Origin of the sequence: Streptomyces sp. NPDC047072 (assembly GCF_040643855.1) — a bacterium.
Classification (GTDB): domain Bacteria; phylum Actinomycetota; class Actinomycetes; order Streptomycetales; family Streptomycetaceae; genus Streptomyces.
Map to the genome: position 1 here is coordinate 1 of NZ_JBEYVC010000034.1, position 57,671 is coordinate 57,671.

Consider the following 57,671-nt stretch of genomic DNA (forward strand, 5'->3'; position numbering starts at 1 on the left):
CTCACCACGACGGCCACGACTCCGATCTGGGGCAAACTCGCCGACCTCTTCAGCAAGAAGACGCTGCTCCAGGCCGCCATCGTCATCTTCGTGCTCGGCACCGTGGCGTGCGGGATCAGCCAGAGCGGCGGTCAGCTGATCGCCGCGCGGGCCCTCCAGGGCATCGGTGTGGGAGGGTGTCAGGCGCTCGTGCAGATCGCCATCGCCGCGATCATCCCGCCTCGCGAGCGCGGCCGTTACAGCGCCTACCTGAGCGGCACCACCTCGACGTCGACCATCGGCGGACCGCTGCTCGGCGGGCTGATCGTCGACACCTCGTGGCTGGGCTGGCGGTGGTGCTTCTTCATCGCCCTGCCGCTCGCCGCCGTCGCGTTCGTCCTGCTCCAGCGGACGCTGAACCTGCCCGTCCTGCGCCGCGAGAACGTGAAGATCGACTATCTCGGGGCCACCCTGATCGCCGCCGGTGTCAGCGTGCTGCTCGTGTGGGTGTCGTTCGTCGACAACTCCTTCGCCTGGGCCTCCTGGCAGACCGCCGCCATGCTCTCCGGCGGTCTCGCCCTGCTCGCCGTCGCCGTACGGGTGGAGAAGCGCGCCGCCGAACCGATCGTCCCGCTCGCCATCGTGCGCCGGCGCACCACCACCCTGGCCATCCTCGGCAGCCTGTCCGTCGGTACGGCCATGTTCGGCGCCTCGGTCTTCCTCAGCCAGTACTTCCAGCTCAGCCGCGGCCGCACCCCCACCGAGGCCGGTCTGCTGACGATCCCGATGATGGCCGGCATCCTGGTCGCCTCCGTCGTCGGCGGCCGGATGCTCAGCCGGAGCGGGAAGGTCAAGCCGTACCTCGTCACCGGCGCCCTGCTCCTCACCGTGGGCTGCGCGGGTCTCGGCGTCATCGACCACACGACGCCCCTGATCTTCCTGGGCGTGTCGATGCTGTGTGTCGGGATGGGTGTCGGCATGACCCTGCAGAACTTCGTCCTGGCCGTGCAGAACACCGTGCCGCTCAAGGACATCGGGGCCGCCAGCTCCACGGTGTCGTTCTTCCGCTCCCTCGGCGGCACGATCGGCGTCGCCGTCCTCGGCGCCGTCCTGGCCCGCAGGGTCGCGGACGGCACGGCGAGCGGACTCGCCTCCGCCGGACTGTCCGGAGCGGCCCGGAACCCGGAGCCCCCCGCGGTGCGGGAGATCATCGCCGTCGCGTACGGCGACGCCACGGCGCACATCTTCCTCCTCGCGGCCGCTGCGGCCGTCCTCGCCGTCGTCGCCGCCCTCCTCCTAGAACCGGTCAACCTGCGCACCAGCCTCGACCTGCCGGAGAAGACCGGCGAAGCGGCCGCCGCGGCGCCCGACCCCGGCCAGGGGACGCGCTCGCCCGCGTGAGGACGGCCCCTGTCATGGTGTTGCTCCACCCTCCCGGAATCGACGCAGTTGCCGTGCAGTCCGTGCTGACCGACGAGGGCCGGCTCCTGCTGGTGGTCGGGAGCCTGCTCGGTTCACGCCCCGGCCACAGCCAGGAACCATGCGTATGTGGGCGACGGTGGCTTTGCTCAGGGACGAACTATGCGTGGTGATGCGCGACGTCACGAGTCTGGCCTGGATGACAGGACCGATTCTCTTGCCGGAGCGCGGGCGTCATTGAAGGTCTTCGTCTTGACCGCCGTCGAGGTGGGCGCCGTGAGGTCCCGGCACGCTGGCATGGCCAGCGCGGTCACCATCCTCGTCTGCGCGAACGAGCATGTACTGGGCCCGGCGATCGCCAGTGCCGTCGCGCCCGTCGAGGCCGTGGCCCACGGCGGACGCCGTCAAAGCGCAGAGCGGTGTGGTCTCGGTCGCCGACAGCGGCGAACTCTCGAATGAGGCGCGAGCCGGGTCGCCCACTCGTTGCCATACTCACCCTGCTCGGCGAGCCGCGTGGCGGTGGCGTGGGCTGCCTCGGGGCCGACGGTGCTGGTGAGGATCACGACCGCGCCGGGGAGCAGGGCTTCGGCGGCGCCGTCCGTACCGAACAGCGCGCCCTCGACCTGCGTCTGGTCGCGTACGGCGAGTACGACGACCTCGGCGTCCCGGGCGGCCTCGGCCGGGGAGGCGGCGTCCCGGGCGCCGGCGGAGGCGGCCAGCGCGGCTCGCCGGTCGGCGGCGATGTCGTAGACGGATACGGAGGGACGTGGGGGAAGCACCGAGCCCGGCGGGTACGTGCCGTCCTCGATCCGGTCGCGGATCACGGCGGCGATCTGGGTCGACATCCGCTCCTTGCCCTGCGCGGGCTCCGGCGCGAGATCCGTTGCGCTCATTACGCACCACCGGGGCGCCGGGCCGGCAGCACGGTGAACACCGCGTCCTCCACCAGCAGTCCTGCACCTGCATGAGCGTCCAGCAGCGCCCGGGCGTCGGCTTCGAAGGCGGAGTGCCGCTCCCCGAAGAGGTCGGCGCCCGCAGATAGCCGAGAACGTCCTCGGGCGTTCAGGTGCGGGTCCGGGGGAAGTGGTGGTGAGTGACGTTGCTCCATGCGGAGGCGCCGAGGTCCTCCTCGTACGGGCGGCGGGGGTCGGCGTAGTTGCTGTGGGTTCCTGCCCGGCGATCGGGCCCCAGACAGTGCTGGATCAGCTCGCGCAACGCCTGGGGCCACTCCCCTTGGTGCGTCCACAGGCTTCCGTCCCCCATGATCGCCATCGTGGCGTCGGGGGCGGCGACCCGGTCTGCCATCACAAGGACGTCCGGACCGCTCATCCAGTGGTACGACCGGCAGCAGTTCACCAAGTCTGGGGCCCACGCGGACTCTCCGGGCAGCGGGGCCAGCGGAGCGTACGCGTCGGCCGTGGAGTGGACGAGGGTGAGCGTGCAGTGCCCGAGTGCGGGTGTGAGAACGGCTCGCGCCTGGTCGAGCCTGCCCGGCCAGAGGAAGTGGTAGAAGCCGACGACCAGCCCGGCGTCACGGCCGTGTTTGGTCTGGGTCGCGAGTTTCGGGTGGTGTAGGACCGCCCCTTCGTCGCCTTGATGAAGACGAAGGAGAGGCCGCTCGTGGCGTAGGACGAGGACTGGTAGGCGCTGACGGCCATACCGCGGAGCATATGGGGGCTTCCTGAAGCGGGAGTGGGGGACGTTGCCAGTGCTCCAGCGCCCACTTGGCCGTTGGGCTGGGACGCCAGGTCGGGTGTGCTGACGGCTCGTCGACCAACGCCCCTGGCCACACCGGGACCACGAGCGCCGCCGAACTGGCTGTCAGCCGCGACGGCCGTCATGTGTACACCTCCAACCGGGGTGAGGACGCCCTGGTTGTCTTCTCCGTGGACCCCACGACCGCTCTGCCCACCGAGAGCCGGTGCATCCCCTGCGGCGGAGTCACCCCGTGGAGCCTCGCCCTGCACCCCGGTGGACGGTGGCTGTTCGTCGCGAACGAGGCCAGCGCGAGCATGCACCTCTTCGCGGTCGACCGGGTGTCCGGGCGGCTCACGGACACGGCTGCCTCGGTGGCCGTGCCCTGTCCCGACTGCATCGCCTTCCGCACCCGGGCGTAGGAATCGCACGGTCACCCACCTCGTCCGCGCGGCGACGACACCGACGGCATCCCAGTCGCCGGCCGTACTTCTCGATGCGCGGCAGAACCTCCCAGAACCACAGGTGATCACGTGAACCCGACCCGGCACGACGACCCGGCCGCCTCCGGCAAGGGCCCGTCGACGCGGCACGGCCGGGCCTGCGACGGCCTGCGTTCGCTGCTGCTGTCGGGGAGCTTCGCGCCGGGCGCCCGGCTCACCGAGGCGGACCTGACCCAGCGGTTCGGCGTCTCGCCGAGTGAGCGAACCGTCGCCGCGTGAGCGGGCCGGTCCGGCTCCGGATCAGGCTCCGGCTCCGGTTCCTCAGGGTCCGCCGATGACCCGCGTCCTGATCTCCTCGGCGGTCGCCGCCCCGTAGGCGTCCGCGACCCGGGAGGTGAACTCGGCCGGTACCAGCTTGTACTCCTGGGTGCCGACCGTCTCCAGGACCGTCGACGCGAGGGCGCAGCCGAGTTGTGCCGAGCGCTCCGGGGTCAGGCCGCGGCCCAGGCCGGCCAGATACCCGGCCCGTACCGCGTCACCGGCGCCGGTCGGATCGATCACGTGGTCGGTGGGCACGGCGGGGACCGCGACGGCAGGGATGCCGGCGGTCCTGACGGTCAGTCCGGCGGGGCCCCGCGTGGTGATCCAGGAACCGACCCGGTCCAGGACCTGCCGCTCGGTCCAGCCGGTGCGGTCCTGGAGCAGGGCGGCCTCGTACTCGTTGGTGAACAGCAGTTGGGCGCCGTCGACGAGCCGACGGGCCTCGCCGACGTCGACCCGGGCCAACTGCTGCGAGGGGTCCGCGACTCGGGGGATACCCAGCTCGCGGCTCTCGGCGGTGTGCCGGAGCATGGCCGCCGGATCGTCGGGCGCCACCACGACCAGGTCCAGCCCGCCCGTGCGTGTCGTGACCGCCGGGAGGGCGATGTCCGCGGCCTCGGCCATGGCCCCGGCGTAGAAGACGGCGATCTGGTTCTGGTCGGCGTCGGTCGTGCACATGAACCGGGCCGTGTGGCGGGTCCGGCTCACCCGCACCGACCGGGTGTCGACGCCGTGCTCACGCAACCAGGCGTCGTGGTCCGCGAAGTCCGTTCCGGCGGCGCCCACCAGCACCGGGGTGAAGCCGAGCACGGCGAGCCCGAAGGAGATGTTCGCGGCGACTCCGCCCCGTCGCACCTCCAGTTCGTCGACGAGGAAGGAGAGCGAGACCGTGTCCAGCCGGTCGGCGAGCAGGTGATCGGTGAAACGGCCCGGGAAGCTCGTCAGATGGTCGGTGGCGATAGAACCGGCGACAGCGATCCGCATTCCGGTGCCCCTTTCTTGTTTCCGTCGATCTCATGGCAAGGGCTTCTACTGGGCGAATTGAGGGTGAAAAGGGGCCTCCCATTGCGAAGGGCGTTACCGCCTCTTGGCAGGCCCGTGACCTCGTCTCGTGGGGTGGAACGCGGGTTGACGGACCCCCGGGAAAGCGTGTTCTGTAGATTTCGAAAAATTACGGCGATCTCAGAACCCGAGGAGGTTTCCAGGGTCAGGAGAAACGGCATTTCTTCGTCTCCGCTAGCCTTCCGAAACCATGAGGAGAGTGCCGCAATGGTCGTGTCCCAGCCTCTCGAACCGGGTATCCCGATGCTGCGGGTTCTGGGGCGGATGGCAGTCGAAGCCGACGACCGTGAGCTGCCCGTCGGTCCACCGCTGCGCCGGCTCCTGCTCGCCCTGCTCGTCGCCCGGTGCGGCCAGGTCGTGCCCACCGAACTGCTCATCGAGGAGGTGTGGACGGGCAGGCCTCCGAAGAAGCCCCTGGCCACCCTCCAGAGCCATGTCTCCCATCTGCGCGCGGTGTTGGACCCGCCGACCCGCCGGGGCGAGACGTCGGTCCTGCGCCATCAGGCGCCCGGGTATGTGCTCCTGCTCCCGCCGTCGCAGGTCGACGTCCACCACTTCGAGCAACTGGTCCACGCCGGACATCTGTCGCTGAGGGGCGCGGACCCGACTGCCGCGTGCGCGACCCTCACGGACGCGCTGACGCTGTGGCAGGGCGCTCCCTACACGGAGTTCGACAGCATCCCGTCGCTCGCCCAGGAGCTCGCCCGGCTGGAGCAGCTCCGGCTCACCGCGCTGGAGCACCGGGCGGACGCGCGGCTGCGCCTCGGCGACGCGGAGCAGGTGGTGTTCGAGCTGGACAGCGAGGTGCGCGGCCATCCCGAGCGCGAGCGCATGGTGGCCCATCTGATGGCCGCGCTGTTCACGCTGGGGCGGCAGGCCGAGGCGCTCGCGGTGTACGACCGGACGCGCGTGTACCTGGCCGAGGAACTCGGTGTGGAGACCGGCACCGAACTCCAGCGGGTGCGGCTGGCGATCCTCCGCCACGAGGTGGAGCTGCGCGGGGCCGAACCGCCGCGGGTGCCGGACCGCCGCCCCGGCCCCCTGCCGCGGGCGATGGCATCGGACGCGCCTGGGACCGAGTCCGGGACCGAGCGCGAGCCCGGCCCCGAGTCCGCCTTCGTCGGCCGTGGACCGGAACTCGACCGCCTCGAAGCCGAGGCGGTCGGCACCCTCACCGGCAGTGAACACGTGAGCTGTGTGGTCGGCCCCCTGGGCATCGGCAGGACGCATCTGCTCACGGAATTCACCGCGCGCATGGCGAGGGATCACCAGGACGTGGAGGTGGTCAGCGTTCAGGCGCCGCACGGCCAGGGCGTTCCGCCGCACTGGCTGTGGACCCAGGTGCTCAGACGGCTGTCGGTCACCCGCGCCGCCGCCTTCCACGACGCGATGGCCCCCTACGATTCGCTGCTCGCCCCGCTGCTGGCAGGCAAGGGCTGGCGGACCGCCGGGGCCGACCGCACCCGGACGCGGTTCCTGACACAGGACGCCGTGTGCGAGGTCCTGCGCACCCTGGCCGCGCGCCGACCGCTCGTTCTCTGCGTGGACGACCTGCACCGGGCCGACCCGGATTCCCTGGACCTGCTCGACATGCTCGCCGGACAGCGTTGCGGCTGGCGGATCGGCCTGGTCCTCACCGTCTGGGACTGGAAGATCACCGTCGACGGCGGACTGCGCCGGGTGCTGGGCGACATCCTCAGGGGCCCTCGGGCGGGTGTGCTGAGGCTGGCCGAGCTGCCCCGGCACTCCATTGACGCCCTGGTGAGGGCACGGCTCGGCCCGGGCACGGAGGAGGCGCACGTCGAGCGCGTGTACCGGGAGAGCCGGGGGAACCCCTACTTCGCGCACCGCGCGCTGATGTGGTGCGGCGCTCCGTGCGACCGGGAAGGCCGGACCGGGTGCGCGTGCTGTGCCCGGATCGGCGCCGAAGCACTGGAGAACCTGCGTCTTCTGCTTACCCGGATGCCGGAGCGGGAGCGGCGGGTGGTCCATCTGTGCGCCGTGGTCGGCGGCCGGGCGGAGCTCGGTCTGCTGCGCCGCGTCGCCGCCGACGAGCCGGTCGACGCCGTACTGGACCAACTGCTGCGGGCGGGGCTGCTGCGCGAGGACCCACGCCACCCGGGCCGGGTGCACTTCGACTCGGAGCCGGTCCGCAGGGCACTGGTCGAGTCCCTCACGAGCGAGGAGCGGCAGCGGATCACCGCCGGGCTCCGCGGTTCCCGGGACCGGTCCGGGCCGTCGGCCGCGACGGCCGGCGGCCTCGACGAGGCGGGCGGGCTGGTGCGTCACGGCTTGTGACCGCCGTGGGACGCGGCGATCTTCCGCACCATGTCGAGCAGTGAGCGACCGCCCACCTCCTCGCACTCCAGAGAGGGGTCCTGGCCGAGGAGATGGCGGACGCTGTCCGTCCAGCGCACCGGCCGGACGAGCTGATCACCGAGAGCCCTGACGAACTCGCCCGGCAGATGCGGAAGTCCGGTCGCGTTGGCGATCACCGGCGTATGCGGGTCGTGGAAGGTGAACTCCTTCAGATACTTTTCGAACACGACGCGCGCCGGGTCCATGTACCGCGAGTGGAACGGCCCGCCGACCCGCAGCGGGACGAAGCGGACACCGCGCCGCGCGAGCGCCTCGTGCGCGGTCCGAAGGTCCGGGTGCGGCCCCGCGATGACGAGCTGGGCGTCGGTGTTGAAGGCCGCCAGATCGACGGACTCGATCCCGTCCTCCCGGAGGATCTCCAGGAGTTGTCGCTCCGGCACGTTCAGCACGGCCGTCATTCCTCCGTCGGAGGCCGCTGCCATGAGCTCGCCGCGCCTCTTGACCAGCCGTAGACCGGTCTGGAAGTCGAAGACCCCGGCGGCCAGCAGGGCGTTGTACTCGCCGAGACTGTGGCCGAGGTAGTAGTCGGCGCGACGCTCCTCCCGCCGTTGCCTCTCGAACAGGTGCAGGGCGTTGACGACGAACAGCGCCGGCTGGGTGCATTCCGTGCGCGCCAGCATGCCGTCGGGGTCGTCCCGGCAGACCGCGGCGAGGTCGTACCCCAGGAGATCGCAGGCGAACTCCGTGAGCGCGGGGTAGCGGCCGAGGACATCCGCGCCCATGCCCCGGAACTGCGCCCCTTGTCCGGGGAAGAGGACTGCAAACGACATGGAGACTCCTGGTGGGTGGTGGGGGGATCGGTGACGACGGGTCGGTCGACCTCAACGGCTGTCGGCGCCGTCCAGGGCGGTCCGGCCGAGTACGTCGAAGAGCAGGAGCGCGCTGTGCAGCCGCAGGCGGTCCTCCTGGACCGGGCGGCCCAGCAGGCGCTCGGCCTTCCTGATCCGGTAGGCGACGCTGCTCTTGGCGATGTGCAGCCGGTCGGCGACGGCGGACATACTGCGCTCCAGGTCCAGATAGCACTTGACGGTGACCCGCAGTTCGGACAGGTCGTCGGCGGCCAGCGGACCCAGTTCACGGCGCACGAACCCGGTGCTGAGGTCGGGTCGGGAGCGGAGCAGAACGGCCAACTCCAGGTCCGCGTAGTCGTACGGCGGTTTCCGGCCACCGGCGCCACGGCCGGCCGCGCGGATGAGCTCGGCCGTCTCCCCGGCCTGCCGGTGGCTGGTCCGGAAGCCCTCGATCCCCTCACCCGGCAGGCCCGCCGCGATGTGCACCGTGGGGGACGGCGCGGCCGGCCGGTGCGGTCCTTCGCCGTGGTGCAGCTGACGGAGCGACAGGGGGTGGCCACGGGTGCGCGAGCCCCACGCCCACAGCGACGACACTCCGACGGGGACCGTCAGCAGCGCGGAGCAACCGGCGCTGCGCAGCAGTTCCGTGGCGGCGGCGGCCAGGTCCGCGGTGCCACGGGTGCCCCAGTCGTCACGCCAGACGACGAGCGCGAGATGGCTGCGGCTGATGTCGTAGCCGAGCCGCAAGAACGCCTGGGGCGCGTCCACGTCCGCGCCGTCGAGGATGTCGAGGACCAGTTCCTGATGGTGTGCCGCGGTGCTGCCGAACCAGCCCCGCCGCTCGTTCTCGGCCTGCTCGGCCAGCGTCAGAAGGATGTGCTGCACCCTGGCCACCAGCGCCTCGGAGAGCGTACGGGTGACGTCCGCCGCCTCCGACGGTCCGAGCACGTCCTGGCACGATCGGAACAACCCCCGTACCAAGCAGTCCAGTTGGCCTTTCAGGGAGTCGAACGTTCCACTGACGGGGAGGCTGCGGCGGGCGGACTCGCGGACGGACGCGCCGACGATCTCCGGAATGTCGTCGGCGGTGTACCCCGCCAGACAGGTGAGGACGTACAGCGCCAGCGCCTCCGCGCCGCGTGCCCGCAGCTCGTCGGGGATCCGGGACAGGACGGAGGGCCGGGCCGGGGCGGGAGCCGCCGCGGCCATCAGGCCGGCCACCTCCACCGCCCAGCCCACGGCCCCGTCGCCGATCAGCCGCCGGGCCGTGCGGAGCGCGCTCTCCTCGCTCACCGCGGCGAGGAGCGCCGCGGGATCGCGGGGCCGTAACCGCGGGATCCACGACTGGTCCGGCGGCGGGGACGCGAGGCGATCGCGTGGACCGCTCAGCTGATGCGTCCGGTTCATCGGCGCTCCTCCCGGGACCCGGACCCGTCCAGCAGGCCGAGCCCGATCAGGTCGGTGACGTACTTGCGCACGAGGTCGGCGGTCAGGCGTGGGACGCCCTTGCCGTTGCCGATTCCGGTGTCCTGTACGGCGGTTCGGAACCGGTCGGCGGGGAGCGCCGGTCCGAGGCCGCTCTCCTCGGGCCGCTCGAAGGCGTGCAGCAGCGGCAGCAGCGAGTGCCGGCGCCGCCGCGGCGGCAGGGCGCGCAGCGCGGCCGTGAACCGGGTGAGCCAGGCCTCGTGGTCGTCGATCCGCCGGATCGGCCGGCCGGCCTCGGTGAGCCAGTCGACGACCGTGTCCAGCGGGACACCGTCGTCGTACGGGCTCACGACATGGAAGGTCCGGTGGCCCTCGGTGACCCGCGCGCCCAGGGCGGTGATGGCCTCGGCGCCGAAGTCGACCGGCACACCGGCGTGGTGCGCCCCGGTGCCGTCCCGGTGGAACGAGCCCGGCGCGAGGCCGGTGGCGGCCAGGCTGAACAGGAGCCGGGTGAACAGGTCGGGCACGTTGACCTGCCCGGTGTACCTGGTGTGCGCGAGGAGGATGTCGGACCGGAAGACCCCGACCGGCAGGCCGTACCGCTCGTGGGCCTCCCGCAGCAGGACCTCGCCCGCCCACTTGCCGGTCGCGTACCCGTCGGCGTAGCCCTCGCCGACGCGCCGCTTCGGGACGGCGGCACGGATGTCGGTGTCCTCGTCGAGCGCCGGGGCGCCGAGACACACGGCGACGGAGGAGACGTAGCTGACGGGCTTGAGCCGGGTGCTGAGCGCCAACCGGATCAGTTCGGCCGTACCGACGACGTTCGGGCCGAACAACTGGTCATAGGGAAGTACATGGTTGACCAGGGCGCCCGCGTGGACGACGAGGTCCACGGTGTCGGAGAGCCGGTGCCAGGTGTCATCGTCCAAGCCCAGCCGTGGTTCGCCGAGGTCTCCCGGGAGCACTTCGAGGGTGGTGGCGGCCGCTTCCCGGTAGCGGCGCGGCAGTTCGGCGTCGCCGCTGTCGAACGCCGCCTCAAGCCGTCGTGCCGCCGTGGCCGGGTCGGCGCCCCGGACGAGGCAGATCAGCCTGCCGCCCGAGGACGCCAGCCGCTCCAGCCATTCCAGGCACAGGAACCGGCCCAGATAGCCGGTGGCCCCGGTCAGCAGGACGGTCCGTACGACGCCGTCGGGACGGGGCAGTACGCGGGCGGCGGCGAGCGTCTGCGCGTCGAGGAACTTCTCCAGGGTGAGGTCACCGGCATGGACCTCGGTGCTGTGCTCGCCGTGCACCGAGGCGAACGTCGGCCGCCGTGCCCCGGGACGGCGTTCCCTGTCGACGTACCGCGCCAGTCCCGCCAGGTCGACGGCCGGGCCGATGATCACCCCGACCGGGACCTCGACGTCGAAGATCTCCCGCAGCAGCCGGGAGAAGGACAGCGCGGACAGGGAGTCCCCGCCCAGGTCCGTGAAGTGTGCCCCGGCGTCCGGCGGTTCGGTGTCCGGGGAGCCCAGCAGCGCCTGCGCGGCCCGCTGGACCGTCTCCACCACCGGCCGGTGCGGCCCGGCCCGCCGCAGCTCGCGCAACCGCCGGTCCTGCCCCTCGGCGAGTTCGTCGTACCGCCGCTCAAGTGACGCGCCATAGCGCTCCTTCAGCCGGGGGCGCAGCATCTTGTGGCTCTCGGTGTACAGGCCGTTCTCGGGGCTGAAGGGTTCGGTCTCGATCAGGAAGTCACGGGGAATCTCGAAGGAGTTGAGGCCCGCCTCGGCGGCGGTCCGCTGGAGCGACTCGCCGATCGCCGACTTGAGCGCGGCGCCGTCCCCGCCGTACCGGGCCCGCGCGTCCGGGACGGGCACCACCACCGCGAGCAGGTACGCGCGTTCGCTGTTGCCGTACACGTAGATCTGCCGGACGAGGGGACTGCCGGCGAAGACGGTCTCCAGTCGGGAGACGGCCACGAACTCGCCCTGGGAGAGCTTCAGGGTGTCCTTCGTACGGTCGACATGGACGAGCCGGTCCGGGCCGAGCTCGGCGAAGACGTCACCGGTCCGGTAGTAGCCGTCCTCGTCGAAGAGCTCGGCGGTCAGCTCCGGGCGCTTGTAGTAACCGGGGACGAGGGTCTGCGACTTGAGCAGCAGTTCGCCGCGTGGGTACGGCAAGTCGGTGGTGTGGTAGCCGAGTTCGGGGACATCCAGCAGCTTGTAGTCGAGCACGGGCGGACGTTGCACCACCGTGTCCAGCGTGATCCCGCCCGCCTCGGTGGAGCCGACACCGGTGTACAGGTGGATGCCGAGGCAGGACTCGACGAAGGCCGTGAGCTCGGCGGAGAGCGGGGCGGTGCCGACGAACGCCTTGGCGACCCGCCCGCCCAGGACGTTCTCCCGCAGGTCCTTCCTGACGGCCGCCTCGATATCGGCCGCCTCGACTTCGCCCGGTGAGCCTTCGCCGGACCGTCGGGCCAGTTCGCCGCGGTAGCGTTGGAAGAGCATGTCGCAGACGCGCGGAACCATGGTCAGTTCGGTGGGGCGGACCAGCGCGATGTCCTCGAACAGGGTGGACAGGTCGCTCTCGGCGGTGAAGTGGCCGACCCCGCCCCGGACGAGCGAGCCCATCAGCGCGTACCGGCCGGCGAGATGGCTGTGCGGCAGATAGAGGACGCTGACCGGGGGCACGTCCGTCGACCCGTAGCTGAACCCATACCACGCGGTGCCGACCAGCCGCTGGGTGTACATCGCCCCCTTGGGCGCCCCGGTGCTGCCGGAGGTGTAGATGAGCAGGGACAGCGGATCGTCGCCCGGCTCGGCGGTGAACAGGGGCGCGGGCGGCAGTTCCGCGCCGCGCTCCCTCACCTCGCTCAGTGTGTCCACGACCGCCCGGCTGCCGGCGTCGGCCAGCTGCCGTCGGGCGTGGGCGAGGGCGGAACGCTGCCCGGGGTCCTCGGGGCGGTGGTCGAACACGGTCAGCCGCCGGACGGACGTGGCCCCCACGACCAGATCGACGGCCTTCTCCAGGTGCTCGCCACTCACGGCGAGGACACGTGGCTCGGTCTCCGCGACGATTGCCCGCAGCTGGGCCGGGGGCGCGTTGCGCTGGAGGGGCACGGGTACGACGCCCAGGTGGATGCACGCCAGGTCGAGGGTTGCGTGGTCGATGCTCGGGAAACCCAGGGTGCACAGCCGGTCTCCCGCGCCGAGCGGGTAGCGGGAGTCGTGGTACCAGCGTCCGGCGACCGCGCGGACCCGGGCCCACAGTTCGCGGTAGCTGACGGTGTCGAACCGGGGGAGCAGCCGTCCCGTCGCCGGGTCCCTGGCCCGTTCACCGAGGGCGGGCCGGCCCCCGTGGCTCTCCATGACGGCCGCCATGACCTCGGCGAGCGCCCGGCCCGGATCGACGGACGCCAGCGCCTCGGCGAGTCCCCCGCGCTGGTCGGATGCGGACGTGGTGGTGGTCGCGTCCCGTTGTTCGGCCATGATCAGCTCTCCCGTCGGGTTTCGGTCATGTCGGTGAGCGGGGTGTGGTCGGGGTTCACCAACTGACCGGCAGTGCCGCCACTCCGCGCACCAGGCGTTCGGTCCGCCAGGACAACTGATCGGCGGGCACGGCGAGTTGAAGTCCGGGCAGCCGGTCGAGCAGGATTTCGAGTACGACGCGCAGCTCCAGCCGGGCCAGTTGGGCACCGAGGCAGTGGTGCAGGCCGTGTCCGAAGGTGACGTGCGGGATGCGCTGACGGCCGAAGTCGATCTCGTCGTGCCGCTCGTACACCTCGGGGTCGTGGTTGGCCATGCCCAGTTCGGCCACCACCGCGTCCCCGGCGCGGATGAGCTGCCCGCTCAGCTCCACGTCCTCGACGGCGATGCGGGTGAATCCGGCGGTCGCGCTGTTCGGGATGAACCGGAGGAGCTCCTCCACCGCGTCGGGGACGAGCGCGGGGTCGGCGACGAGCTGCCGCCAGAGGGCGGGCCGGGTCAGCAGGGTGTAGACGAAGTTGCCGATCTGGTTGGCGGTCGCCTCCTGCCCGGCGGAGAGCAGGCTGACGCCGAGACCGACGAGTTCCTCTTCACCCAGCGGGTCGGACTCCCCTGACTCCCCGTTCTCGGCGACCAGTTCGCCGAGGAGGTCGTCGGTGGGGGTGACGCGGCGCAGCGCGATCAGAGCGGCGAGGTACTCGTCGAGCCGTGTGCGGGCCCGCGCCGCCTGCTCGGGGTCGGCCAGCATCAGCAGACCGTCCACCCACTCGCCGAACCGTTCGCGGTCGGCGAGGGGGACACCGAGCATCTCGCAGATCACCGTGATCGGCAGCGGCCAGGTCAGGGCGGTCGTCAGATCGGCCGGCGCGCCCGTCGCCACCATGGCGTCGAGCAGTTCGTGCACGATCTCCTCGATGCGCGGACGCAGCGCCTTCAGACGGCGGATGGTGAAGGCGTTCGTCACCCGGCGCCGCAGACGGGTGTGCTCCGGCGGGTCCATGCTCAGCATCGAGGTGCCGGGCAGCCCGACCGCGACCGTGCGCGGCACATGATCGCCCACGGCGGCGGCCCGGCTGAACCGGGGGTCGGCCAGCACCGTCCTGACATCCGCGTACCGGGTGACCAGCCAGCCTTCGCCGCCGAAGGGCAGCCGTACCCGCAGCACGGGCTGTTCGCCGCAGATCTCCACCAGGGTCGGGTCCAGATCGAGCCGGGTGATCGGGCCGAACGGGTAGGACCGTGTCCCGTCCTCGGTCGTCGTCATCGTGTCGATCCCTCTCTTCCGTCGGGGCGGGGCGGTTCCGGGGGCGGTTGAGGTGCCGGGGTCGGACCGGCTCAGGGCCTGTTGTCGTGGTCCGGGCGCTCCAGGCGCAGTTCCGTCGGGGTTCCGTCGCGGTCCCGTCGCCGAGCTGAGGCCGGTCGGGTGGCGGCGAGTGCGGGCGTCTCCCGTGCCCGGGAGCGTGCGGGGAACGTGACGACAGGCCCTGGTCACCAGGTGACCGGCAGTGCTTCCACGCCGCGGATCAGGCGGTCGGGCCGCCAGGGCACCTGGTCGGCCGGGACCGCGAGCCGCAGGCCCGGCATCCGGTCGACCAGGGCTTCGAGCACGGTGCGCAGCACCATCCGGGCCAGCTGCGCGCCGATGCAGAAGTGCGTGCCGTAACCGAAGGTGAGGTGCGGGTTGTTCGGCCGGTGGAAGTCGATGTCGTCAGGGCGGTCGAACACGTCGGGATCCCGGTTGGCCATCGTGTAGTCGATGGCGACGGCCTCGCCGGCGCGGACGGTTCGCCCGCTCAGCTCCACGTCCTCAAGGGCGACCCGGGTGAAGCCCGCGGCGGACGTGCTGCTCGGGATGGCCCGGGACAGCTCCTCGACCGCGTCGGGGACGAGACCCGGATCGGCGACGAGTTCCCGCCACCGGTCGGGATGGGTCAGCAGGGTGTAGACGAAGTTGCCGAGCTGGCTGGCGGTGGCCTCGTAGCCGGCCGACAGCAGACTGTCCGCGACGCTCACCAGCTCCTTGTCGTCGAGCTCGTTCTCCGTGTCGCTCAGCGCGACCAGCTCGCTGAGCAGGTCGTCGGTGGGGGAGGAGCGGCGGAGCGCGATCAACTCGGTGAGATAGTCGTCGAGTTGCCCGCGGGCCCACATGGCCTGGTCCGGATCGGTGAGGATCAGCAGGCTGTTCACCCAGCCGGTGAACCGCTCGCGGTCGGCGACCGGCACCCCGAGCAGTTCGCTCATCATCGTGATCGGCACCTGCCAGGTCAGCGCCTTGGTCAGGTCGGCGGGCGGGCCCGCGTCGATCACGGTGTCGAGCAGACCGTTCACGATCTCCCGGGCACGCGGGCGCAGCGCCTGGACACGCCGGGTGTTGAACGCCTTCGTCGCCGGCCGCCGCAACCGGCTGTGCTGCGGCGGGTCCATGCTCAGCATCGTCGTGGGGGGCAGCGCGAACGCGATGGCGCGGGGCACGTCCTCGCCCGTGGCCGCGGCCCGGCTGAACCGGGGATCGCCCAGCACCGTCCTGACGTCCGCGTGCCGCGCCGCCAGCCATGCCTCGCCGTCACCGCCGAACGGCAGCTTCACCAACGGCACTTGCTGCTCGCGGCAGAGCTCGACCAGTTCAGGGTCCACGTCGAGCCGCTCGGCCGCAGCGCAGACATGTGGCCGTATTCCGTCTCGTGCCTCGGTCATCGTGTCATTCCCTTCCGTGTCGGCAGGCCAGCCTTCGCCCGCGCCTTGGGTGGTCGTCGGCCGTGGGTCACAGGGCCGCGGCCTGTCCGCCGTCGATGGCGAGCGTGGTGCCGGAGACGAACGAGGCGCGCGGGGAGACCAGGAAGCCGACGGCCTCGGCGATGTCCTGCGACCGGCCGATCCGCCCGAGCGGGATGTCGCCGACCCATTCGTCCGAGTCGGAGTCCATCTCCACGGCGACGCCGAGCTGTTCGCTCATTTTCAGAAGCGCCTCGTCCGCGCCCGGCGTCGCGATCCGCCCCGGGGAGACGGCGACGACCCGGATACCCTCGGGCGCCAACTGGACCGCGAGCCCCTTGTTGTAGATGTCGAGCGCGGACTTGGCGGCGGCGTAGTGCAGCAGCAGCGGGTGCGGGGAGATAGTGGCGAAGGACGAGAGGTGCACGATGACCCCGCCGCCACTCGCCCGCATCGACGGCACCAGCGCGGCGTTGAGTCGTACGGCGGACAGGAAGTTGACGTCCACCGAGTACTGCCAGTCCTCCTCCAGGTCCAGCGCGCTGGGGAAGGCGCGGACCCCGCCCGCGTTGTTGACGACGATGTCCACCCCGCCGAGCGTCTCCAGCGCGGTGGCCGCGAACTCCCGCACCCCGTCGGGAGTGCTGAGGTCGGCGCTCACGAACTTGGCCGCGGAGGGGGTGTCCGCGTGCGGGTTGCGGGCCGCGGTGACCACCGTGGCGCCGGCGTCGAGCAGGCGCTGGGCGATGGCGGCGCCGATACCGCGACTGCCACCCGTGACGACGGCCCGCTTTCCTTCCAGCTCCTGGGGAATCTGTGCGGTGAGACGGTTCTCGGTCATTCTCGGACTCCGTTTCCTGGGGATCTACGGGACGAGTGTTTTGGGCGCGACGGAATTCCGGGCGCTTTTCGGGCGGCTGAAGCGCCGGACCATGGGACGTTCGACCAGGTGGTAGAGGGCCGCCGCGAGGGCGATGCTGATCACGATGCTGAGGAAAATGTTCAGCAGCCTCGTTGGTACGGAACCGGTCACCACGCCCGTGGCGTGGATGAGATCGGCCGGTCCGTAATAGATGACGAGGTAGTGCACCATGTAGAGCGCGAAAGATATCTCGCCCAGCCAGACCATGATCCGGCTGTTGAAAGGTGTGCGCAGGGCGCGTGTGTCGGCGGTGGCGGCTGCCGCGATCAACAGGGCGATGGCGATCGCGGTCAGCCCGGAGCGCAGATGGAACACATTGGGCAGCAGGGACTGGATCTCCACACTGGCGATCGTCAGGAGGGACGCCGGCAGCAGGCCGAAGCGGATCCATTTCCCGGTGATCACGACGCGTGCCATGAGGATGCCGAGCACGAATTCGAGCATCCGGACCGGCGGGAAGAGATACGCGAACCAGCTCTGCCACTCCGAGGACTGCGGGTCCCACCCCGTGACCGGGTGCGACGGCAGCAGTTGGGCGATGAACGGGACAGCGGTGCCGGCCGCGACGAAGGCCGCCACCCACCACCACAGCCGTTCCGGGCGGATGCGCGCGATACAGCGGATCAGCCAGGGGAAGCAGAGGTAGAAGAACAGCTCGCAGCCGAGGCTCCAGCTCACCGAGTTGGTTCCGTTGAACCCGCCGTGGTAATCGAGATACGGAATCCAGGGCTCGATCAGCAGCAGTCCCGGAATGGTGTTGATCGCCACGATCGGCACACTGGCGGCCACCATGAGAACCCTGGAGGCCGCGAAGGTCACCAACTGGTTCGGGTAGAGCTTCACCAGGCGTCGGCGCCAGAACAGCTTCGGGGTGTCGTTCGGATCGGCCACCCAGGTGAGAATGAAACCGCTGAGCACGAAGAAGAACGTCACTCCGACCGGTCCGAGCGTCGTGATCACCCGAAACGGCGGGTCGGGATGGAATTTCCCCACGATCTGACTGTCCAGGTGGGAGATCATCACGGCGAAGGCCGCAACGAACCGCATCCCGGTCAGTGAGGGCAGACGGCTTGCGCGGGCAGGCGGTTCCAGTGTCGCCATTCGCGTTTCCCTTCCATTCTTGTGATCCTCGTGTGAGCCGTGATCTGGTGCGGTCCGGGCCCGGTCGTCACCAGTGGAGAGCGTGACCTGCAACTCGACGCGGCCCAGTTGCGCGCCGACGCACTGGTGCGGGCCGAAGCCGAACGTTGCCCGACGGGATCGCGGCGACCAGCCGTTCCCCCGCCTTCACCGCGGTGCCGCCCACGGTGACGTCCTCGGTGGCGTACCGGGCTGCCCCGAACTGGATCACCGACAGATGGCGCAGCAGCTCCTCCACCGCGGTGCCGGCGGTGTCCGGTGCGGCCCGCAACGCGGCCGGCTGGTCGGGGTGCTCCAGGAGCACCGGCATGCCCAGCGCGATCATGTGGGCGGTCGTCTCATGGCCGGTGACCAGCAGCATCACGCCGACGTCGACCAGTTCCACGGTCAGCGGCCGGTCGGTCCCGGCGCCGTGTGCGATCAGCCGGCTCAGCAGGTCGTCGCGTGATTCGGCGAGCCGCTGCCCGACCACCTCGCAGAGAACAGCCCTGCATCCGCGCCAGTGCCCCGTCACCGGTGGCCGCGTCCGTCTCGAAGCTGCTCAGCGCCTCGCTGTCCCGCTGGACCGCCTTGAGGTGGTCGCGGGGTACGCCCAGTACCTCGCAGGTCACCAACGACGGGATCGGTGGCGCGAGATCCCGTACCAGGTCGGCGCTCGACCGGGTGAGCATCGCGTCCATGTGTTCGTCGGTGATGTCCTGGACGCGGGGCCGCAGCGCATCCCTCCGCCGTCCGGTGAACTCACCGACGAGCAGCCGCCGCAGCCGTGCGTGCCCCGCGCCGTCCAACGAGAACATCCAGCCCGGCACCGGGTCCCGCGGGTCGTAGCAGGGGAGCGCAGGCGCGTTGCCGGCGCCGCGGGAGCTCAGCCGTGGATCGGTGAGCACCTCCCGGACGTCCTCGTACCGGCTGACCAGCCACGCGTCCATCCCGGCCGGGCAGCGCACCGGCGAGAGGGGAGCGTAGGCGCGCGGTCGGGGGTAGGTCTCGTCCTGGTCGAAGGGGCAGGAGTCCGGCCGGGTGGCGGCAAGGCCCGGTGCCGCCGGCGCGGATCGGTCCGCCGGGAGCTCCGCTTCGTCGTGCTCCATGGTCAATTCCTGTTTCCTCGGCGCGTGTTCACGGTCAGGTCGGTCGGTCATCGTCAGGACAGGGTCTGGAGGACGGACGGGTCGTAGGGGACGGCCCTTGCCAGCTCGCCGCGCAGGGCCAGGGCCGCCCAGTCCGGGTTGGCCAGCAGCGGTCGGCCCACGGCGACGAGGTCGAACTCGTCGCGCTCCAGGCGGGCCACCAGCTCGTCGATGCCGGTCACCGCGGAGGGCCCGGTGAAGCCGGAGCTGAAGTCGCCCTCTCCGTACTGCTGTTGCAGGCCGACCGAGCCGACCGTCACGGCGGGCCGGCCGGTGAGCCTGCGGGCCCAGCCGGCCAGGTTGAGGGGGCTGCCCTCGAACTCGGGCTGCCAGTAACGGCGCGTGGAGCCGTGGAACACGTCGACTCCGGCGTCGGCCAGCGGCGTCAGCAACTGTGCGAGCTCGTCCGGGCTTTGGGCGGTGCGGGCCCCGTAGCGGCCCAGCTTCCACTGGGACAGCCGGAAGAAGACCGGGAACCCCGGGCTCACCGCGGCCCGGACCGCCCGCACCACCTCGGCCGCGAAGCGGGCGCGGGAGGCCGGGTCGCCGCCGTAGCGGTCGGTACGCCGATTGGTGACATCCCACAGGAAGTTGTCGATCAGATAGCCGTGCGCGCCGTGCACCTCGACGCCGTCGAAGCCGAGCCGCTCGGCGGTCGCGGCGGCCTTCGCGAAGGCGGCCACCGCATCATCGATGTCCCGCTGGGTCATCGCCCTGCCCAGCGGTCCGCCGTCCAGTCCGATCCCGGACGGGACGTCGGCGGGCGGGTCGGTCGCCGTGCGGGCGGCCCCGGTGTGCCACAGCTGTGGAATGATCCTGCCGCCGGCCCCGTGCACCCGGCGCACCACGTGGGCCCAGCCGGCGAGGGCCGAACCGCCGTGGAAACAGGGCACGTTGTCGTACGCCCCCGCGGCCGGGCGGTCGACGTAGGTGCCCTCGGTGATGATCAGTCCGACCTGGTGGGCCGCGCGGCGGGCGTAGTACTCCGCGACGTCCGGTCCCGGCACACCGCCGGGGGAGGCCGTTCTGGTCATCGGGGCCATCACGATCCGGTTGGGGAGCGTGAGGTCGCCCACGGTGAACGGTTGGTTCAGGCCGGCCATGGTCTCTCCTCTCCTTGGAGGTCAGGCGCGTGGGAAGCCAGGCGTGTTGGAGATCAGGCCTGCCACTCGGCGGTGCGTTCCGGGGATGCCTGCGCAAGTGCCCGCGCGACGCTGTCGGCGTCACCCCGGAGTCCGTAGACGGGCGTCCCCGGCTGCTGGCGCCAGGAGTCGTCCAGCCCGCCCGCGTCCACGCTGTCGAAGCCGAGTGCGTCGATGAGGTCGCGCACGGTCCGCTTGGCCGCCACGGCGTCACCGGCGACCGGCACCGCCTGACGGCCGGGACTTCCCTGAGGGCGGCCCCGGTCCAGGAGGTCCTGGGCGTACGTCCCGTTGAACGCCTTGGTCACGACATGACCGAGTTGCCGCTCCGTCCAACGGCTCTCGGGCAGCCCGTCCTCGACGTCGGCGATCCTGCCGTCGCGGCCCGGGTAGTAGTTGCCGGTGTCGACGACCGCGACGCCCGGCGCCGCGCCGTGGAGGAGCCCGGCGGGCAGGGCGGGCACCGCCTTCAGGGGTACGGCCACCACGACGATCCGTGCGCCCCGTGCCACCTCGGACACGGTGGCCGGGGTGGCGCCGGTCTCCTCGGCGAGCGTCGTAAGGGTGTGCGGCCCGCGCGAGTTGGCCACCGACACGTGGTGTCCCAGCGCGGTGAGCCGCCGGGTCAGATTGCCGCCGATGTGGCCCGCTCCGATGATGCCGATCTTCATGTGTCCGACCCTTCCGGTGTGCGTGGTCAGGCCGTCGGCATGGGGTAGTGGTATTCCTGGATACGGTCGATGAGGCCGCCCTCGAACCGGAAATACACCAGGGCGTGCACCTCCTGGTGGGACCCGTCGGGCAGAGCCAGGTGCAGCACGTGCTGCTGGAGGACCTCGTTCTCGTTCTCGAATTGGCGCTCGACGTCGTACCGCAGCGATGTCACGCCGGCGGCGAATTCCGCGACCTGCTCCAGTCGCTCGTCGATCGGCTGTTCCACCGTGCTGTCGTTCTGCCACACCACGGCCTTGTCGGTGCACATGGTTCGGGCGCCGGGGAAGTCGTAGTTCTCCAGAATCCGCAGAAACGCGTTCACTTTCTCGATCAGGCTCTGTGACACGCTGAATCCTCACTCCTCGAAGGTGTCCGCGGTTCGGTGATGGACATGGTGCACGGCTCCCCTTGCCGCCTTCTTTCGCTCCGCTTGTCGGCGGTCTTGCGGACCGCCTGCTGCGACTGCCGGACCGGAGCGAATCGCGGAATTCGCTCCGGGGGACGTTTCGTCGGCCCTGGTCACCCGGCTCTACTGGAGCACCGACGGCTCGCGGAAATCCGCGCGAACCGACATGTCTCCTCGTGCTGCCAGGGAATGAGAAATGACCAGAACGGAAAAGATCATCCGGTTTATCGAAGAACGTTTCCTGATCGAGTTCGGCGCCGAGGTGACGCCACGGAGCGATCTCTTCAAGGACGGCGTCATCGATTCTTTCGGGTATATCCAGCTCATGTCGTTCCTGGAGCGGGAGTTCTCGCTGGACATCAGGAGCGAGGAGTTCCTGCTGGACATACCGGCCACGCTGGAGGCGATCGACAGGTTCGTCGCAGAAAGGACCGAGAGGACGGACGGGGGCGCCACATGTGCGGGATAGCCGGCTTCCTCTCCGCGGCGCCGAACCCCGCCACCGACCCCGATGTCATCACCGAGATGCTGTCCCGGATCCGCCACCGGGGACCGGACGAGGCCGGGTACTACCTCGACGACGGCATAGCGATGGGCACCGTGCGGCTGGCCGTCGTCGACCTCGCGACCGGCGCGCAGCCCATGTCGGACGCCACCCGGCGGTACTGGATCTGCTTCAACGGCGAGCTCTACAACCACATCGAGCTGCGCGAGGAACTCGGCGGACTGGGACGGCAGTTCCGTACCCGCTCGGACACCGAGGTTGTCCTCCAGGCCTGGATCCAGTGGGGCCAGGACTGTCTGAGCCGCTTCAACGGAGCCTTCGCCTTCGCGGTCCGGGACGCCGTCGCGGACGAACTCTTCCTCGCCCGCGACCGATACGGCAAACGCCCGCTGTTCTACGCCGACCGCGCCGACGGATTCCTCTTCGCCTCGGAGATGAAGGCGTTCCACGCCTACCCGGGCTTCCGGTTCGAGCTCGACCCGCACGAGCTGAAGTCCATCTACGGGATCTGGACCCCGCTGCCGGACCGGTCTCCGTTCAGAGGTGTACGGCAGCTCCCGCCCGGCAGCCTCCTCACCGTCCGGGAGGGCCGCACCGCCCTGCACACCTACGAGGAACTCGCCGTGGACGCACCGCCGTTCACCGGTACGCCGGCCGAGGCCGCGGCGCTGGTGCGGGACACGCTGCGTACCAGCGTCGAGTTGCGGCTGCGCAGCGACGTCGAGGTCGGGGTCTATCTGAGTGGCGGCCTCGACTCGTCCATCGTGGCCAGGCTCGCGACCGACCTCTCGACGCACCAAGTACGCACCTTCTCCGTGGAGTTCGAGGACCGTACGCTCGACGAGTCGAGCAGCCAGCGGGCAGTCGCGCGCCACGTCGGCACCCGCCACTCCGCCATCGCCATCTCCACGGTGGACGTCGTGGAGAACTTCCCGGCGGCCGTCCACCATGCCGAAGTCCCTGTGTTTCGCACCGCGTTGGTCCCGATGTACCTGCTGTCACGCCACGTGCGTGACGCCGGGATCAAGACGATCCTGAGCGGCGAGGGCGCCGACGAGGCATTCCTCGGCTACTCGCTCTTCCGCGAGACGATGCTGCGCGCCTCCTGGCACCGGCTGTCCGACGAGGAACGGCGGCGCGGGGTCGCCGTCCTGCACCCGGAACTCGCCCACTTCGGGCCCGAGCACAGGCACCATGTCACCGGACTGCTCGGCCGGTTCGCCGAGGAACGCCTTGAGGGCCTGTTCTCCCACGAACTGCGCTACCAGAACGGCCGGTTCGTGCAGCGCCTGCTCAAGGACCGCGCCGAGCCGTTCGCCGACTTGCTCGCGCTGGTCCGGGACACACCCGGCTACGCCACCCTCTCGCCGACGCAGAAGGCGCAGTGGCTTGAGTTCAAGACCCTGCTCGCCGGCTATCTGCTGTCCAGCCAGGGTGAGCGCATGGGGCTCGCCCACGGGGTCGAGAACCGGTGCCCGTTCCTCGACCCGGGCGTGGTGCGGGCCGCCGCCCTGGTCAATCTGCGCTTCGACGACGGGTGGCAGGAGAAGGCCGTACTCAAGGAGGCGTTCCGGGACGTGCTTCCCCAGGAGCCTCTCACCCGGCGCAAGCAGCCCTACCGGGCGCCGGGCAGTGCCGCCTTCCAGGAGCGCCGGCCCGACTATCTGGAGCTGGTGCTCTCCGAAAGGGAGTTGGCGAAGATCGACGGCATCGAGCCGGTCTTCGCGAAACGGCTGGTCGACAAGGTCATGACCACCGAGGCAGCCGGGATCAGCACGAAGGAGGACCACGCCTTCGTCCATCTGCTCTCGACCGCCGTGCTCAACCAACAGTTCGTGCTGACCAGGGGGGACGACATGCGGACCTCGCAGGCCGCCGGTATGAACCTGACGACAGTGATCGACAGGCGGCAGAACGGGCTTCTCGCCGGGGGGCGGCGATGAAGCCGGCGGAGCAGCGCCCAGCCGCGCCGGACGATGCCGAGGGTCCCGAGGAGGGTTCCGACGCCGTCGCGATCATCGGGCTCGGGCTGCGTCTGCCCGGCTCCGACACCCTGGGGGAGTTCTCCCGGCATCTCGTCGAGGGACGCTCCCTGATCTCCGAGGTGGCCCCCGAACGATGGGCGAAGGAACGCTGGTTCGGCAGCCCGCGCCGCGGTGCCGAGAAGACGATCAGCGTGTGGGGCGGCTTCGTCGAACAGGCTGACTGCTTCGACGCCGCCTTCTTCAGCATCTCGCCGCGCGAGGCGGAGAGCATGGACCCGCAGCAGCGCTTCGCCCTGGAGCTCGCCTGGCACGCCATCGAGGACGCGGGCCTGCGCGCGAGCGAGCTGGCGGGGACCAGGACCGGCGTCTTCATGGGCGTCTGCCACGCGGACTACGCGGAGTTGATGGAGCGGGACGGGGCGAAGACCGACGCCTACTTCCCGACCGGCACCGCGTACTCGATCATCTCCAACCGGGTCTCGTACTACTTCGACCTCCAGGGCCCCAGCATCACCAACGACACCGCGTGCTCCAGCTCGCTGGTCTCCATCTACGAGGCGGTCACCGCCCTGCGCAACGGCGACTGCGCCCTCGCCCTCGCCGGCGGGGTGAACCTCTGCTGGTCGCCCAAGCACTTCGTGGCCTTCAGCCAGGCGAGCATGCTGTCGCCCACCGGCCGCTGCCGGGCCTTCGACAAGGACGCCGACGGATACGTCCGCGGTGAGGGCGGTGCCGTACTGCTGCTGAAACCGCTGGCGCGGGCCGTCGCCGACGGCGATCCCGTGCACGCGGTGATCAGGGGAGCCGCCACCAACCACGGCGGCCGGACCGGTTCGCTCACCGTCACCAACCCCGTCGCGCAGGCGAACCTCGTCGAGGGGCTCTACACCCGCGCCGGTATCCGCCCCGAGACCGTGTCCTACATCGAGGCGCACGGACCCGGCACCCCCGTCGGGGACCCCATCGAGGTGATCGCGCTCAAGCGCGCCTTCCGCGACCTCCATCGGGCACAGGGCACCGAACCCGAGCCGGGGACCATCGGTATCGGCTCGGTCAAGACCAACATCGGGCACCTCGAAGGCGCGGCGGGCGTCGCCGGTATCGCCAAGGTCATCGCCGCCCTCGCGGGCGAGGTGCTGCCCGCGACCGTCGGCTTCGTCGAGCGCAACAAGCTCATCGACCTGGACGACAGCCCCTTCCGTATCGTGCGCGATACCGAGCCCTGGGCCGAGCCCGCCCCGGGTCCCGACGGCACGCCCGCTCCGCGCCGCGCCGGGGTCAGCTCCTTCGGCTTCGGCGGGACCAACGCCCATGTCGTCCTGGAGGAGTACCGCCACGACGAGCTGCCGGACGCCGGTGCCGAGCGGTCCGAGGGCCCGTACGTCGTGCCGCTCTCCGCCCGCACCCCCGAGCGGCTGCGGGAGGCGGCGCGGCGGCTGCACGCGTTCCTGGACCCGTCCGACGAGCCGCCCACCGGCACCACGGACATCACCCGCACCACCCCGCGCGACCTTGCGTACACCCTCCAGACCGGCCGCGAACCGATGGTCGCCCGGGTCGCCTTCGTGGTGCCGGACCTACGGCGACTCCTGTCGCTCCTCGCCGAGTTCGCGGACGGGACGCTCCCCGACGCGACCGCGCACAGCCGCGCCGGGGGACCCGGCGCCGACGGTGCCGCGCTGGTCGCCGCACGGCGTTGGGCCGAGGGCGGTGACGTCGACTGGTCCGGGCTTCCGGAGCACGCGGGGGCGCGTCGCATACGGCTGCCCGCGTACCCCTTCGCCAGGGACCGCCACTGGTTCCGCACCCGGCCGGCCCACGAGCGGGGCACCCCGCATCCGCTCGTCCCCCGCAACACCTCCAGCCTCGAAGAACACCGCCACACCTGGGTGTTCAACGGCGACGAGCCGTTCCTCGACGCCCACCGGGTGCACGGCGCCCGGGTCCTGCCCGCCGCCGCCCAGCTGGAGATGGCCCGCACGGCGGTGTCGTACGCCACCCGTCGCGGCGACGCGGCCGGTACGACCGTACGGCTGACCGACACGGCATGGCTGCGCCCGTTGGTGGTGGACGGACAGCCCGTCGACGCGCATGTGATGATCACCGCTCGGGACGACGGCACCCTCGGGTACGAGATCCGCACGGCCGGGGACGGGACAGCCGTCGTCCACAGCCGGGGCACCGCCTCCGTGGGCGAGCCGGCCGAACCCGAGCGGCTCGACCTCGACACGCTGCGCGCGTCCTGCGCCGCCCCACAGAACCCGGCCGAGGCGTACGCGGCCCTGCGCGAAGCGGGCCTGGAGTACGGTCCAGCGATGCGGGGTCTCACCGAACTCCGCTTCGGGACAGGGGAGTTGCTCGCGCGTCTGGAGCGGTCCGCGGCGGATGTCGCAGACGCCGCCGTGGCGCTGCCCCCGAGTCTGCTGGACGCCGCGCTCCAGGCATCGGTCCTGCTGGGCTCCGCGTCGGCCCCCGAGGAGAGCCGGAACCTGGCGCTGCCCTTCGCCCTCGACCGGCTCGATGTCCACGGCCCGTGCCCGGACGCGATGTGGGCCCGGGTCCGGCACCGGGGTGGCGGCGGGGGCCTCACCACCTTCGACATCGACCTGTGCGACGACACCGGCACGGTCCACGTCCGACTGCGGGGCCTGACCCAGCGAACCGTCGCCGAGACGCGGGACTCCGACGGGCCGGGTGCGGTGGCGACTTCGGGTTCGGCGGGGGCGCCGTCCGGTGCCGTGGCCGACCGGGTCGGGGCTCGGGGTCTTCCGGCCGGGCGGTCGGATGAGTTCGCGTCCGAGGTCGCGGATGCGACGGGCAAGTCGGGTGTCGTGGCGGCCAGTTCGCACTGGGTGGCGGCGCCGCTCGGGGCCGGGGCCCCGGCCGGACCGGTCGTGGTGCACGGGTTCCTCGGTGGGCGGCCGGACGTGTTCGCCGCCGAGCTCTCGGAGGTGACGGGGTTTCCGTTCGCCGTGCTGCCCGGCGTCACCCCCGACGCGGTCGCGGACGGCGTCGGCGCGGTGCTGGGCCTCGTCCTCGACCATGTGCGCGAGCTGCTCCGGTCGAAGCCGAAGGGCGCGCACCGCTTCCTCGTGTTCGTCGACGACCGGGTCCCGCGCCGCTTCCACGCACCGCTCGTCGGCGTCTTCAGGACCCTGAACCTGGAGAACCCGTCCGTCTCAGGGCGGGTGGTGCGCGTCGCCGGATTCGGCACCGCCCGCTCCGACCGGATCGCCGACCTCGTCCGCCTGGAGGCCGCCGAGCCGACCGCGTCCGACGCCGAGATCCGCCACACCGCCGACGGCACCCGCCACGCCTGGCGCCCCGTCGGCCTCGAACTCGGAGCCGGGCCAGGGGTCCCGCCGCTCAAGCCGGGCGGCGTCTACTGGCTGACCGGCGGTCTCGGCGGCCTCGGCTGCGGCGTCGCCCGGTACTTCGCGCGGCACGCCGACGTCACCGTCGTCCTCAGCGGCCGTACCGAGGCCGGGGCCGGCACCGACGAGGCCCTTCGGGAACTGCGCGCGACCGGCGTCGACGCGCACTACCTCACCGCCGACGTCGGCAGCGCGCGGGACGTGGAGCGCGCCGTACGGGACATCGTGCGCGAGCACGGATCGCTGGACGGGATCGTCCACGCGGCCGGGACGCTGCGGGACGGGTACCTCCTCACCAAGGACCCACGGGACGTGGCGGAGGTACTGCGGCCGAAGGTGAGCGGCGTCCTCCATCTCGACGCGGCCACCCGCACCCTCCCGCTCGACTTCCTCGTGCTCTTCTCGTCCGTCGCCGGGGTGTACGGCAACCCCGGCCAGGGCGACTACGCGGCGGCGAACGCCTTCCTGGACGCCTTCGCCCTCGAACGGCAGGCACTCGTCGACGCCGGAGAGCGCAACGGCCGTACCGTCGCGATCAGTTGGCCGCTGTGGGCGGACGGCGGGATGACCGTCGACGACGTGACCCGCGCGTCGATGCGCCGCCAGCGCGGCTGGGAACCGCTGCCGACGGAGGCCGGTCTGAGGGTCCTGGGCGTCGCCCTGCGCGACACCCCGGAGCACCTCGTCGTCGCTTACGGCGCGGAGGCCACCCTCGCACCACGGCGACGCGACGAACCCGCGCCCCACCCCGCCGAGCCCACGGCACGGACCACGGCCGGACTCACCGACGACGACCTCGTGGCCCGTACGACGGAGCTGCTGCGGGCCGTGCTGGGCGAGGTGCTGCACCAGGACCCGGCGACGCTGCGGGCCGACGTCGGTCTCATCGAGTACGGGATCGACTCGATCGGCGTGCTGGAGGCCACCGAGCGCCTCGGCGAGGTCTTCGGCCCGCTGCCCAAGACGCTCTTCTTCGAGTACGTCGACATCCAGGGCGTCGTCGGCCACCTCGTCGAGGAACACCGTACGACTCTCGAATCCCGCTTCGGCGCCGATGACCGGCCGGTGGCGGAGCCGACCGTCGTACGGGACGCCGTCACCCCGGCTGCTCCCACGATCCCCGCCGCCCCCGACGACCGCCACGACATCGCGATCGTCGGCATCTCGGGACGCTACCCCGGCGCCGACACCCTCGACGAGCTGTGGACCGTCCTCGAAGAAGGGCGCCACCTCTTCCGGGAGGTGCCGCGCGACCGGTGGGACCACGACGCGATCCACAGCCCGGACCGTGGTGTCCCCGGCAAGAGCGCCATCAGGACCGGCACGTTCCTCCGGGAGATCGACACCTTCGACCCCCGCTACTTCCGCATCTCCCAGCGGGACGCGGAACGCATGTCGCCCGAGGTCCGCCTCTTCCTCCAGGTCGGGGTCGAGGCGCTGGAGGACGCGGGCTACTCCCGCGAGACGATCCAGCGCCACTACGACGGCGACGTGGGCGTGCTCGTCGGCACCATGAGCAACCACTACGGCCTCTACGGCTTCCAGAACAGCCTCACCCGCGGCGCCCCGGCCACCGGCAGCTACACGGCGACCATCCCCAACACCCTGTCGTACTTCTACGGGTTCACCGGGCCGTCGATCTTCCTGGACACCATGTGCTCGGGCTCGTCGACCTGCGTCCACCAGGCCGTGCGGATGCTCCGCGCGGGGGAGTGCAAGATGGTCGTCGCCGGCGGCGTCAACCTCCTGCTGCACCCCTACAACCTCATCACCTCCTCGCACGAGCACTTCACCACCGCCACCTCCGACGTCATCCGGAGCTTCGGGCTCGGCGCGGACGGCACGATCCTCGGCGAGGGCGTCGGCGCCGTCGTGCTCAAGCCGCTCGTCGACGCCGAGCGCGACGGCGACCACGTCTACGCCGTCATCAAGGGCACCGCGCTCTCCAACGCCGGGGTGCGCAACGGGTTCACCGTCCCGAACCCGCGTATGCAGGCCCGCGCCATCGAGAAGGCCATCGACGACTCCGGTGTCGACCCGCGCACCATCACCTATGTGGAGGGCCACGGCTCCGGCACCTCGCTCGGCGACCCGATCGAGGTCAGCGCGCTCACCACGGCGTTCGGCAAGTACACGCCGGACAGACAGTTCTGCGCGCTGGGCTCGGTCAAGTCGAACATGGGGCACCTGCTGCACGCGGCCGGAATGATCGGCTTCGCGAAGGTGCTCCTCCAGCTCCGGAACCGCACCCTCGTCCCGTCCCTGCACAGCGGCGAACTCAACCCGGACATCGCCTTCGAGGACACGCCCTTCAGGGTGCAGCGCGAACTCGCCGAGTGGAAACCGGCGATCACGGAGGAGAACGGGACCACGACCGTCCATCCCCGGCGCGCGGGCATCACTTCCATCGGCGCGGGCGGCATGAACTCGCACATCATCGTCGAGGAGTACATCCCCGAGCCGGGCCCTGTCGCCGACGGTCCGCGAGGGCCCGAGCTGTTCGTCTTCTCCGCGATGACCGACACCGCGCTTCAGACCTCGCTCGCCCGGTTCCGCGACTACCTGGCGACGGCGGAGGAGGCCGAACTGCCGTCCATCGCCCACACGTTGCGGGTCGGAAAGAACCAACTACCGCGCCGCTGGGCCTTCTTCGCCGAGGACCGCACCGGCGCCGTCGAGGCCGTGGACCGCTTCCTCGCCGGGGACCGCGACCAGACCGCCGCGCTGACCGACACGGACACCGACACTGACAATGCCCCGGCCTTGATGGCCGTACGCGAACTGGCCCTCGACTGGACCGAAGGCGGCAGCGTCGACTGGACGCCCCTCGCGGGCGCGCACCCGCCCCGGCGGATCTCCCTGCCGGCCTACCCGTTCGAGCGGGTGCGCTGCTGGGTGGAGCCCGAGCCTGGCGCCCCGGACGTCACCGCGCCGCTGGCACTGCGGGAGAAACCGCACCCGTTCCTCGGGGCCAACCACTCCGACGTCGACGGGCTGCGCTACGGCCTGGACGTCCACCTCGACGACCTCGCCGACTACGGCTGCGCGCAGGACAAGGTGCGCGGGATCGTCCCGACCTTCGCCGTCGACCTGGCGCTCGCCGTCGGAAGGGTCACCGGCTTCACCGAAACCCCGCGCGTCAGCGGCCTGCGGCTGTCCGGCCCGGTCCCCTGGACGGACACGGCACGCCTGGTCACCACCCTCACCCCGGTGGACCGCGACACGGCCCGCGCCGCCGTGTTCCGCGAGGACGGGGCCGGGGTGCGCACCCCCGTCGCCGAGTTCGACGTACACCCGGACGACGGGCGGCCCGCGCCCGACGCCGTGCCGGTCGGCAGCGACGGCACGGAAGGGCTCCGCCGCCGCGCCACACACATCCTGGACCGGGAGGAGGTCCTCGCCGAGCTCGCCGAGGGAGGCATCACCCCCGAACCTGCGCGGTGCGGTTTGCGGGGCGCGCACTGGCTGCCGGGCGGCGAACTGGTCCTCACAGTCGCCGTCCCGGAACTGCGCCACGACCACACGACGCGGAACGTACGGATCGCCCCGCACGTCCTCGCCGCCATCGCCCACGGCGTCCACCTCGCCGCCAAACACACCGACCAGCCCGACTGGCCCCGTCGCGTCCCCCACCTGATCGACGACATTCGCCTCTACGACGAGACGCGCGCCGCCGACCACGTGGCGTACGTGGTCCTCGACCCGCCGCCCCGGACCGGCACCCCCACGTGCCGCGTCCGACTGGCGGACCGGGATGGGCGGGTCCTGGCCGAACTCACCGGCGTGCGGTGGGGCGACGGCGACGCGGTCCCGCGACACACGGACACGGAACGGAGGGGAGCCCCTGTGCAGGCCCCCGAGACACGGCGGCCGAACGACGACGACGCCCTCGTCAGCGTCGCGGTCGACGAACTGCGCCAACTGGCCGCGGGCATCCTCAAGTTCGACGCCGACGACCTCGACGCCCACACCGGGTTCGACGCCTTCGGCTTCGACTCCATCTCTCTCGTCACCTTCGCCAAACTCATCAAGGAGTCGCTCGGCATCGACCTGACCCCCGCGGTCTTCTTCGACGTCAACACCCTTGACGCGCTGGGCCGGTATCTCGTGGCCGAGTCCGGGGACCGGATACGTGCGGCGAGGGCGCCGTCGGCCCTTCCGCCGGCGCCGGTCCAGGTTCAGGTCCAGGTCCTGGGCGGCCGGGCCGCGTCCGGTGAGGGACGACCGGAACCCATTGCCGTCATCGGCGCCGCCGGCCGCTTCCCGCAGGCCCCCGACCTCGACACCTACTGGTCCCACCTCGCCCAAGGCAGGGACTGCGTCACGGAGTTCCCCGTCCACCGCTACGACGACACCTACGCGCGCGTCGTCGAGCGGGCGGAGTTCCCGCACCACGCAGGCGTCGTCGACGACGTCGACGCCTTTGACGCGGGCTTCTTCCGGATCTACCCGCGCGAGGCCGAGCTGATGGACCCCCAGCACCGCCTCGCCCTGGAGACGGTCTGGAACGCCGTCGAGGACAGCGGATACCGGCCGGGCGACCTGCCGCGCAACACCGGCCTCTACTTCGGCGTCTCCGGCACCGACTACGCGACCCTGCTCACCACCCACGGCGTCGAACCGGACGCGTTCACCTCCACGGGCAACGCCCACTCCATGCTCGTCAACCGGATCTCGTACATCCTCGACATCCGGGGCCCGAGCGGGCCGGTCGACACGGCCTGCTCCAGCTCACTGGTCGCCGTACACCGTGCGATGGAGGCCATCCGCTCCGGTGCCTGCGACGTCGCGATCGCCGGCGGGGTCAACCTCCTGCTCGGTGTGGACACGTTCGTCAGTGCCCACCGGGCCGGAATGCTCAGCCCGACCGGGCGGTGCCGGACCTTCGCCGAGGACGCGGACGGCTATGTACGTGGTGAGGGCGTCGGAGCCGTCGTCCTGAAGCCGCTCGACGCGGCCGAACGGGACGGCGACGCGATCCTCGGGGTGCTCCTCGGCAGCGCGGAGAACCACGGCGGACGCGCCAACTCCCTCACCGCACCCAACGCGGACGCCCAGGCCGACCTGATCGCCACAGCGATGAACGGCATCGACCCGGACACCGTCGACTACATCGAGACCCACGGCACCGGCACCGTGCTCGGCGATCCCGTCGAGGTCCACGCGCTGCGCTCCGCGTACCGGCGCCTCGGCGCCACCGACCGTGCGGACATCGGCCTCGGCTCGGTGAAGACGAACATCGGCCACTTGGAGGCCGCCGCCGGTGTCGCCGGGCTGCTCAAGGTGCTGCTCGCCATGCGGCACGGCGTTGTCCCGGCCTCGCTCAACTGCGCCGAACTCAACCCGTACCTCGAACTCGGGGGAGGGCCGTTCCGTGTCGTGCGCGAGAACGAGCCGTGGCACAGGCGGCGGTCCGGTGGTGGTGACGGTCGTGCCTTCGTGCCCCGGCGGGCCGGGGTCAGCAGCTTCGGGTTCGGCGGCGTGAACTGCCATGTGGTGGTGGAGGAGTACGTGGCGGACGGCGCCCGCGACGACGCCGGTACCGACACCGACACCGACGGCGCACCGGTCGTCGTACCGCTGTCGGCGCGTACGCCCGAGCAGCTGCGCCAGATCGCCCGCGATCTGCTCACCCACCTGGAGCGGTCGCCCGAGCCGCCCTCTCTGCGCTCCCTCGCCTGGACCCTGCAAATAGGGCGGGAGGCGATGCGGGAGCGGGTCGGATGGGTGGTCGGCTCCCACCGGGAACTCACCGATCGGCTGCGCGCGTTCACCGAGGACGGCGAGGCCGAAGCGAACCCGAGGCTCAGCGCGTCCCTCGCCCCGGACGACGACCCGGCACGTCCGCTCGCCCGCTGGACCGCGGGTGACAGCGTCAACTGGCGTGCGCTGTACGGGGAGTCGACGCCCCGACGCGTCCACCTGCCGACCTACCCGTTCGCCCGTGAGCGGTACTGGATACCCGGCGCCACGCCGGACCGGCGGCCGGCCACCGGGACCGCGCTGCTCGTACCCCGCCGTGTTCCGAAACCCGCGCCGGACGCTGCGAACGGCACCGCGGCGCCGCGTCACGTCGTCATCCTGTGCGGAGCGCTCGCCGCCGCCCGGGTACGGGTCGAGCGGCGGATCGAGGGCGTACGGTGCTTCACCGCCGAGAGCGGGAAGCAGCGCCTCGACAGCCGCTTCGGGGACGTCTCACGACAGGTCTTCGAGACCGTACGCGACATCGTCACCGAGGTGTCGGCCGACCGTACGCTCGTGCAGGTCGTGGCACCCGTGGGCGGCGACGACACGGTCCATCTGGCCCTCGCCGGGCTGCTGCGCACCGCCGCGGCCGAGGACCCCTCGCTCACCGCGCAGCTTGTCTGCCTCGACGGCTCCGACGGGCGGGTACCCGACGACGCGACCGTCGCCGCGCTGGTGGCGGAGAACGCCCGCGCCACCGACGACGACCTCGTGTTCCACCAGGACGGTGTCCGCTCCGTCCTCACCTGGCGGCAGGCCACAGCGCCGACGGGCGACATGAGCGTGCCGTGGCACGACGACGGGGTCTATCTGATCACCGGCGGCGCTGGCGGCGTCGGTGCCGTCGTCGCCCGCGCCATCGCCCGCGATGCCGCCCGTCCGACGCTCGTCCTCGCCGGCCGCTCCCCGCGCGACGCACGGATCGACGCCCTCCTCGACGAACTGCGTGCCGCCGGCGCCGACGCCCGGTACACGCGGGCGGACATCTCGCGCTGGGAGGAGGTATGCCACCTCGTCCGGGACATCCGGGAGCGGGACACCCACCTGCACGGCATCGTCCACTGCGCCGGAGTGGTCCAGGACGCGGCACTGGCGCACAAGACGGCCCGGCAGTGGGCCGACGTTCTCGCGCCGAAGGCCGACGGGCTCGTCCATCTCGACCGTGCCGTGGGCGACGCTCCCCTCGACTTCCTCCTCCTCTGCTCCTCCGGTTCCGCGATCACCGGCAATCCCGGACAGGCGGACTATGCCACGGCCAACGCCTTCCTGGACGCCTTCGCCCTGCTCCGGGACGCGCGCGTCACCGCCGGGGAACGTTCGGGACGCAACCTGTCGCTCGCCTGGCCGCTGTGGCGGGAGGGCGGCATGACCGTCGACGAGTCCGTACGCGCGCGTCTTTGGCAGTCCCGGGGCCTGACCCCCATGGAATCCGCGGCCGGCGTCGAGGCGCTCACGGCGGCCTGGCGACTGGGCGACGAGGGCCGGGTCTGGGTCCACCACGGAGACCTGACCCGCGGCCCGACGGGGCCGGGCGAACCGGCGGTCCCGAATGAACCGGCGGTCCCGAATGAACCGGTGGCGTCGGGTGGACCGGTGGCGTCGGGCGGACCGGCGGTCCCGGATCGTGTCGTCGCCGACACCCTCCACCGCCTCACCGAGATCTTCGCGGCCGTCACCAAGACCGCCCCCGGCACCGTCGACACCGCCGCCCCCCTCCACACCATGGGGCTGGACTCGATCATGATCGTGCAGCTCAACAGGGAGCTGGCCCTGACGTACGGCGAGGTCTCGAAGACGGTCTTCTACGAGTTCCCGACGCTGAGGGCGCTCGCGGAACACCTGGCGCCCACGCATGTGCCCCACGTGTCCGACCAGGTTCCGCCGGACACCGCCCCCCGGCCGGCCTCCGCCCCCCGCCGCCCGCGCCACACACCTTCCACCGCACGGGAACCCGTCGCCGTAATCGGCATGGCCGGCCGCTATCCCGGTGCCGCGAACCTCACCCAGTTCTGGGACGACCTCAAGGCCGGACGGGACCGCATCCGTGAAGTCCCGGCCGACCGCTGGCCGTTGGAGGGCTTCTACGAGCCCGATCGCGCCACCGCGATCGCGACCGGCCGCAGCTACAGCAAGTGGGGCGGTTTCCTGGACGACTTCGCCGCCTTCGACCCGCTGTTCTTCGGGATCGCCCCGCGCGACGCCTACGCGATGGACCCGCAGGAGCGACTGTTCCTCCAGGCGGCCTGGGAGGTCGTGGAGGACGCCGGTTACACCCCGGAGGGGCTCGGTGCCCGCCACGGTCACCGGGTCGGGGTCTTCGCCGGCGTCACCAAGTCCGGCCACGCCCGCCACGGCGCACGGCGCCTGCCGTCCGGGGAGACGGTCGTCCCGGCGCTGTCCTTCGCGTCGCTGAGCGCCCGCACCTCCCACGTCCTCGACCTGCACGGCCCGAGCCTGACCGTCGACACGATGTGCTCGTCGTCCCTCACCGCGATCCACGAGGCGTGCGAGCACCTGCACCAGGGCTCCTGCGAGGCGGCCATCGCCGGCGGCGTCAACCTGTACCTCCACCCGCTCGACTACGTGGAACTGTGCCGTTCCAACATGCTCTCGGCGGACCGCAGGCTGCGCAGCTTCGGCAGCGACGGCGACGGATTCGTACCCGGTGAGGGCGTCGGCGCGGTGCTGCTCAAACCCCTCTCACGGGCCGAGGCCGACGGAGACCGGGTACTGGCGGTGATCCGCGGCACGAGCGTCAACCACGGTGGCCGTACGCACGGTTACACGGTGCCCAGCCCCAACGCGCAGGCCGAACTGATCCGTGACGCGCTGGACCGCGCCGGGGTCAGCGCGCGCGACATCGGATACGTCGAGGCACACGGCACCGGCACCGAACTCGGTGACCCGATCGAGGTGACGGGCCTGACCCTGGCCTTCGCCCAGGACACGGACGACAAGCAGTTCTGCGCCCTCGGCTCCGTCAAGTCGTCCATCGGGCACCTCGAAGCCGCCGCCGGTGTCGCGGGGCTGACCAAGGCCGTATTGCAACTGCGGCACCGACAGTTCGCCCCCAGCCTGCACGCCGAGGAACTCAACCCCAACCTCGACCTGGAACGCACTCCGTTCTTCGTCCAGCGCGAGTTCGCCGATTGGCCGAGCGACCGTCCGAGGCTGGTCTCCGTCTCGTCGTTCGGTGCCGGTGGCTCCAACGCCCACGTCATCCTGGAGGAGCACGTGTCCGATCCCGTCCCCGAGCGGGCGCTGGTCCAGGCCGCGGCACACCAACTGGTCGTCCTGTCCGCCCGCACCCCGGGCCAACTGCGTGACCACGCCGCGCACTTGGCGGACCACCTGGCCGGCCCCGGCGCCGGGGCCGATCTGGCCGACCTCGCCTTCACCCTCCAGGTCGGCCGGGTCGCCCGTGAGGAACGCCTCGCCGTGGTCGCGACATCGGTACCCGAACTGCGCGAGACGCTGCGCGCGTACCTGGCCCGGGGCACGGCCGCCCCCGGGGTGTACCGGGGCACCGCCGGCCGTACGTGCGGCGCCCTCGCGGAACTGACCCAGGACGAGGACCTCAGGAACCTCCTGGTCGCCCGCTGGGCAGAGGCGGGCGACCTCCCGAAGTTGGCCGCCCTGTGGACCGAAGGCGTGGACCTGAACTGGCCCACCCCGCACGGCTCCACCCCACCCCGCCGAATCCCGCTCCCCACCCACCCCTTCGCCCGAGACCGCTACTGGGCCCCCGACCTCCCCCCAGCCACCACCCCCTTCACCCTCGCCCCCCTGTCCGTGCCCGACGCCGGTACGAGCTCCGGCGCACCTGGCACGTCCGCCACCACCACTGCGCCCACCGCGCCCGGCACCCCCAGGTCCCCCGATCCGCTGGCCGAGCCCAGTGCCCGCGCGGGTGTCGGCGCACCGGGCACCCCCGGCACCCCGGCTGCGCCCGGCACCCCCGCAACCCTCGGAACCCCGCCCGCCGCAGCCGCCCCCGACGAAACCCACGCCCCCTCCTCCCTCGCCGCCTTCGGCGCAGAAGCCCGGCCTCCGTACCCCGCACTTCCCGCGCCCGAGGTGAACACCGACGTCGACCGGGCCGCCTGGCCCCCGCCGCAGCTCGACGAGCAGATCCGCTCCCTCGTGCACGCGAAGCTGGCCGACGCCCTGGCCATGGACGCGAAGCAGATCGACAGCGGGCGGGCCTTCGCCGAATACGGACTCGACTCCATCCTCGGCGTCCGCTTCGTACATGAACTCAACGAGACGCTCCACCTGGACCTGACCACCAGCGTCATCTACGACCACAGCTCAGCCGACCGCCTCATCACTCACCTCCTCACCACCCACCACGACACCATCACCCTCCCGACACCGACACCGACACCAGGAACGAAAACCCACCACCGCACCCCCATCGCCATCATCGGAATGAGCGGCCGCTTCGCCGGTTCCGAGTCCCTCGAAGAGCTCTGGGAGCACCTCGCGGAGGGGCACGACCTCACCCGGGAGGCGACCCGCTGGCCCCTGGCCAAGTCGGACGGCACCGGCAGCCCCCGCTGCACCCGGGGCGGCTTCCTGGACCGGATCGACGAGTTCGACCCCCTGTTCTTCAACATCTCCGGGGTCGAGGCCGCCGTGATGGACCCCCAGCAGCGGCTGCTCCTCGAAGAGTCCTGGAAGGCACTCGAAGACGCGGGCCACGCAGGGAGCGCGGTCGACGCACGGGACTGCGGTGTCTACGTCGGCTGCTGGGAGGGCGACTACCGGACCCTCGTCGAAGAGGACGCCCCCGCCCAGGCGTTCTGGGGAAACCTCGCCTCGATCGTGCCCGGCCGGATCGCGTACTTCCTCGACCTCAAGGGCCCGGCGATCGCGGTCGACACATCCTGCTCCAGTTCCCTCGTCGCCATCGACCTGGCCTGCAAGGACCTCTGGTCGGGCGAGACGGACATGGCGCTCGCCGGCGGCGTCTACATCCAGAGCACCTCGCGCCTGTTCGACCTCGCCGGCCGGGCCAACATGCTGTCACCGACCGGGAGTTGCCGCGCCTTCGACCACCGCGCCGACGGCTTCGTGCCGGGCGAGGGAGTCGGTGTCCTGGTATTGAAGCGACTCGACGACGCCCTCGCGGACGGCGACCACGTCCACGGCGTGATCCGCGCCTCCGGCACCAACCACGACGGCGCCACCAACGGCATCACCGCCCCCAGCTCGCTCTCCCAGGAACAGCTGCTGCGCAGGGTGTACGACCGTTCCGGCGTCGACGTCGAGTCGATCCAGGTCGTCGAGGCCCACGGCACCGGCACCGAACTGGGCGACCCGATCGAGTTCCAGGCGCTGACCCGAGCCTTCCGCAAGGGCACCGACAAGGTCGGCTACTGCGCCCTCGGCTCCGTCAAGACGAACCTCGGCCACACCCAGTACGCGGCCGGAGTCGCCGCCGTCTTCAAGGTCCTCCTCGGCATGAAGCACGGCCGGATCCCCGCCTCGCTCCACTTCGAACGGCCCAACGAGGCCGTACGACTCGACGGCAGCCCGTTCTACCTGAGCACCCGCACCCACCCCTGGCCCGCCCCCGCGAACGGCCCGCGCCGCGCCGTCGTCAGCTCCTTCGGCGCGAGCGGCACGAACGCGCATCTCGTCCTTGACGGCCCGCCGGCACCGACCACCGCGCGCACCCCCGGCCCCACCGCAAACCCCGCCCACCTCGTCGTCCTCTCGGCCCGCTCACGGGAGCAACTCGCCCAGCAGCTCGCCCGCCTGGCCGCCCACTGCCGCCGCGAGGCCACGCTCGACTGCGGCGACATCGCCTGGACCCTCGCCGTCGGCCGCGCGCACTTCACCCACCGCTTCGCCTGTGTCGTACGGGACCGCGAGGACCTGATCCAGGTCCTGGAGCAGGGACTCGACGGACCGCGCGCCCTGACCGGCGAGGCGAAGGGACCGACCCCCGCACCGCCCGCCGCCCCCACGGACCCCACCGCACTCGCCGAACTCTTCACACGGGGCACGGAGTTCGACTTCGCGCGGCTGCTCGCCGGGCGGAGCCAGGGCGCGCGCCGGGTCCCCCTGCCCACCTACCCCTTCGCCCGCGAAAGCCACTGGGCGACCGCGACACCGCCGCCCATGGCACCCACCCCTCGCGTCCCCACTCCTCCGAGCGACACCGTCCGCCTCACCGGCGACGAGACCTTCCTCCGCGACCACCTCGTACGCGGCCGACGGGTCCTGCCCGGCGTGGTCCACCTGGAACTCGCCCGCGAGGCAGCCGCCCGCGCCCTCGGCACGGACCCCGCGACCCCGCTCAGGATGCGCAACGTCACCTGGGTCCGCCCGCTGACCGTCGACGCCCCGCTGGACGTCGAGGTCGTGGTACGCCCGGACGGCGATGGAGTCGCCTTCACGATCGGGTCCCCGGCGGCGGACGACACGGGCCCCTACTGCGAGGGCCGCGTCCTGCCGTCCCCCACCCCCCGCCCCGCCCCCGTCGACCTGGCCGCCCTGCGCGCCGCCTGCCCGACCCGCGTACCGGGCACCCGGATCGCCGACGCGCTGGTCGCGACGGGCATCACCCACGGACCGACGCTCCGCGCGATCGACGAGGCGTACGTTGGTGACGGCACGGTCGTCGCCCGCCTCTCCGCGCCCGAAGGCGGACCGCGCGGGTACGTCCTGGACCCCGCGCTGACCGACTCGGCGATCCAGGCGTCCACGGCACTGACGCTCGACAGCCCGGAACCGTCCATCGGCGAAGACGCAGGCGAAGGCGAGGTCAGGGTGCCGTTCGCCCTGGACACCCTGGAGGTCTTCGGCGGCTGCGAGGAGACGATGTGGGCCGTGGTCCGGGCCGCCGATCCGCGCAGGGAAACCGGTGGCGCGCTCAGCAGGCTCGACATCGACCTCGTCGACGAGGAGGGAGCCGTCCGGGTCCGGATGACCGGCTACACCTCGCGTGCCGTCCCCGAGTCCGTCCCCTCCTTCTTCGCCCCGACCTGGGAACCGGTGCCGGCCGAGGAGTCGGGGACGGCCCCCGTTTCCCGCCAGGACCGGGTGCTCGTGGTCGGCGCCTCGGACGAGCGGTTCGCCGACCTCGTCCGGGACTTCCCCCGGGCCCTGGCATGGCGACTCGCGCCGACCGCCACCGTCGAGGAGAACGCCACCGCACTGACGTCCGCGGGCGAGATCGACCACCTGCTGTGGCTCGCCCCGGACACCGCACCACACCACCGACCCGCCCCGCACGCGACGGACGCCGCCGCTCTCGTCGCCGCCCAGGAGGACGGCGTGATCGCGGCCTTCCGCATGGTCAAGGCACTGCTGCGGACCGGTGGCGACACCCGCCCGCTCGGCATCACACTTGTCACCCGCGGCGCCCTCGCCACCCACCCGGGCGAGGAGACCCAGCCCGCCCACGCGGCCCTGCACGGCCTGTTCGGCGCGATCGAACGCGAGTACACCCACTGGACCATCAGTCGCGTCGACCTGGATGAGACGGCGGACACGGCCGGCCTTCCGGCACGCACCCCCGGCGCCACCTGGGCCCGACGTGCAGGCCAGTGGCTGCGCCGCCGACTCGTGCCCTCCGCCACGTCCCACCCGGCGACGACACCCCCGTACCGGGAAGGCGGCGTGTACGTCGTCATCGGCGGCGCGGGCGGCCTCGGCGAGGCATGGACGCGGCACGTCGTGGAGAACCACGGCGCCCGCGTGGTGTGGATCGGCCGCCGACCGCGGGACGCCGCCATCGAGGCATGTCTGCACGCCGTACGGGGGCGCGGCGAGGTCGATTACGTCACGGCCGACGCCACCGACCCCGCGGCGCTGCGCACGGCCTACGAGGAGATCAAGGCCCGCTACGGCCGGATCCACGGCGTCGTCCACTCGGCGCTCGTACTGCGCGACCGGGGCGTGGCCACCATGGAGGAGACCGACTTCCGTGCCGCGCTGGCCGCGAAGGTCGACACGAGCGTCGCCATGGCCCAGGTCTTCGCCGGGGAACCGCTCGACTTCGTGCTCTTCTTCTCCTCGCTCCAGTCGTTCGTGACGGCGGCGGGCCAGAGCAACTACGCGGCCGGCTGTGCCTTCGTCGACGCCTACGCACACCTGCTGGACCGGCATCTGAACTGCCCCGTCAAGGTGATGAACTGGGGCTGGTGGGGCTCGGTCGGCAGCGTCGCCTCTGCCTTCCACCGGCAGAGCATGGCCCGCTGGGGACTGACGTCGATCGAGCCGCCGGCGGCCATGGCCGCGCTCGAAACCCTCCTCACCGGCCCGCAGCCACAGGTGAGCTTCGTCAAACTCACCGACCCGCGGGCCATCGAACCGATCGACCCGACCCTGCGCACGACGGTGTACGAGCGCGCACACCTACGCGTCGCACCGGAGGCCGTCACCGTCCGCACGGATCCCGCCCCCGGCGAGGAGCGCATCCTGCGCGACGTGGCCGACTGGCGCCGCACCGCACGAGATCCGCTCCTGACCCAGCTGATCCGCGGCCACCTGGAAGCGCTCGGCGCCGTGCGGCCCGGTGAACCCGTGCCGTCGGACCCGGCGGTCCCGCGCGCCCGCGGCGGTATCGATGAGCGGTACACCGTCTGGCTGGCCCACGCCCTGCGTGTCATGCCCCACCACGCGCCGCCCCTCGCCGTCCTCGAGGAGCGGTGGACCGAGCAGTGCGCACGCTGGTCGGCCGACCCCGACAAGGCGGCCGAACTCGCGCTTGTGAACGCCACGTTGAAGGCGCTGCCCGACATCCTCACCGGCCGCGTCCCGGCGACGGACGTGATGTTCCCGCGCGGCTCGGTCGAACTCGTCGAGGGCTGCTACCGCGACAACCGGTTGGCTGACACCTTCAACCGCACCATGGCCGCCGCCGCCTCCGGCATCGTCGCCGAACTGCTGCGCCAGGACCCGGGCAGCCGGATCCGGATCCTGGAGATCGGAGCCGGCACCGGCGGCACCAGCGTCGGCATGTTCGCCGCGCTGCGTCCGTACCAGGACAGCATCGAGACGTACACGTACACCGATCTGTCGAAGGCGTTCCTGAACCGCGCCCAGGCCCGGTACGGACCCGACGTCCCCTATCTCGACTGCCGGCGCTTCGACGTCGAACAGCCCCTGGCGCGGCAGGGCATCGAGGCGGGCGGCTACCACCTCGTCGTAGCCGCCAACGTCCTGCACGCGACGCGCGACATGCGCGGCACGCTGCGCAACGCCAAGGCCGCGATGCGGGACGGGGGTTGGCTGCTGCTGAACGAGCTGACCGCGTTCGACGTGTTCAGTCATCTCACGTTCGGGCTGCTCGACGGCTGGTGGCTCTCCGAGGATGCGTCACTGCGGGTCCCGGGCTCACCCGCGCTGGCGCCCGAGGCCTGGCGGCAGGTACTGCGGAGCGAGGGGTTCTCCTCGGTCGTACCCCTCCTGCCGGCCGCCCGCGACCTGGGCCAGCAGATCATCGCGGCTGAGAGCGACGGCATCGCGCGCCAGCGGGTCGCACCGGAGCGACGGTCAACTCCCGTGCCCTCGGCCCCGGTTCCGGTTGCGGCCCCGGCCCTCGCCCCGGCCGACGCACGCGCCGTCGTCCTCGCCGCCTACCTCACCGACAAGGCGGCGGAGACGCTGCGGGTGCCCGCCGAGAGGATCGAACCCGAGACGTCCTTCACTGCGTACGGGATGGACTCGATCCTCGTCCTGCAGTTCACCAACGCGCTCCGCCAGGACCTGGGCGAACTGTCGTCGACCCTGCTCTTCGAGGCGGACTCCGTCGCACGACTCGGCGCACACCTCCTGGCGCACCGCGCCGAGGACGTGGCCGCGCTGGTCGCCACACTGCGGCCGGAACGGGCCGCCGACGAGGGCGGCGACGAGGGCAGCGCCGGACCCGCGGGCGGTGTGACGTCACCCGATCCGTCCCTCGGCACGCTGTTCCACGCGGCCGTGCGGTCGGTGCCCCCGGCCCAGGGCGGCGCCCTGCTGAAGGCCGCCGCGCGGTTGCGGCCCGCCTTCGCGTCCGGAGCGCCCGCCCCGGAGCCGGAAACCCTGTATCTCGCCGAGGGCACAGACGAGTTGGGGCTGGTCTGCCTGCCCTCCCTCATCGCCCCCACCGGTGCCCACCAGTACCTCAGGCTCGCCGTCGCCCTGCGTGGCCGGCGCTCCGTCTGGGCGACCGGCATGCCCGGCTACGGCGCGGACGAGCCACTGCCCAGGACCCTGCACGCGGCGGTGGACGTCCAGGCCGCGGCACTGCGACGGCGTTTCGCGGACCGCCCGTTCGCCCTCGTGGCGTACTCGTCGGGCGGCTGGCCCGCGCACGAGATCGTACGGCGGCTGGAGGCGGACGGCATCCCGCCGGCCGCGCTGGTCCTGCTCGACGCACCCGCGCGGGCCCGTGCGGCCGTGACCGACGACATGATCACGATCACCCGCTGGCTGGCCGACACGTTCCCGCAGTTGCCCGTCGACGACGGACAACTCACCGCGATGGCCCGGTACGCGGAACTCTTCGACGGCTGGGCCCCTCGGCCGGTGTCCACCCCCACTCTGTTCGTGAGCCCGGCCGCCACGGAAGCCCTCTCCGAAGTGCTCGGCGACGGCCCCCGCCAACCGGAGTGTCCTGACTGGCCGTTGGAGCACACCCGGCTTGAGGTGCCCGGAAACCACTTCACCCTCCTGGAGGAGCACGCCGAGTCCACCGCGCTCGCCGTCCATCGATGGCTGGTCCAGCGGTTCGGCCGAGGCCAGGGGGGGCCGGAGTGAGGAACGTGCCAGAGATGTTAAAGGTTCGAGTAAGGCGGCCATAGCCGACGCGGGCCCGCGCTCTCCCGATAGAGAAGCGATAGCGAACCGAAAGTCCGGCCCCTTTTGGTGAAAGGTGGGCGAGGTGAGTCCTCGGCCCCGAAGGGGTGACGGTTCGACAAGAGGCCGTCGGCGTAGGGAGATTGAGGCCTTTCCGATGACACGTTTCACGCCCGGCGTACGACGCGGTGGTGGATTCCCGGTATTCGCCTGTCTGCCGTCGCCCGGGGTGAATGTGTTAACAGGCCGAAGGCTCCGGTTCGAGCGGGAGAAAGGTCGTTCAGTCTGTGGCCGGAGGTGGCATGGGAATGAAGCCTGTGTTCGGGCTGCCCGGGCTTGACCATGTGCAGGAGATCGTCTGTAGCGTCGCGTTGGAGGCACCGATGCTGGACGCCCCGGCGCTGGAGGAACGGCTCCACCTGGACGTCACCGAGGTCCGGGACGCGTTGGACGCCCTGCTCCGACTCCGGATGATGCGACGGTCCCGGGAGGAGCCGGGACGGCTGGTTCCGGTCGACCCCGTGCTGGGCCTCCAGGAGCTGCTGGCGCGCGAGCATGAGCAATTGCCGGCACGTCAGCAGCAGATCTCGGCCAGTCAGGCCATGGTGCTGCGGATGCTCGCGGACCGGAACACGAGCGTGGCCTCCCCCGCCGCCGACGGTGTGCGGCGGCTGGACGGGATCGACGCGGTGTACCAGCGGGTGGAGAGACTCTTGCAGGAGGCCCGGTGGTCCGTGACGAGGCTCCTGCAGGGCGGGTCCCGGACCGTCGCCGCCCTGGAAGTCGCGTACCCGAACGACGCCCGGGCGGCGGCCCATGGGGTGGCCGTACGGGCGATCGGTCCGGACTCCGTTCGCGGGCACGAGAGAGTTCTCGGGTATGCCCGGTGGCTGGCCGGTCAGGGCGGTGAATTCCGTACGGCGTCGACACTGCCCCCCCAGGATGGTGGTGATGGACCGGCGCACCGCTCTGGTGCAGATCGACCCCGAGGACAGCCGCAAGGGGACGCTGCTTCTCACCGAACCGGGCGTGATCGCCCCGCTGGTGGCCCTTTTCGAGCAGGTCTGGGACACGGCCATCCCCCTGGGCCACGAGTGCCGGGCCGGCGGCGACGGTCCGTCCCCGCGGGAGCGGGCGCTGCTGTCGCTCGTCACGCAGGGGCACACGGACGAGTCGGCCGCCGCCCAGCTGTTGATCTCGGCGCGTACGGCTCGCCGGATCATGGCCTCCCTCATGGAACGCCTGGGCGCACGCAGCCGTTTCGAGGCAGGGGTGAAGGCCGCTCGACTGGGCTGGTCGCAGGCTGCGCCGGGCCAGGGCCGGGAGGACCCCGCGCCCTTCTGCCCGCCGTTCGACAGCCGCCGTATCCATGCCGTGGCGCACTGCCGGGACAACGCGGCATCGATGTCCGCGATCTGCTCAGGAATCAAGTAACTCCCTGTGGACGGGTAAACTGTGACCAGTGCGAACGAGGTCGGCAGCTCGACAGATCTGTCGTCAGGCAGAGGCGGAGCATTGGAACCTGTCTTTCGCGTTCTCGGGCCGCTCCGCCTGACCGGCCCGATGGGACAGATCAGTCTCCCCGCCGGACGTGAGCGCGTGGTGGTGTCGCAACTCATCCTCAACGCCAACAAAGTGGTCTCGGTGGAGCGGTTGGCGGACGCGGTGTGGGACTACCACACCCCGTCCACCGCGCGGACCCAGATCCAGATCTGTATCTCGCGGCTGCGCCGGGCGTTCGACGCGGCGGGACTGTCCGGCCGTATCGTCACCTCCTGCCCCGGCTACCAACTCGTCGCCGATCAGCGGGAGGTGGACCTGTTCGTCTTCGAGCGGGAGATCTCGGCCGCCCTGCGAGTGATCAGGCAGCGTTCCGGTCCCGCCGAGACCGCCGAGGGGATCGCCGTCGCCCGCCGGGCGCTCGGGCTGTTCACGGGTGAGCCGCTGGCCGACGTGGGCAGCGAGGTGGTGCAGTCCGTGGCCCGCCAGCTCGCCCAGCGAAGACTCCATGTCCTGGAGGTGTGTCTGGACGCGCAACTCGACCTCGGCCAAGCGGCCGACGTCATCGATGAGTTAGCCGCCCTGGTCGCCGAGCACCCCCTGCACGGCAGGCTCCGGGCGCTGAACATGAAGGCACTGCAACGGCTGGGACGCCGGGCGGACGCGCTCGCCGTCTACCGCGAGGCGCTCCGGGAGTACCGGGACCGCCTCGGGCTGGAACCCGATCCCGAACTGCGGGAACTCAACGAGGCGATCCTGCACGACATGAGCCACCGGAGCGGCGGGACCAGGGACCACGAGGGCCGCCGAGGCCTCGACCAGGTCTCGCCCACACCGTACGGAGCACTGCGCAGGCCCGCGCTCGGTCGTGAACTCCTGCCCGTGCCCGGGTCGGTCCACCTCGACGGCCGTTCAGAGGAGCTCCGCGCCTTGGGGGAAGCGCTGCGTCTGTCGAACGCGACGGATCCCGCGGCGCCTCGCGGCCCCGTGCTCGGCTTCGTGTCCGGCCCGCCGGGGGTGGGCAAGACGGCCTTCGCGGTCGCCACGGCCGCCCGCCTGGCCCCCGACTACCCGGACGGTCAGCTCTACCACGACATGCGCGGCGCGGACCGCGCCCCGGTCGACCCCCACACTGTCCTGACGACGTTCCTGCGCGCGCTCGGGGTGCCGTCCGCCGAGCTGGCGCCGACGCCTGAGGAACGCCTGACGCAGTACCGGGAGTTGCTGCGCGGGCGCCGGGTACTGGTGGTTCTCGACAACGCGCGGGACTTCCGGCAGATCTTCCCGTTCCTGACCGACGGCTCCGGCTGTGCGGTCATCCTGGTCACCAGGAGGCCGTGGGCCCCGCGGCCGGTGCCGTACCGCATCCGACTCGGTCCGCTCGGCACCGACGCCTCCGTCAGCCTGCTGACCCGGCTCATCGGCGCCTCCCGGGTGTCCGCCGAGCCTGAGGAGGCACGACGGCTCGTGGAACGCTGCGCGGGACTTCCTCTCGCCCTGACCGCACTGGCGTCCCGGCTCAACCGGCGTCCGCAGTGCTCCCTGGCCCGGTACGCCGCAGTCCTGGAGGAGGACTCCGTACTGCTCGACCAGCTGTCCTGCGACGGGTTCGACGTACGTGGCGCCCTGCTCGCCGACTACCAGGAACTGCGTCCCGCCGCACAGCTGTTGCTGCAACGGCTGACGCTGTGGGGGGAACAGAGCTTCTCCTCGGCGGTCGCCGACACACTGCTGGGCTGCTCGCCGGGCGTCAGCGCGGAAGTCCTCGACGACCTCGTGGAGATGGGGTTCGTCGAGATACGTCCCGACGGCGGCGCGACCAAGTCGTACCGATTGGTCGGCCTGATGCGGTTGCTCGCGCGCGAACGGCTGCTGGCGCAGCGGGATCCGGCAGACGGGGCCCCGCACCCGGAGCGGCTGCGGGAGGGCAGCACCAGGACGGCCCGGCCGGGGCGCGTCCCGACCCCACCGGGACCCCAGGACCGGCAGGGACGGGGAACCCAGCCGACCGGACCGATCAGATAGCCGGGACCCCGCTGTCGTGCCGTAACGGTTCTGCCGGCGTACTTGGCCGGGAGTCGCCGGGACGGTTCCGCCGCGGCGAAGACCTTTCGAGCGGGTCTCGGCCGACGGCCGAATCGTGAGCGGCCGACCTGTCCCCACATCAGGGCGTCTTTCCCACTGTCCCCCACCGGCACGCGCCTGCTTCCGCTCCGAGCTCCAGGAGTCCCCCACATGCCAAGAGCCGTTACCCCGACATGCGCGAACCTCCCTTGTCCCGTCTTCTGTCTTCCCTTTCGTCCCCCCTCGCCGACGCGGCGAACGGAGGGTGCGCGGTGACCGGATCGGAACGCGAGCGGACCGGACGGCTCGACGGGGACAACGATCTGGGCGGTCGCCGAAAACGGGACTCCATGCTGACGCGGGGACTGGCGATACTCAGCGCGTTCGGCACGGACGACGTGGAACTCACGCTCGCCGAACTCGCCCGCCGCGTCGACCTGCCCAAGCCCACCGCGCACCGGCTCGTCGCCGAGCTGCTGGACTCCGGGTTCCTGGAACGCGGCCGACGTGGCCTTGTTCTGGGCCGCCAGCTGTTCGTGCTGGGCGGTCGCATCCAACTCGACCAGAAGATCAGGGTGTTGGCCCAGTGCCATCTGCAGAACCTGCGCCGCACCACCAGAACCCCCCTGGTCTGTCTGTCCGTCACCCGAGGCCGTGAGGTGGTCCACCTGCTGCGGGTGGGCATACCCCGGATGGCCGACGAACGGGAGAGGGTCGTGGCCCTCGGTGCCCGCAGAGTGCTGGCGTCGGCGCCCGGACCGGGCCCGGTGGTGCACCTGGACGACTCCGTCCACGCCTGCGCGGTACTGGCCTGCCCCGTACGGCTGCCCGGTACGGATGTGGTGCTGGCGCTGTCCGCGGTGAGCACCGCGGACAAGGCGGGCCGCGACGCCCTGACCAAAGAACTGCCCCGGGTGGCCCAGGAGTTGGCGGCCCGGCTCGCGGCCCTGCCGGACTTCGACGCCGAGCGGGCGGACGGCGTCAGCGGGGCCGCGCAGAGAAGAAGCCTCGGATGGAAAACATGACCTGGACCAAGGGAAGGACTCCGGGCAGTCAGTAGAGGAGTCAGTGCCTGCCGTCCCCCGCCGAGCGGAGCCATGGCGTGAAGACCAGCATGCTGGGCGTTGTCCAGTCACGCACGTACCTGCCCCGAGCCATGGCCATACCAGATGTTCGGATGCAGAACCGCGACAATCTGGCACTCGTCGGTCGGAAGTTCGGCAGCCATCCCGATGCCGACGGAGACCGCGTACGGCATCGCGGCGGGGACGAGCAGTGCCGGCGGCAGGGTGATCTCCGTCGTGATGACGGCGGTTGAGACCGCCTTCCACAGTCGTACGTCGCAGTCGGTAAGGTTGCCCAGGTGGCGACGGGCCAGGCCGGGTACGGCGAACTGGCGGTGGTAGGGGAGTTGTTCTCTGACCTGGGTGAGGACGTGGCCCCATTGGGCGAGGTAGAGGCCGGTGCGGAACTGGGGTGAACGCAGTTTCTGCCAGGCGCTGTTCCAGTAGATGTCCGTGGTGACCAGTACGAGGAGGCACTGGGCCCAGGTGTTGGCGGTGCTCGGTGTGTGCTTGATGGTCAGGCCGTGGCCGAGGTCGCCGGCGAGCAGGAGGCAGCTGCCGGTCAGCAGGGTGTACCGGACCGCGTTGGGGATCTTGAGGTAGAGCAGCTCCATCGCGACTCCGGCCAGGACCAGCAACAGCGACAGCCGGGGTATGAGGCCGGTGGCCAGGGCGAGGGCGGCGGCCGTACGGCCGATCAGAGCGGGCCGGCACACGCTGGCGAGGATTGTGGGCCCGCCGAACGCCGAGGCGCTGTTCGGCCAGGTGAAGGCTGAGCGATCCGGGAACGAGCCGGTCCCAGCCGCCTTGGCCGATGGACAGCGCGAAGCGCAGGGTGCAGACCGTGCCGAAGATGATCCGGAACAGTTGTAGTCGCCCAGGGTCGGTCGGGTACTGGAAGCCGGAGGTGAGGGCGTCAAAGAACCACACGGCTGTCCGTCACCTCCAACTGCTTCTCGCCGCTTGCGGAGAGGACGCGGCCGGTGCCCTCGATCCGGTCCTACCGACCGCTGCCGGTTAAGTAGTTGATGACTGCCTGGAGTTGGGGCGGGCCGAGTAGGAAGCTCCCGGGCGACAGGTATCGGTAGACGCTCACCGGCTCGGTGCGGTCATCCTTGGTGCCGGTGAGAGTGACGATGGTGAAGGTGGCCCGGTAGAACATCTTTCAGCGCAGCCAGCGGCCGGGCAGGCGGGTGAAGCCGGTGATCATCCACATCACCAGGGCGCCGGTGGCGGTGAGTTGGGCAGCGGACAGCGCAGATGCGGGCATGACAGAGGACCTCCGGGCAACGGGAGGGGCGATGGGGACGCTTCAGGGAGTGGGCGTATGGGTCAGCGCTCGGCCTTGGTGGGCCGCTGCATCAGCGCGGCCGTGGCCTCGGTGAGGCTGATCCTGTCGCGGAGGAGCGCGGCGATGGTCTCGGTGATCGGCATCTCGACACCGTGGGCGCGGGCCGGTTCGAGGATCGCCTCGGCCGACTTGACGCCTTCTGTGGTCTGCCGGGTCGCGGCGGTCGCTTCGGCGACGCTCATGCCTTGGCCGAGGTGCGTGCCGAAGGTGCGGTTGCGGGACAGGGGAGATGCGCAGGTCGCGACCAGGTTGCCGCAGCCGGACAGGCCGGCGAGGGTCTCGGGGTGTGCGCCGAGGACGGTGGCGAGGCGGGTGGTCTCGGCCAGGCCGCGGGTGATGAGGATGGCTTCGGCGTTGTGGCCCAGGCTCATGCCATGGGCGATGCCGGTGGCCAGGGCGATGACGTTCTTGACCGCGCCGCCCAGCTCGCAGCCGATCACGTCGGTGCCGGTGTAGGGGCGGAAGTAACTGGTGTGGCAGGCGGTCTGGAAGCGGCGGGCGGCGTTCTCGTCGGGGCAGGCGACGGTCGCGGCGGCGGGCTGACCGGCCATGATCTCGCGCGCGAGGTTTGGCCCGGACAGCACGGCGATCCGCTCGACGCCCACACCGGTCACCTCGGCGATGACCTCGCTCGCCCGCAGCCCGGTGTCCCGTTCGATGCCCTTCATCAACGACACGATCACGGTGTCGGGCCCTATGTGCGGGGTCCAGGCGGCGAGGTTGGCCCGCAGGGACTGGGCGGGGATGGACAGTACGAGGTAGTCGGCGCCGTCCAGCGCGGTCGCTGGGTCAGTGGTCGCTGTGAGCGTGGCGGGCAGGTCGACGTTGGGAAAGTAGCCGGGGTTGCGGTGGCTCGTGTTGATCGCGTCGGCGATCTCATTGCGGCGGGCGTGCACGGTGACGGTGGTGCCGGCGTCGGCGAGGATCTTGGCGGCGGCGGTGCCCCAGGACCCGGCCGAGAACACGGCCGCGCGGGCGGGGGGCTTGCTCACTGCGGGGTCCTCTCGCTGATCTCGCGGGGCGTGGGGCCGGCGTTGGCCGGGACCGGGCATCGTATCGGGCCTCTCGGGGGCTGATCGTCTGGTCATGGGCGGCGCAGGGTCAGCAGGAACGCGCGGCGGTCGGGGAGTGCGGGGAGTCTGGTGCGGGCCTCGTGCAGCATGTTCGCGGCTTGGTCGGCGCCGAGCTCGCGCTTCAGGTCGTCGGCGTGGTCGATCCACAGCTGGTACAGCCGTGTCCACATCGCGGGTTCTGCCGGCCGCTCGTCGACGTGTTCCACGACGAGCTGGGCGTCGCGAGCCTGCTGCTCCCAGAGCGGTTCGGCGCCGTGCCGTGCTGCGCGGGTGACCACGAGCCGGGCTCCGGGCGACAGGATCCGGGCGAGTTCGCGTAGGGCGTTGCCGCGGTCGGTGGCGAAGGAGAGGGCGTCCACGCACACCGCCCCGTGCGCGCCGCCGTCGGGCAGGCCGGTGTTCTCCAGCTCGGCGACACGGAAGACGGCGCGGACGCCGAAGTGGGCGCGGCGGATGGTGGCCTGCTCGATGGCGACGGGGGAGATGTCGAGGCCTGTCAGCCGGGCCGCGAAGGCGCGGGCGAGCCACAGGCCGATGCCGCCGGTGCCGCACCCGGCGTCGACAAGGAGCTGGCCGGGGTGCATCCGTAGCCGGGTGGCCATCAGTTCCAGCAGGGGCCAGTCGCACGAGCCGGCGGCGGCGATCTCTTCCGGGTAGTCGTCACCCATCGCCCTCTCGTACAGGCGGGCGGGCAGCGTGCTGCGGGCCCGCGCGGCGTGCAACGCATCGAACTGGGAGGCGAGTTGAGTAATCATCGGGGCATCGTCCTCGTGGTGCGGGAGCGGGTACCGGGGCAGATGACCTGCACCGCGTGGACCGGCGCGGCCGAGGCAGGAAGGTCCAGGACGGTCGGCTCATGCCCGGTGACCTCGGTGATCCGCCGGGCCACCTGCTCGACCTAGTCGGCGAACCCGTACAGCTCGCGGCTGAAGCCGGCGGTCGCCTGCGACAAATCGGTCAGGCCCTCCGATCGTGGCGGGCGGAAGGCGGGGAGATCCGCCGAGGCGGGGGTGCTCGGCAGGTCGTCCCGGGTGCCGGCGATGACCGTCAGCCGCGACTGGACGGCCTCGGTCAGCGCCCGGCTGGCCGCGATGTCCGGGTCGCTGTGGCAGCCGCCGCCGGCGAACAAAACGGGGAGGTCCTCCGACCACACGTAGGCCACGCACACCGGCAGCCCGTAGGGGCCGTCGACCAGCGCCAGCTCCACTGCCATCCCCGCGCCCGCGAGCCGGTCGACCACGTCGCGGCCGAAGGCGTCGTCAACGGTTCGAGGGTCGACGAACGTGCGCAGCTGGCCGCCGGATTGCGCGTCCCGGTACAGCACGTCCCGCTCGACGACCTCGTACAGGGCGTGCAGCAGCGCCTCGTCGCGGGTGTTTCCGCACGCCAGACCGGTACTTGTGGCACGTAGCAGGTCCGGAGTCCATGGCGGGCGTTGTACGCGGCGCCGGACAAGGTCGACCGGCAGCAGCACTTTCTCCCCGCTGACCACCCGGGTCCCGTCCGTCCACTCCCACACCACCCGGGCGAGGACGTCCTGGCCGTACGGGATGGTCAAGGGCAGGGCGCAGACGGGACAGTTCGGCGCGACATCCCGGGCCGGGCCCTGTGCGGTGATGGGCAGCGGCTGTTCCACGTGCCACAGCTCGATCGCCTCCATCACCGCCGAGAGCTGCGCGAGGAGATCCGTGGCTCCCTTGCCCTGCGATCCGCTCAGCGTCAAGGACGCGGGCCGGATCGCCGTCCACACCGGAAGCCCGATGCAGTCCAGGCCGGTCAGCCGCGCGACCCGGGTGATCCCGAACTCCCCGAGGAAGGGCGCCACGCTCTGCCACGATTCCTCGGGGGAACGGGCCCGAACCGTGCCCGCAAGCGCCAACACCCCGTCACCGCGCATCGCCGAGCACCTCCTGAATGGGGCCGTTCCGCTCTTCGAGGTAGCCCGGCACCAGCCGCTTCGCCGCCTCGATGGCGCGCGCCGCGCAGACCAGACCGCGCGCCGAAGCCTCGGCGTCCAACTGCTCCGCGGGACATCCCCACACCTTCAGGAGCATCCGGCGGGAGAGATCGCCGCGTACGGCATCGGCGCAGAACCCGGGCAGGGCGCGGTGGGCCAGAGCGAGCGCCTCGGAGTAGCGCGCGACCGAGCGGCGGTCCTCGGGTGTCTCCGCGGGCGAGCAGCAGGGCTACAGTCACCTTGTCCCGCAGGTCGACCGGGGGGCGGAAGACGCTGTGGGCGGGCAGGTCGCTCTTCGTGACCTGGGCCAGCCGGGTCCGCAGAGGCAGGCCTGGCTGACCGTCGGCGGCACGTAGGGAGCGGTGTTCGAGATAGGTGGTCCACGTCCTGGGAAACTGGCAGGTGAACACCTGCTGATAGACGAGGCGATCAGCGGTGGCAAGGCCAAGCCCGTCGACGAGGCTGCGGGCGAAGGCGTTGGACCAACGACGGAAATATGCCGTCTCCCAAATCTCCGGCTCCACGCAGACGGCCGGCAGGGCCTGATCGTCCAGGACGGTGCGCAGGGCCGCAAGGGCATCGGCGCGCTTGAGGTCGGCGAAGTACTGGTCCCGAGCGCGCTGTTCGCCGAGCCACTCGGCAAACACGTCCTCTCCCTGCTGACGACATACGGCCCGGACCGCCGCTGTCGTGCGCTGCGGGTAGTAGACCGCGCGGAGCGCTTCCAGGAGCAGGCCGACTCGGTCGTCGTCGAGCACACCGGCCCGGCGGGCCAGCTCCAAGGCCTGCCGGAGGTTGACCACTGGCCAGGTCAACGCCTCACCATCCGGACTCTGTCCCACAGCTACTTCGTCGTCGCCGTCGATGCTCCCGTTGACGTAGGCGGTGTAGATGGAACCGACGCCGAGCATCCCGAAGGCCGCGAGCTCGGCAGCGCGCAGGGCTCCGATGCTGGCCGCGCCGATTACACGAGCTCCACGGCCCATCGCGGCCAGGATCTCCTTGTGGCGCAGCGCCGGCGCCTGGTGGTACACCCCGTCGAGGATCACGACGGTGTCGCCGTCGCCGATCGTCTCGGAGAACAGGTCACCGTGCTGCACTGGTGGCCGCACCCGTACGTTCGGCGCGTTCAGCTCGGGCTCGGACCGGTGGAGTGTCGGTCCGACGAACACGTGATGCACTACGACCTCCATGACGGTCAAGGCCAGGGGGTTCCCCCCGGGACCCGGGCAGGACCAGCGGGACAGGGAGGGACGCCCTGATCGGAGGAGCGACGAGGGTTACTCCTCGTCCTCCACGTCGACGGCGACGATCACGGGCGCGGTGACCGGTTCGGCGGTCTCTTCCGCCTGCGTGGTGGTGACATCGGACTGCGACATCGTGTTTCTCCTTGGTGTCAGGTGATTGGTGAATTGGTTCGCCGGTGCTGGAGCCCATGGGGGACAGGGCCCCAGCACCGTCTCCACCCGCGCCGAATGCCGTTGGGCGTTCGGGCGGAGCGCGGTGCCTGCCCGGTGGCCGGGGGGGGCGCGGGACCTCATCCGGGCCACCGGACAGGGGTCTATGTGCCGAGGTCCGCCAGTTCGGCCAGCAGCTCATCAAGGTCCATGACACGGAAGGATTTGAGGCTCCGGACCAGTTGGGAGGCGAGAAACGTCGGAAGGCTCGGATGGCCGTACGGCAGGGGTGCTTCTGGCTGGTCGAGGACTGTCACTCCGTCCCGGCCGAGCCCGTATAGGGTGCCGAGCACGCCGTAGAGGGGAAAGCTGGTGGCCAAGAAGACCGTCGGGCGGCCGTCGAGGTGCGGGCAGAACCTGGCGGCGATACGCGCGTGCTTGACGCACACCGGCGGCTGGTTCGTGAGGATCGCGGGTTGAGTGGGGTCCTGGTCATGGGGGCCGGCGAGGAAGACGAACCCGAGAGGTGTACGGGCGGGTGCCTGGCAGACCTGGCAGCGCATGGCCTGCATGCACATGAACTGACGGTATGGGTGCATCATCTTCCACTGCGGTCTCCCCGTCGGGCGACCGTGTGCGTCGACGGGGTTGAAAGCGCACCGTGCCAACAGCACACCACGAAGGTCCCGGTCTCGGGGATCCTCGTCCCGGTAGTAGAGGCGCGGACCGGTCGAGTCCCGGAGGATGACGAGGTTGTCCGGCGCCGCCTCCTCTCCCTCTCGCTGGGTGATGAAGGGGACCAACGCTGGTTCGGCGGCGGTGCGCTCGGGATGGTTCGTCTTCACCGGACTGACTCCAGAGCCTGCCGCAGCACGACGGCCGGAGTGAGCCCGTGTTGCTCGGGGACGAGCCAATACGGGCCGGGTGGCGCATCCCGGTGAGCCGGCGGCAGCACCACGTAGGCGTCCGTGCCGAGCGCGGCGGTCTCGGGAACGTCCCACTGCGCGGCGCTGCCCTTGGGGACCAGGAAGTAGAGCACCGGTTCCCGTCGAAACGGATCCACGGCCACGGCGCCGACCTCCGCGATCTGTTCGATCGCACGCACGCCAAGATGCCGTCCCACCTTCACGGCGTCCCACTCGACACCAGCGGGCGCGAGTCGCATCCCAGCCGCGGTCATCGTCAATGCCGATTCGTCGATCATCTGCCGTCCGTCCTTCACTGCGCTGTGCGCCGAAGGTACGGCCGGGCCAACTGCGTGACCCGAACTGAGAGTTCGGGTGAACCGCAGGTTCGTGATCAGACAAGCTGGAGGCGTTGGACGAGTTCGTCGACCTGGCGGCGGAAGGTGGGACGGATACGTCTCTGGAGATCCAGGATCATGCCGCGAGCGAGAGGACTGCGCGCCAGGTCCTCCGGAGCGTTCTCCTCCAGGTCCAGCAGGTGAACGAGCACGGCGGCATCCTCCCGGCGCAGGTCGTGGCACCTGGCCAGTTCCAGGCCGAAGGTGAACTGCCGCTCACGGCTGGGCAGGCCACGCGTGTCGATCTGATCGGCGACACGGAGCCCCTCGGTGGCTTCGCCTGCGAGCATCTCGATGCTCATCGCGTGCATGGCGACGTTGGTGGGGCCGAACACAGTCCACTGGACATTGCCCTCGCCGACCTCTTCGGCGAGGGGGGCCGCACGCCGCTCAAGCCGGTCGCGCGCCTCCCACCAACGGCGGCGGCGGGCGTCGGAGACCACCGCGACCAGTTCGAGGGCCCCCTCAACGGCCTTGGCCTCAGCTGACATCGGTCCTTGGCGCAGTTGCTCGCCTGCTCGGAGCGCGATCTCCTTGGCTTCTTCCACGGCGGTCGGCTCGTTGTGGGAGAGCAGCACATGGCCGAGGTTCCATTGAGCCGCGGCGATACGTACCGGATCGTCGGCCTCCTCAGCGGCTCGGATTGCCCGGTCGGCGACCATGAGGGACAAGTCGAGACGTCCGGCGCGGCGGCAGTACGACCGCAGCAATCCGTACAAGTCCGCGGCTGCACGCAGGACTTCGCGACGGACCTCGGCGTCGGTTCCGGCACGGTGCACGCGTACGGCGTGCTCGACATCGCTGATCAGGTCGGGAAGGACAAGGGCTGCGGTCGTGAACCGGTCCTTCGACGACTGCCAGGTCCGCCACGCCTGCTCAACGCGCTCCCGGAGTTCCGACGAGCTCGCGGGAGCCGAACGCCGTGGGCGGTCGTAGCCCATCAGCGCTCTGGCGATCGCGGGCGCGGCCGTCAGCGGGACTGTCGACTCCTCGACGTTGTCCTCAGAAAGAAGAGCCGCAAGCGGTACGCCCAATTCGTCGGCAAGGCGAGCGAGCACCTCGGCGGAGGGGACCTTCTGGCCGGCCTCGATCTGCTGCAAATAGCGCTCGCTGATGCCGCACAGTCCAGCGACGGCAACCTGTGTTCGGCCGCTCTTCCGCCGGTAGTACTTGATTCTCTCGCCCAAGGGCAGTTTCGGCGAGATCATCGCTCCGCCCCCTTCCCCGCTGGTGTCTCGTACCGTCAGCGTAAGGCGGAGTGCATCATCGCGTACGCGGTCTGCAGCCGTTCGTGTGAGACGTGAGCGCCCAATGACAGGTGGGCAGTTGGGGAGGCACCATGACGCGGCTGATCCTGTGGGACATCGACCACACCCTGATCGACACGCGCGGTGTCGGCCGCGAGCTGTCGGCGGCCGCGTTCCTGCAGAGCACCGGGCAGACCATGCGTGAGCAGGCGAAGATCGACGGGATCACGGAGCCCGTCATCTTCCGCGAGACGGCGAAGCTGCACGGACTGACCACCGACCGTGCCGACTTCGAGAGGTTCGCCCGCGCTCTCACCGAGGAGCACCTGAAGTGTGCGGCTGACCTCCGGGAACGCGGACACGCCTTGCCCGGTGCGGCCGCGGCCCTCGACGCGCTCGATGCGCTCGGGATCCGGCAGACGGTCGTCTCGGGCAACATCCGGCCGGTCTCCGAGATCAAACTTCAGGTGTTCGGGCTCGACCGGCACATCCTGTGGGAGCTCGGTGCGTACGGCGAGGACAACGACGTCCGCGCCGAGCTCGTCAAGCTTTCTCTGCGGCGCTCGGACACAGCGGCCGAGGAGGCGGTGCTGATCGGTGACACGCCGGCCGACGTGGAGGGGGGTCTCAAGAACGGCGTACGGGTGGTCGCGGTGGCCTCTGGGCGGAGCGGCGAGGCTGTGTTGCGGGATGCCGGCGCGGAGGCCGTGTTGCCGGACCTGCGGGACACGGAGTCTCTGATCAAGGCCGTACACGGCGAGGGTCGGTAGGGAACAGGCGATGTCATATCAAGAAGGCAATTGCCACCCCGAGGCGGTGGAAAACAGGCGCTAGAAGTTTTCGATTGCAACAACTCCGGATTGGGTTGAAGATGCGAGATTCCCGCGCAGCTCGCATCGGGATCCTATGAACCCGCAGGTATTGAGTAAAGAGTTCGCCAAGTTATCGATCCCGCTCTGAAGTTGGAGCGGGTTGGCTCCTGTTCGCCCCTTGCAATGGGAACGAGGCGAAGCGATAGATGTGGGAATCGAGCTCAGACCGAGTGTCGGATCTACGTCGTTCGCGGGGTGATGTGGCGGTGACGGCTTTAGGGACGTCTGCGCGTGCCGGAGAGGTTGTGAAGGGGACAGCAGCGGCCGCTCTGGTCTTGCTGGTCGTCGGCTGT

Annotated in this window: 34 protein-coding genes and 2 pseudogenes; 11 read left to right on the forward strand and 25 right to left on the reverse strand. The window is 71.1% G+C overall.

All coding sequences use genetic code 11. From position 1 onward, the window contains the following. On the forward strand, positions 1–1,380 hold a 1,380-nt coding region (locus ABZ896_RS17285), incomplete at its 5' end, for an MFS transporter (RefSeq protein WP_360928850.1). A gap of 422 nt (positions 1,381–1,802) precedes the next feature. On the opposite strand, the gene ABZ896_RS17290 is transcribed toward ABZ896_RS17285, so the two are convergent. The 3 genes and pseudogenes from ABZ896_RS17290 to ABZ896_RS17300 form a co-directional block, all read right to left on the reverse strand. After that, positions 1,803–2,291, reverse strand: a complete 489-nt coding sequence (locus tag ABZ896_RS17290) for an NAD(P)-binding domain-containing protein (protein WP_360928853.1) — start codon at positions 2,289–2,291, stop codon at positions 1,803–1,805. Positions 2,292–2,460: 169 nt separating this feature from the next. Beyond that, positions 2,461–2,703 carry a hypothetical protein gene (locus ABZ896_RS17295; protein ID WP_360929007.1) on the reverse strand — a complete coding sequence of 81 codons (243 nt, stop codon included), beginning with the start codon at positions 2,701–2,703 and terminating at the stop codon, positions 2,461–2,463. A 177-nt stretch (positions 2,704–2,880) separates the two neighbouring features. Then, positions 2,881–3,068 (reverse strand): annotated as a pseudogene (locus ABZ896_RS17300) (GH25 family lysozyme); the annotation flags it as partial. 54 nt (positions 3,069–3,122) lie between these two features. Here ABZ896_RS17300 and ABZ896_RS17305 point away from each other — a divergent pair. Together ABZ896_RS17305 and ABZ896_RS17310 are read left to right on the forward strand one after the other, a co-directional pair. Beyond that, complete coding sequence (locus tag ABZ896_RS17305) at positions 3,123–3,515, forward strand: beta-propeller fold lactonase family protein (protein ID WP_360928856.1); 393 nt, start codon at positions 3,123–3,125, stop codon at positions 3,513–3,515. A 111-nt stretch (positions 3,516–3,626) separates the two neighbouring features. Continuing rightward, positions 3,627–3,815 carry a hypothetical protein gene (locus ABZ896_RS17310; protein WP_360928859.1) on the forward strand — a complete coding sequence of 63 codons (189 nt, stop codon included), beginning with the start codon at positions 3,627–3,629 and terminating at the stop codon, positions 3,813–3,815. A gap of 42 nt (positions 3,816–3,857) precedes the next feature. On the opposite strand, the gene ABZ896_RS17315 is transcribed toward ABZ896_RS17310, so the two are convergent. Next, positions 3,858–4,841: a carbohydrate kinase family protein gene (locus tag ABZ896_RS17315; protein WP_360928862.1), complete on the reverse strand. Its 984-nt coding sequence runs from the start codon at positions 4,839–4,841 to the stop codon at positions 3,858–3,860. Between the two features lie 285 nt (positions 4,842–5,126). Here ABZ896_RS17315 and ABZ896_RS17320 point away from each other — a divergent pair, with 285 nt between their 5' ends. Beyond that, on the forward strand, positions 5,127–7,217 hold the full coding sequence (locus tag ABZ896_RS17320; protein WP_360928865.1) for a BTAD domain-containing putative transcriptional regulator: 2,091 nt from the start codon (positions 5,127–5,129) through the stop codon (positions 7,215–7,217). On the opposite strand, the gene ABZ896_RS17325 is transcribed toward ABZ896_RS17320, so the two are convergent. The 12 genes from ABZ896_RS17325 to ABZ896_RS17380 all read right to left on the reverse strand — a co-directional run bounded on the left by ABZ896_RS17325 (position 7,205) and on the right by ABZ896_RS17380 (position 21,084). Then, a complete protein-coding gene (locus ABZ896_RS17325; RefSeq protein ID WP_360928868.1) occupies positions 7,205–8,068 on the reverse strand; it encodes an acyltransferase domain-containing protein in 864 nt (287 codons plus the stop codon). The genes ABZ896_RS17320 and ABZ896_RS17325 overlap by 13 nt on opposite strands. Positions 8,069–8,119: 51 nt before the next feature. Beyond that, positions 8,120–9,496 carry a helix-turn-helix domain-containing protein gene (locus ABZ896_RS17330; RefSeq protein ID WP_360928871.1) on the reverse strand — a complete coding sequence of 459 codons (1,377 nt, stop codon included), beginning with the start codon at positions 9,494–9,496 and terminating at the stop codon, positions 8,120–8,122. After that, on the reverse strand, positions 9,493–12,984 hold the full coding sequence (gene car, locus ABZ896_RS17335; RefSeq protein WP_360928874.1) for a carboxylic acid reductase: 3,492 nt from the start codon (positions 12,982–12,984) through the stop codon (positions 9,493–9,495). The genes ABZ896_RS17330 and car overlap by 4 nt, the downstream gene beginning before the upstream one ends. 55 nt (positions 12,985–13,039) lie before the next feature. After that, positions 13,040–14,245, reverse strand: a complete 1,206-nt coding sequence (locus tag ABZ896_RS17340; RefSeq protein ID WP_360928877.1) for a cytochrome P450 — start codon at positions 14,243–14,245, stop codon at positions 13,040–13,042. 224 nt (positions 14,246–14,469) lie between these two features. Then, on the reverse strand, positions 14,470–15,675 hold the full coding sequence (locus tag ABZ896_RS17345; protein ID WP_360928880.1) for a cytochrome P450: 1,206 nt from the start codon (positions 15,673–15,675) through the stop codon (positions 14,470–14,472). A gap of 67 nt (positions 15,676–15,742) precedes the next feature. After that, a complete protein-coding gene (locus ABZ896_RS17350; RefSeq protein WP_360928883.1) occupies positions 15,743–16,534 on the reverse strand; it encodes an oxidoreductase in 792 nt (263 codons plus the stop codon). A 24-nt stretch (positions 16,535–16,558) separates the two neighbouring features. Then, on the reverse strand, positions 16,559–17,716 hold the full coding sequence (locus tag ABZ896_RS17355) for an acyltransferase (RefSeq protein ID WP_360928886.1): 1,158 nt from the start codon (positions 17,714–17,716) through the stop codon (positions 16,559–16,561). A 67-nt stretch (positions 17,717–17,783) separates the two neighbouring features. After that, a complete protein-coding gene (locus ABZ896_RS17360) occupies positions 17,784–18,140 on the reverse strand; it encodes a hypothetical protein (RefSeq protein WP_360928889.1) in 357 nt (118 codons plus the stop codon). Beyond that, entirely contained in the window at positions 18,094–18,843 is a 750-nt protein-coding gene (locus tag ABZ896_RS17365) for a hypothetical protein (RefSeq protein WP_360928892.1), read from the reverse strand. The genes ABZ896_RS17360 and ABZ896_RS17365 overlap by 47 nt, the downstream gene beginning before the upstream one ends. A 53-nt stretch (positions 18,844–18,896) precedes the next feature. After that, positions 18,897–19,985: an NADH:flavin oxidoreductase gene (locus tag ABZ896_RS17370; RefSeq protein ID WP_360928894.1), complete on the reverse strand. Its 1,089-nt coding sequence runs from the start codon at positions 19,983–19,985 to the stop codon at positions 18,897–18,899. A 53-nt stretch (positions 19,986–20,038) separates the two neighbouring features. Further along, positions 20,039–20,725 (reverse strand): NAD(P)-binding domain-containing protein, encoded by a 687-nt coding sequence (locus ABZ896_RS17375; RefSeq protein WP_360929004.1) that lies wholly within the window; start codon positions 20,723–20,725, stop codon positions 20,039–20,041. Beyond that, positions 20,722–21,084 (reverse strand): nuclear transport factor 2 family protein, encoded by a 363-nt coding sequence (locus tag ABZ896_RS17380; protein ID WP_360928897.1) that lies wholly within the window; start codon positions 21,082–21,084, stop codon positions 20,722–20,724. The genes ABZ896_RS17375 and ABZ896_RS17380 overlap by 4 nt, the downstream gene beginning before the upstream one ends. Positions 21,085–21,340: 256 nt before the next feature. Here ABZ896_RS17380 and ABZ896_RS17385 point away from each other — a divergent pair, with 256 nt between their 5' ends. The 6 genes from ABZ896_RS17385 (at position 21,341) to ABZ896_RS17410 (ending at position 48,139) form a co-directional block, all read left to right on the forward strand. Beyond that, positions 21,341–21,613 (forward strand): acyl carrier protein, encoded by a 273-nt coding sequence (locus ABZ896_RS17385; RefSeq protein WP_360928900.1) that lies wholly within the window; start codon positions 21,341–21,343, stop codon positions 21,611–21,613. Beyond that, positions 21,601–23,592, forward strand: a complete 1,992-nt coding sequence (asnB, locus tag ABZ896_RS17390; protein ID WP_360928903.1) for an asparagine synthase (glutamine-hydrolyzing) — start codon at positions 21,601–21,603, stop codon at positions 23,590–23,592. The genes ABZ896_RS17385 and asnB overlap by 13 nt, the downstream gene beginning before the upstream one ends. Continuing rightward, positions 23,589–43,511, forward strand: a complete 19,923-nt coding sequence (locus tag ABZ896_RS17395) for an SDR family NAD(P)-dependent oxidoreductase (RefSeq protein ID WP_360928906.1) — start codon at positions 23,589–23,591, stop codon at positions 43,509–43,511. Before asnB ends, ABZ896_RS17395 begins: the two co-directional genes overlap by 4 nt. Positions 43,512–44,501: 990 nt before the next feature. Then, the gene (locus tag ABZ896_RS17400) at positions 44,502–44,984 is read left to right on the forward strand and encodes a helix-turn-helix transcriptional regulator (protein ID WP_360928909.1); all 483 of its coding nucleotides are present in this window, start codon (positions 44,502–44,504) and stop codon (positions 44,982–44,984) included. Between the two features lie 129 nt (positions 44,985–45,113). Then, positions 45,114–47,075, forward strand: a complete 1,962-nt coding sequence (locus tag ABZ896_RS17405; RefSeq protein WP_360928912.1) for a BTAD domain-containing putative transcriptional regulator — start codon at positions 45,114–45,116, stop codon at positions 47,073–47,075. A 311-nt stretch (positions 47,076–47,386) separates the two neighbouring features. After that, entirely contained in the window at positions 47,387–48,139 is a 753-nt protein-coding gene (locus ABZ896_RS17410; protein ID WP_360928915.1) for a helix-turn-helix domain-containing protein, read from the forward strand. Between the two features lie 107 nt (positions 48,140–48,246). Here ABZ896_RS17410 and ABZ896_RS17415 read toward each other — a convergent pair whose 3' ends face one another. The 9 genes and pseudogenes from ABZ896_RS17415 to ABZ896_RS17455 form a co-directional block, all read right to left on the reverse strand. Then, positions 48,247–48,894, reverse strand: coding sequence for a hypothetical protein (locus tag ABZ896_RS17415; protein ID WP_360928918.1), 648 nt, complete (start codon positions 48,892–48,894; stop codon positions 48,247–48,249). 616 nt (positions 48,895–49,510) lie between these two features. Beyond that, on the reverse strand, positions 49,511–50,521 hold the full coding sequence (locus tag ABZ896_RS17420) for an NAD(P)H-dependent glycerol-3-phosphate dehydrogenase (RefSeq protein WP_360928920.1): 1,011 nt from the start codon (positions 50,519–50,521) through the stop codon (positions 49,511–49,513). Positions 50,522–50,613: 92 nt separating this feature from the next. Further along, entirely contained in the window at positions 50,614–51,357 is a 744-nt protein-coding gene (locus tag ABZ896_RS17425) for a class I SAM-dependent methyltransferase (protein WP_360928923.1), read from the reverse strand. Positions 51,358–51,500: 143 nt separating this feature from the next. Next, positions 51,501–52,499 carry a YcaO-like family protein gene (locus ABZ896_RS17430; RefSeq protein WP_360928926.1) on the reverse strand — a complete coding sequence of 333 codons (999 nt, stop codon included), beginning with the start codon at positions 52,497–52,499 and terminating at the stop codon, positions 51,501–51,503. Beyond that, positions 52,489–52,644, reverse strand: coding sequence for a hypothetical protein (locus ABZ896_RS17435; protein ID WP_360929010.1), 156 nt, complete (start codon positions 52,642–52,644; stop codon positions 52,489–52,491). Before ABZ896_RS17435 ends, ABZ896_RS17430 begins: the two co-directional genes overlap by 11 nt. A gap of 664 nt (positions 52,645–53,308) precedes the next feature. Beyond that, positions 53,309–53,752, reverse strand: a pseudogene (locus tag ABZ896_RS17440) (TfuA-like protein); the annotation flags it as partial. A gap of 368 nt (positions 53,753–54,120) precedes the next feature. Beyond that, positions 54,121–54,534 carry a hypothetical protein gene (locus ABZ896_RS17445; protein WP_360928929.1) on the reverse strand — a complete coding sequence of 138 codons (414 nt, stop codon included), beginning with the start codon at positions 54,532–54,534 and terminating at the stop codon, positions 54,121–54,123. Between the two features lie 263 nt (positions 54,535–54,797). After that, positions 54,798–55,160 carry a hypothetical protein gene (locus tag ABZ896_RS17450; protein ID WP_360928932.1) on the reverse strand — a complete coding sequence of 121 codons (363 nt, stop codon included), beginning with the start codon at positions 55,158–55,160 and terminating at the stop codon, positions 54,798–54,800. 95 nt (positions 55,161–55,255) lie between these two features. After that, on the reverse strand, positions 55,256–56,467 hold the full coding sequence (locus ABZ896_RS17455; protein ID WP_360928935.1) for a helix-turn-helix transcriptional regulator: 1,212 nt from the start codon (positions 56,465–56,467) through the stop codon (positions 55,256–55,258). A gap of 131 nt (positions 56,468–56,598) precedes the next feature. Between ABZ896_RS17455 and ABZ896_RS17460 the strand changes: the two genes are divergently transcribed. After that, positions 56,599–57,276: a haloacid dehalogenase-like hydrolase gene (locus tag ABZ896_RS17460; protein WP_360928938.1), complete on the forward strand. Its 678-nt coding sequence runs from the start codon at positions 56,599–56,601 to the stop codon at positions 57,274–57,276. Positions 57,277–57,671: the final 395 nt, after the last annotated feature.

Excerpts from the sequence above, each read along its gene's own strand:
- ABZ896_RS17345 (WP_360928880.1), bottom strand. The coding sequence starts at position 15,675 with ATGACCGAGGCACGAGACGGAATACGGCCACATGTCTGCGCTGCGGCC.
- ABZ896_RS17340 (WP_360928877.1), bottom strand. The coding sequence starts at position 14,245 with ATGACGACGACCGAGGACGGGACACGGTCCTACCCGTTCGGCCCGATC.
- ABZ896_RS17425 (WP_360928923.1), bottom strand. The coding sequence starts at position 51,357 with ATGATTACTCAACTCGCCTCCCAGTTCGATGCGTTGCACGCCGCGCGG.
- ABZ896_RS17445 (WP_360928929.1), bottom strand. The coding sequence starts at position 54,534 with ATGTGCATGCAGGCCATGCGCTGCCAGGTCTGCCAGGCACCCGCCCGT.
- ABZ896_RS17385 (WP_360928900.1), top strand. The coding sequence starts at position 21,341 with ATGACCAGAACGGAAAAGATCATCCGGTTTATCGAAGAACGTTTCCTG.
- ABZ896_RS17295 (WP_360929007.1), bottom strand. The coding sequence starts at position 2,703 with ATGGCAGACCGGGTCGCCGCCCCCGACGCCACGATGGCGATCATGGGG.
- ABZ896_RS17365 (WP_360928892.1), bottom strand. The coding sequence starts at position 18,843 with ATGGAGCACGACGAAGCGGAGCTCCCGGCGGACCGATCCGCGCCGGCG.
- ABZ896_RS17430 (WP_360928926.1), bottom strand. The coding sequence starts at position 52,499 with ATGCGCGGTGACGGGGTGTTGGCGCTTGCGGGCACGGTTCGGGCCCGT.
- ABZ896_RS17450 (WP_360928932.1), bottom strand. The coding sequence starts at position 55,160 with ATGATCGACGAATCGGCATTGACGATGACCGCGGCTGGGATGCGACTC.
- ABZ896_RS17455 (WP_360928935.1), bottom strand. The coding sequence starts at position 56,467 with ATGATCTCGCCGAAACTGCCCTTGGGCGAGAGAATCAAGTACTACCGG.
- ABZ896_RS17400 (WP_360928909.1), top strand. The coding sequence starts at position 44,502 with ATGGACCGGCGCACCGCTCTGGTGCAGATCGACCCCGAGGACAGCCGC.
- ABZ896_RS17460 (WP_360928938.1), top strand. The coding sequence starts at position 56,599 with ATGACGCGGCTGATCCTGTGGGACATCGACCACACCCTGATCGACACG.
- ABZ896_RS17320 (WP_360928865.1), top strand. The coding sequence starts at position 5,127 with ATGGTCGTGTCCCAGCCTCTCGAACCGGGTATCCCGATGCTGCGGGTT.
- asnB (WP_360928903.1), top strand. The coding sequence starts at position 21,601 with ATGTGCGGGATAGCCGGCTTCCTCTCCGCGGCGCCGAACCCCGCCACC.
- ABZ896_RS17315 (WP_360928862.1), bottom strand. The coding sequence starts at position 4,841 with ATGCGGATCGCTGTCGCCGGTTCTATCGCCACCGACCATCTGACGAGC.
- car (WP_360928874.1), bottom strand. The coding sequence starts at position 12,984 with ATGGCCGAACAACGGGACGCGACCACCACCACGTCCGCATCCGACCAG.
- ABZ896_RS17370 (WP_360928894.1), bottom strand. The coding sequence starts at position 19,985 with ATGGCCGGCCTGAACCAACCGTTCACCGTGGGCGACCTCACGCTCCCC.
- ABZ896_RS17325 (WP_360928868.1), bottom strand. The coding sequence starts at position 8,068 with ATGTCGTTTGCAGTCCTCTTCCCCGGACAAGGGGCGCAGTTCCGGGGC.
- ABZ896_RS17330 (WP_360928871.1), bottom strand. The coding sequence starts at position 9,496 with ATGAACCGGACGCATCAGCTGAGCGGTCCACGCGATCGCCTCGCGTCC.
- ABZ896_RS17395 (WP_360928906.1), top strand. The coding sequence starts at position 23,589 with ATGAAGCCGGCGGAGCAGCGCCCAGCCGCGCCGGACGATGCCGAGGGT.
- ABZ896_RS17290 (WP_360928853.1), bottom strand. The coding sequence starts at position 2,291 with ATGAGCGCAACGGATCTCGCGCCGGAGCCCGCGCAGGGCAAGGAGCGG.
- ABZ896_RS17350 (WP_360928883.1), bottom strand. The coding sequence starts at position 16,534 with ATGACCGAGAACCGTCTCACCGCACAGATTCCCCAGGAGCTGGAAGGA.
- ABZ896_RS17355 (WP_360928886.1), bottom strand. The coding sequence starts at position 17,716 with ATGGCGACACTGGAACCGCCTGCCCGCGCAAGCCGTCTGCCCTCACTG.
- ABZ896_RS17405 (WP_360928912.1), top strand. The coding sequence starts at position 45,114 with ATGGGACAGATCAGTCTCCCCGCCGGACGTGAGCGCGTGGTGGTGTCG.